A 57,671-nucleotide genomic window follows, 5' to 3' on the forward strand; every position below is an offset into this window, starting at 1 on the left:
AAGCGCCGTGTGACACCTGAGCTGATGGACGTTATCCTGCAGTCGCTAGACAGCATCAACGCCATGTTTGTTGAGGTGCAAAACCGTCAACCGTTAACGCCGGCTTCTGCCGCAGTACTTGAAGCATTGCATCATTACAGCGAACCTGAATCTGCATCTAATCCTGCACCGGTGGTAAAAGCTGCCCCTGTCAACAAAGCCGAACCTGCTGTTGCAGAGAGTACTGCGCAGGGCGACACAGTGGATGAAATCACTGAAGAAGAATTTGAACGGATGATGGATGAGTTGCATGGCAAAAAAGGCTCAGCCACAGCAGCTCCTGCGCCGGTTTCTGCGCCTGCGGCCAGTGCCGGTGATGACATCACTGACGATGAGTTTGAAGCTATTCTTGATCAGCTGCATGGTAAGGGCTCATTTATTCCTGATTCTGCCGCTGCTGCCGAGCCTGAAAAAGCGCCTGCAGCTGCCGCGAACAAGGCAAAAACAAGCGATACAAAAGCAAGCGATGAAATAGATGATGCTGAGTTTGAAGCGCTGCTTGATCAACTGCATGGTAAGGGTAAAGCCCCGGTAGCAGTCGAGTCCAAACCTGCTGCCAGCGAAGCTGCGGCTGTAACCAAACCTCAGGAAGCAAAACCAGCGGCGGCAGCACCAGCTGCGCCTGCACCGGATAAAGCTGCTGCCCAGCAACAAGCTGCACAAGCTGAAACCACAGTACGGGTAGATACCAAGCGGCTTGACCAGATTATGAATATGGTCGGTGAGCTGGTGTTGGTGCGTAACCGGCTGGTGAGTTTATCCGGTACTGTGCAAAACGAGGAAATGAGTAAAGCTATTTCCAACCTGGATGTCGTTACCGCCGACATTCAGGGCGCGGTAATGAAAACCCGCATGCAGCCCATTAAGAAAGTATTTGGTCGCTTTCCCCGCGTGGTACGTGATTTGGCCCGTTCACTGCAAAAAGACATTGAACTGGTACTGGAAGGTGAAGAAACCGATCTGGATAAAAACCTGGTCGAAGCGCTGGCTGACCCATTGGTACACTTGGTGCGTAACTCGGTAGACCATGGTATAGAGATGCCGGATGTACGGCTAAAAGCCGGTAAAAAACGTACTGGTATTGTTAAACTGGCGGCGGCACAAGCTGGCGACCATATTTTGCTGACCATCCATGACGATGGTGCTGGTATGGACCCGGAAAAACTAAAAGGTATCGCAATAAAGCGCGGTATTCTTGATGTTGATGCTGCAGCCCGGATGTCTGACACTGAGGCGTTTAACCTGATTTTTGCACCGGGGTTTTCGACCAAAGAACAAATTTCAGACATCTCCGGCCGCGGTGTTGGCATGGATGTCGTAAAAACCAAAATTACTCAGCTCAACGGTACCGTGCATATCCATTCTAAAATGGGTGAGGGCACCTTACTGGAGATTAAAGTTCCGCTGACACTGGCGATTTTGCCAACCCTGATGGTGATTGTTGGCAAGCAAACCTTTGCTTTGCCACTGGCCGGGGTCAGTGAAATTTTCCATCTGGATCTGAATAAAACCAACGTCGTTGATGGTCAGTTAACAGTGGTAGTGCGTAATAAAGCTATTCCGCTGTTTTTCCTCGAGCACTGGCTGGTTAAAGGTTCTGATAAAAAACGCCGCCGTGAACAGGGCCATGTGGTTATAGTGCAAATTGGCACCCAACAGGTCGGTTTTGTAGTGGATTCTCTGATAGGCCAGGAGGAGGTAGTAATAAAACCTCTGGATGCGTTGCTGCAGGGTACGCCAGGTATGGCCGGAGCTACGATTACTTCTGATGGGGGGATAGCGCTTATTCTGGATGTGCCGAACTTGCTGAAGCACTATGCGAAGAAATCAAAAATTAAGTTTGATCGCTTCAATAAAATAAACGCCTAAAGAGAGAAACCTATGGCAATTAGGGTGTTAGTAGTTGATGACTCGAGCTTTTTCCGGCGCCGGTTAACAGAAATTCTGGCGAAGGATGGCGACATCGACGTTATTGACACCGCTAACAATGGCAGGGAAGCCGTTGATAAAGCCTTAGCGCTAAAACCTGACGTAATTACGATGGACGTAGAAATGCCGGTGTTAGACGGTATTTCTGCCGTGCGCGAGATTATGCAGCAGCAGCGTATTCCCATTCTGATGTTTTCTTCGTTAACCCATGAAGGTGCCAAAGCGACCTTTGATGCGCTTGAAGCCGGTGCGGTTGATTTTCTGCCGAAAAAATTTGAAGACATCGCCCGCGACAAAGACGAAGCCGGCCAATTACTGCGTGAAAGAGTAAAAGCAGTAGCCCGTAAACGTACACTGGGCCGCCAGACTTTCAGCAGCACACCGCTGGCTTCCCGCCCGGCACCTGCCCCCAGCGATAGGTTGTCAGAACGCCCGGCATTAACCCGCAGCAGTTTTGAGCGGCCTAAGTTAAATGAAAGAGTGAGCTCGCGCGGGGCTTTTCAGGCCAGTGGTAAAACCTATAAGCTGGTTGCCATTGGTACCTCTACCGGTGGGCCGGTGGCCCTGCAACGTATTATCACTGCGTTACCGGCTGATTTTCCATTACCGATAGTGCTCATTCAGCATATGCCTGCAGCCTTTACCGGTGCTTTTGCCCAACGTTTAAATTCGCTGTCAAAAATTGAAGTGCGCGAAGCGCAGGATAACGATGTGCTGCGCCCCGGCGTGGCTTATCTGGCGCCTGGTGGCAAGCAAATGTTGCTTGAGGGCAATGAAGGCTCATGCCGGTTGCGGATTAAAGAAGACGACTCGCCACGCATAACCTTTAAACCCAGTGTGGATATTACCTTTGCGACTGCAGCTAAAGTCTTCAGTGATAAAGTGCTGGCGATTGTGCTTACCGGTATGGGGGCTGATGGTCGCGAAGGCGCAAGGTTGCTGAAACAACAAGGCGCCCGTATTTGGGCTCAGGATGAAGCCAGCTGTGTGGTGTATGGTATGCCACAGGCTATCGCCGCCGCAGGCCTGATGGATGAAGAAGTTAGCCTGAATGAAGTTGCTGCGCGGCTTATCACGGAATTAAAACATGGATAAGCTGGCCATCAGCGGTTTTCTGCTGGCAGTCATCGCTGTTGCCGGAGGCTTTGTTATTGAAGGTGGCAGCCTGGCTACGTTATTGCATTTCCCGGCCTTTCTTATTGTATTTGGCGGTACTGTGGGGGCGGTGATGCTGCAAACCCCTTTGTCGCAATTTAAACTGGGCCTAAAAATATTACCCTGGGTGATCCGCCCGGCGCAGATGCCGTTGGAGCATACAGCGCAGCGTATTGTGCAGTGGGGCAGCGCAGCCCGCGGTAGTGGTTTTCTGGCACTGGAACAGGACGCTCTGGCTGAGCACGATGCGTTTTTACACCGAGGCCTGAATTTGCTGGTAGATGGTGTTGAACCCAAAGCATTGCAAGATACTCTGGACGCAGAGCTGACACTGGAGCGTGAAAGGTTACTGCGTGGTGCGCGTATATTTGATGCCATGGGCGGTTACAGCCCGACCATAGGTATTGTCGGCGCTGTGCTGGGCCTTATTCAGGCGATGTCAAATATCTCTGAACCGCAGTTATTAGGCCAGGGCATTGCCACGGCATTTGTTGCCACCATTTATGGCGTTGGTTTTGCTAACCTGGTGTTTATTCCGGTAGGCAACAAACTGAAAAGCCTGGTGCAGCAGCGTACTTTGTACCATGAGCTGATTATTGAAGGTCTGGTGTCTATTGCTCATGGCGAAAATCCGCGCAATATCGAGCGTAAGCTGGCCGCTTACCATCCGGGTTAGCGCCAATGTACCGGCATAAACAGAAGCACACACAAATAGAGCCAGAGCAGTTAGATCGCTGGCTGGTGTCATACGCTGATTATATGACGCTGATGTTTGCGCTTTTTGTGGTGCTGTATGCCATGTCGATAGTGAAAGAAGAGCAGTACAGTGTACTGGCCGACAGCCTGACGCGAATGTTTGAACAGCCCGAGCAGCAAGATACCGGCGTGCAGGGGCAATCAGTGTTAACTAATGCCGTGCCGCAAAGCGAGTTGGATTTGTATGGCACTTCACTGGATCAAGCCAAAGGCCCCACTTTGCTGGCGGATGCCAGACAATTGTCGGATATCAGTGAGCGCAGGCTAGGCAGCCCGTTACAGGCAGTTGAGCAACAACTGACAAAAGCACTGGCTAATTTGCTGGAGCAAGGTCTGGCAAAAATAGAGCAGGATGAAAACTGGCTGACCATTGAGCTGAACAGCGGCCTGTTATTTGCCAGTGGCAGCGCAACAGCAACCAGTTCTGCGCAAACACTGTTAGGCGAAATTACCCGGATTATTAACCCCATCAGTAACTTTATCCGTGTGCGGGGTTATACTGACAACTTGCCAATTAACAATGAGCTGTTTTCATCAAACTGGGAGTTGTCAGTCAGCCGGGCTACCTCAGTGCTGCGGATTTTAGAACGCGCCGGAACGGCACCGCAGCGGCTTGCTATTGAAGGCTTTGGCCAGTATTACCCCTTTGGTCCGAATGACACTGAGCAGGGGCGGGCAGCCAACCGCAAAGTGGTGATTGCGATTTCCCGCTATGGTTACCAACCTGAAGAAACTGCTCCTGTCCAGCCTGAGCCCGCTGACAATAACGCTGCTGAGGGCTTGCAGCAGCAACTTGAGCAGATAACCCAGGACGATGGCAGCATTCGTGTTATTGCCCTACCTGGCGGTGGTATTCGTATTACCACGCGCCAGGATAATCCGGATGCAAAACCTTTAGAACAACAGGAACCCTGAAGTGGTAATTTGGACAGTAGCGAATCAGAAAGGCGGGGTGGGCAAAACCACCACTACAGTAACGCTGGGCGGTTTACTGGCAGAGCGTGGCTATAAAGTCTTGCTGGTAGACACTGATCCGCATGCGTCCCTGACCTATTATTTTGGTATTGACGCAGAAGAGCTGGAAGTTAGCGTATACGACATTTTTATCCGTGGTAAAGACATTACCAGCGAAGAAATTCTGCAGTCATTATGTCCAAGTGGTGTGGCTAATCTGGATATTTTGCCCTCATCTATGGCGCTGGCCACACTGGACCGCTCGTTAGGCAATAAAGGTGGTATGGGCCTGATGCTGAAAAAGGCCCTGCATAAAATCAACACCGAGTATGATTATGTATTGATTGACTGCCCGCCGGTAATGGGCGTACTGATGGTAAATGCGATTGCAGCCAGTGACCGTATTCTGATCCCGGTACAAACAGAGTTTCTGGCATTAAAAGGCCTGGAGCGGATGATCGCTACCATGGCGCTAATGCGGACATCACAGAAAAAAGATTACGCCTTTACCATCATTGCTACTATGTATGACAAGCGGACCAAGGCGTCGTTAGAAGCCTATAAAGAGCTAAAAAACAAATACCAGGAAAAGGTCTGGTCGGCGGTGATACCGGTAGACACTAAGTTTCGTGACGCCAGCCTGGCGTTAACACCGCCTAATGTGCATGCGCCGGGTAGCCGGGGCGTTTTTGCTTACAACACCCTGCTGACGTATTTACTGCAACTGGCAGCGGAGTAAGGCATGAGTAATTTAATCGCCAGTCAGAAGGTTATGCAGCACTACTTGTCAGCGCTGTTAACTGAAGAAGAGCCCGCAGCACCCACTGCAGAAGTGGCGATAGCTGAGCAAAAAAAGCAGCAGCTTAATGAATTACTGGCACAAGCTGTAGTGACAGAAGCGGTTACTGAAACAGTAGCTAAAACGAAAGTAGTTACTTCTCCGGCCGCTGAAACTAATGCCATGGCGGCGCTAAAAGCAAAGTTCGCCGAGGCAGAAGCGTCACAAGCGCTGCAACAGCGTGCAGTGCCGGTGTCTGAGCGTATTATAAGCACTGTGTCGCAACCCGCACCGCCCCCGCCGCCGACAGTAACGGCTGCTCCGACAAAAGATTACCGTCAGGGCCGGTTTCAGGCATTGTTTTTTGATGTAGCGGGTTTAAAAGTGGCAGTGCCGCTTAAAGAGTTAGGTGGTATTCATCAGCTAGGCACAATTAACAGCCTGATCGGCAAACCACAGTGGTTCAAAGGCGTGATGTTGTATCGCGAACAGAAAATCAGTATTGTCGATACCGCACGCTGGGTTATGCCAGAAAAATATGATCAGAGTTTGCAGCAAAAGCTAAACTATCAATATGTTATTATGCTTGGCAACAGTAACTGGGGCCTGTGTTGCGAAACATTGGTCAATACCTATGTGCTGGAGCAGGATGACGTAAAATGGCGTGAAGCCGAAGGTAAGCGGCCCTGGATGGCAGGCCTTATCAAAAAGCATATGTGTGTACTGCTGGATGTGGACGCTATGATTGATTTATTGAACCGTGGTCTGGATATCAGTGCATAATCAGACAAAGGATTTATACAGGAGCTGTGCATGAGCAATTTAACCAAGCAGTCGGTAAAGAAAACCGATTCAGCTGATATCGTGTTGCAATGGGTAACGTTTAAACTGCAGGAAGAAACCTACGGTATCAATGTGATGCAGGTGCAGGAAGTGCTGCGTTATACCGAAATTGCTCCGGTACCGGGCTCACCGGATTATGTGTTAGGTATTATTAACCTGCGTGGTAATGTGGTAACGGTAATTGATACCCGCACCCGTTTTGGTCTGGAGCCTGCAGATATAACAGATAATAGCCGTATTGTTATTATTGAGGCAGAAAAGCAGGTTATTGGTATTTTAGTCGATAGCGTGGCCGAAGTGGTTTATCTGAAGCAGTCTGAAGTGGATACCGCGCCAAATGTAGGTACAGAAGAAAGTGCCCGCTTCATTCAGGGCGTATCTAACCGTGAAGGCGAACTGCTGATCCTGGTCGATTTAAACAAGCTGCTCAGTGACGAAGAGTGGGAAGAGATCGGCGCTATCTGATATGACGTTACCGGTGTTTGCTATTGCTGTCGCACTATTGCTGGCAGCGCTCGTATTTGCTGCCATCTGGTGGCTGGGGCGCATACAACGCAACTGGCAGCATCAATTACAGCAACTGGAGCAGCAGCTTGACTTTAAAGCGCAGCAACTGGGGCAAACCCGGCACGAATTGGAAGAGCTAAGAGCCGGTGTAATTGGGGTTGGGCAACGCGTATTGCAGCTAGACGCTAATATAGCCAACGTTAACCAGCAACTGCAGGCGCTGGCGGATAAACAGCAAGCACTGGAGCTTACCGATCCTGAGTCAAAAATATACAGCCGGGCGATGAAAATGGTACAGCTGGGGGCCGATTTAGATGAAATTATCCGCGAATGCGAATTGCCGCGGGCTGAAGCTGAACTACTGTACAACCTGCATCAGGCAAAAAAATAGTGTTAATTTAAGCTCAGCTTTTAATATCTATACGCTGGTGAATATTATGCCAGTTTTCCGGAAACTTGCCCTGCAATACATATGAAAACGCAATCAGCTCCGCAATAACAATATAGAGTTGTTGTGGAATTTGCTCACCCAGTTCCAACTTAGTCAGCAGTTTGCTTAATTCTTCATCCTGATGAATTAACACGCCATGTTCACGCGCCAGCGCAACGATTTCATCTGCCAGCTCTGCATGGCCCTGCGCCGTTACGGTAGGCGCCTGTTTGCCTTCGTATTGCAGTGCAGTGGCGCTGCGCTGCGTTTTGTTGCCATCGTTTGCCACGAATGCTCCTTATACTTTAATCGCCAACAGGCTGTTGGCGCGGGGTAAAATGGTGTCGGGTATTTTACCCAGTGTACACTCTGCCTGCGTAACGTCTAACCCCTGGGCTTTGCAGCGATCACTAAGCAAAGGTAAAAAGCGGTCAGCCTGCTGCTTAGCTTGCACTTCGTCGGTATAAAACTGTAGCTGTAATTGTTGCTGCTGTAACTTTGCTACCACCATCAGTTGGCCCAGCTGTTTTAAATCAAACTTCATCGTCAGCTGCCATAGTGTTTGTTTTTCGCCATTTTGCTTGCCATCTGCCTCGCGTTGTTCCAGCAACAACTGGCTAAACACACTCTGGCCGCCTTGTTGCATCGGTAACTGCAGTAACAGCTGTTGCGTTTGCGCATTGTTATTGTCCAGTGCGGCCAGTTGGCTTTGTTGCAGCGTGCTGCTATGGCCGGCCAGTTGGCGCAGCAAATTGCTGGCCTGGCCCGGCTCCAGTTGGCTGATCAGTTGTGCCAGCGGTTTATTCGCTGGTTGCGTTGCAGCAGAAAGGGGTTTTTGTAGTAGGTGGCCAAGCAGCAGTTGTATCGCTGCAGCCAAAGCACCGCCACTGGTTTGGGCGGTAGCAGAAGGTTGTAGCGGTTGAAACTGCAGCAGGCTGGTTAACTGGTTAACTAGCTGTTGTGGCGACAGCACTTTATCAGCTCCCGGCTGGCTATGTCGTACCAGTTGCAAAATATGCTGCACCGCTTGTGGCAGCTCTGGCAGGCTGGCCAGGGTATCTGCCTGCATCGGCATCAGTGGCAGTAAGTGGCGCCATGCCTGCTGCACCAGCTGTTGTGTTTGTTGTGTCAGCGGCATTTGTAGTGTGTTGGCTGGCGTTTTTGCAGTATTGCCGCTGCTGTCGGTATTAAATTGCAACGCCCTGCTAAGGGCCTCCGGCATTATGGTTACACTGGCAGAGGTTTTAACCGGTTGCAGCAATAATTGCCACTGGCTGGCCTGTTGTTGTAATTGCAGTTGGTAGGGTTGTGTGCCTGCATTTACGCTGCCAGACAGCTGGCTTAGCAGCTGTTGTGCCGCCGCAGGTATGGTAGCGCTGCTCCTGACCGGTTGATTAAACAGCTGCAGTAGTTGTTGTAGCACTGCGGTTTGTTCGGCTTTATTCAGGGTTATTGGTGTTGCGGGCAAGTTGGCATTAACCACAGTGCCAGGCGCTTTAATATTGGCTGGCTGTATTTGTAGCTGCAGTACCAGTTGCTGGCGCTCTGTTTTGATATCCAGCAGCACCTGTGGTGGGGCTGTTTTCGCATCGGCAGATAATAAGCTGAGGGCGCCACTGTTGGACAATTGTTGCATAAGTGCCGCCTGAGCGTTGGCAGATAGCCGCACTACAGCGCCATTACCAAGTTGCAGCGCCAGACCTTGCGGCTGCTGTAACACATTAACCGGCAGTTGCGTTAGCGCTGCAGGTTGCGGATTTAACCCGGGCAAACCGGCAGATAACACAGAGGATAACAGTTGCTGCACCTGTGCCGCACTCAGTGTCAGCTTAACTGGCGCTGAGGCAGGCTGCAGTATCAGTTGCAACTGGCCATTGTTTTGCGGTAAAAATTGTAGCTGCACATTTGCCTGCAGGCTGGTAGCTTGCGGGGGCGTGCTTTGTGTTGCCATGCCAGGTGTAGCGGCTAAAGCTGTTTGCACACTGGCTTGCAGCATTGCCTGCACATTGGCTGGCAAATTAGCTGGTAAGGTAATTTGCAGCGGCGCTTGCGCTGCCGGCAACCGCAGGCCAAACTGGCCGTTTGTCAGCTGTTGTACCTGAGCCTGATATACCTGCGCCACCACCAGCTTTAATACTGCCGGGTCAGCTTTTTGCCCCGGACTCAGCTGAAAAAGCTTATCCAGATTGATCTGGTTCATATTTTGCCTGTTTTGTTCTGTAGTGCACTATCGCTGCATTCGTATTATGACGTCAATATGGTAATATGCGCGCAATTTTTCCTATCGTCGATAGCCAGAGGCCAGTGATTAAACATCAGCCCTTTTCTGTACCAGTTGGCCAGTTGCTGCTGCAGGCTCAGTCACTTAGCTGTATCCGGCAGGACCGCGTGCTGTTTGAGCAGTTGTCATTGCAGGTGCATGCCGGTGAGCTACTACAGGTAGCCGGTAAAAATGGCGCCGGTAAAAGCTCTTTACTGCGCTTGCTTGCTGGCCTGGCCACTCCCGATGAAGGGCAACTGCTTTATTGCCAACAGCCTGTAGCTGATGTTGCCACAGATTATGCTGCGAACCTGTGTTATATCGGCCACCAGAGCGGTATTCATGAGCAATTAACGGCACTGGAAAATCTGGCATTCTGGCGCGCTGCGGCAGAGCTGCCACCGGCCGATGATTTTGCCCTGCTGGCTACACTTGGGCTGGCCGGACTGGAAGATATTCCCTGTCGTATGTTGTCTGCGGGGCAACAGCGGCGGGTGTCGCTGGCGCGGTTATGGTTCAGCCACAGCCAGTTGTGGATTTTAGATGAACCCTTTACTGCCCTGGACCAATCAGCTATTGCGATGTTGCAGCAGTTTTTCCTGCAGCACTTAACCTGCGGTGGCGCCATTATTCTGACCACGCACCAGCCGCTTAGCATGGTGTATGACGGTCTTAACACTGTGGAGCTGGCTTACCGATGGTAACACTGGGACCTTTTTTAAAGCGTGAGCTGCGTTTGCTGGCCCGGCAAAAAGCTGACTGGTTAAACCCGGTGCTGTTTTTTATTATCGTGCTGAGCTTATTTCCGCTGGGGGTTGGGCCAGAGCCTAATTTGCTGCGTATTATCGCACCCGGTGTAATTTGGATAGCAGCATTGCTGAGCGTGCTGCTGGCCGCTGAACGGCTGTTTAAAGACGATTATCGCAACGGTGTGGTAGAGCAACTGGTGGCGTCACGCCAGCCTCTGCTGGCATTTGTACTGGCAAAATTGCTGGCAAACTGGCTAAGCACCGGCTTACCACTGGTGTTGTTATCGCCTTTGGTTGCGCTGTTGCTTAATGTGGATATGCCCAGCTTTATCGCTATGTTACTGACATTGCTGCTGGGCACGCCGCTGCTGAGTTTACTCAGTGTGCTTGGCGCAGCACTTACGGTATCGGCCGATAAAGGCGGCATTTTACTGGCACTGCTGATTCTGCCCCTGTATATTCCGCTGTTAATATTCGCCAGTGCGGCGATGGAAGCGGCCAGTATGGCGCTGCCGTATCACGGACAACTTGCCGTGATGCTTGCTATGTTGTTGTTTGCGTTGGCATTGGTACCGGTTGCGGTGACCAGTGCACTGAAAATAAATGTGAGCTGATATGTTTAAATGGTTGCATCCTTACGCTAAGCCTGAAACCGTTTACCACCTGTGTGGCCGCCTTATGCCATGGCTAATGGGCGCTGCGCTGCTATTGCTGTTGCTGGGTAATATCTGGGGGCTGGCATTTACACCACCCGATTACCAGCAGGGCGACAGTTACCGCATTATTCATTTGCATGTTCCGTCTGCCATTATGTCGATGGGTACTTATTCGGCTATGGCGATAGCAGCCTTTATTGCGCTGGTATGGCAGGTAAAAGTAGTGCAGTGGTCAGTGCTGGCTATTGCGCCTATAGGCGCGGTATATACCGCTATAGCGCTTATTACCGGCATGGCCTGGGGCAAGCCGATGTGGGGCACCTGGTGGGTATGGGATGCCCGTTTAACGTCAGAGCTTATTCTGTTGTTTCTTTATCTTGGTGTAATAGCCTTAAGCGGTGCTTTTTCAGACCGGCAAACCGGGGCCAAGGTGGCTTCTTTGCTGGCTGTGGTGGGGGTTATTAACCTGCCTATTATTCATTTTTCGGTAGAATGGTGGAACACTTTGCACCAGGGCGCGTCTATAACCAAGTTTGCCAAACCGTCTATCGACCCAAGCATGCTGTGGCCACTGCTAATCAGCATACTGGCATTTAAAATATTAATGCTGGCGCTGCTATGTGTGCGGTTACGTACTGCAATACTGGTAAATGAACAGCACCGGCCCTGGGTTAAAGCGCTGGCAGGAGATTAATTATGCATTTTCAGTCATGGGCAGAATTTTGGGCAATGGGTGGTTATGGCCTGTTTGTCTGGTTATCTTTTGGTAGCAGCTATGTCATGCTGGCCGCCTTAGCCTGGTACAGTCACTATCAGCATAAACAATTTAAGCGTCAGCTTAGTGCAAAGCTGGCCCGGGAAAAACGTATTAAGCAGTATCAGGAGCAAGCACAATAATGCAGCCAAGACGTCAGAAACGCCTGTTTGCCATCGTGTTAGTTATTGGTTTATTAACCGGCGCCGTGGCTGCAATGCTTTACGCATTACAGCAAAATATTGACTTGTTTTATACACCATCACAGTTAGTTGATGGTTTGGGCGAGGGCAAAATAAAACCGCAGGTTGGGCAGCGTTTGCGCATTGGTGGCATGGTGGTAGAAGGGTCTGTTAAACGCGACCCGGACTCACTGAAAGTCAGTTTTGATCTGGTTGATACCGGCCCGCTGGTTACCGTGATATACGAAGGTATACTGCCGGATTTATTTCGTGAAGGGCAGGGTATAGTGGCACAAGGGGTGTTGCAAGATGCGACAACCATTAAGGCGTCAGAAGTACTGGCCAAGCACGATGAGGAATATATGCCGCCGGAAGTTGCCGAAGCATTAAAAGGTATTAAGCATGTACCGCCGTCACAGCAGCCTGTCAGCGGGAGTTATTAATGATCGTTGAAGCCGGTCAGCTGGCGCTGACATTTGCCTTTGCGTTATCGCTGTTGCTGGCAATTATCCCGTTGTATGGCAGTTTTGTAGCTAACCCACGCATGCTACTGCTGGCCAAACCGTTGGCATTAGGCCAGTTTTTGTTTTGTTTGCTGGCAATGCTGGCACTAATTTATGCCTTTCGCACCAACGATTTTACCGTTGTGAATGTGGCGCAAAACTCCAGTAGCACCTTACCCTGGTATTATCAGATCACGGCCAGCTTTGGCTCGCATGAAGGCTCTATGCTGTTGTGGGTACTGATGCTGGCAGGCTGGACAGCCTTGGTTGCACAATTTTCCAAAGCCTTACCTTTACTGTTGTTGGGTCGTATTCTGGGTATTTTGGGTGTGATCTGTGTCGGTTTTATTGCCTTCTCACTTTTTATGTCTAATCCGTTTGAACGCAGCCTGCCATTTTTTCCGGTAGAAGGGCGCGATCTTAACCCGCTGTTGCAGGATTTTGGCATGATCATGCACCCGCCCACGTTATACATGGGCTATGTGGGGTTTGCTGTGGCTTTTGCCTTTGCTATAGCGGCCCTGATGGGCGGCCGCTTTGATAGTGTCTGGGCCCGTTGGGTACAGCCCTGGGCGCTGGCAGCCTGGTTGTTTCTTACGCTGGGTATTATGCTGGGTAGCTGGTGGGCGTATAACGAACTGGGCTGGGGCGGCTGGTGGTTCTGGGATCCGGTAGAAAACGCCTCTTTTATGCCCTGGCTGGCCGGTACGGCATTAATTCACAGCCTGGCGGTAACAGAAAAACGTGGCACCTTTAAAAGCTGGACAGTATTGCTGGCACTGGCTGCCTTTGCGCTTAGCCTGGTAGGGGCCTTTTTGGTACGCTCCGGTGTGCTGGTATCAGTGCACTCATTTGCTACAGATCCGGGCCGAGGCATGTACCTGCTGGTTTTCTTGTTGTTGGTAGTGGGCGGTTCGCTGCTGTTATATGGTATGCGGATGAATTCTGTACGCTCGCAGGCACGCTATCAGCTGTTTTCACGCGAAATGATGCTTTGGGGCAATAATATATTTCTGCTGACAGCCTGCTTAATTGTGTTTCTGGGTACTTTATTTCCGTTGTTTCACAAAGAACTGGGCTTAGGCTCTATCTCTATCGGCGAGCCGTTTTTTAATCAGATGTTTTATTACCTGACAATTCCGTTTGCATTGATGCTGGGCTTAGGCCCCTGGGTACGCTGGAAGCAGCAACAATTTACGCCATTGGTTAAGCCGCTTGGTCTGGTATTCGTAGCCGCCTTGATCCTGGCGCTTGGCGTATTGGCCAGTATGCAAAGTGTGCAAGCTAACCTGGCGTTACTGGGTATGCTGTTGGGCGCCTGGGTTGGCGTATCGGCACTGGCAGAGGTGATGTTACGGATGCGCCAGTTTGGTTCAGTAACGCAGGGTCTGACCAAACTTAATGCCAGCCATTATGGTATGACACTGGCACATATTGGTTTTGCCGTGCTGGTGATAGGTGTTGCTATGACCAAAACGTACACCGAAGAGCGCGATGTACGGATGCAGGAGGGCGATACTGCCACACTGGCCGGTTATCAGTTTACGCTGGTAGATGTATATGATCTGGACGGGCCAAATTATGGCGGCCAGGCAGCAGAGCTGGATGTGCGTAAAGATGGCGGTTACGTTACGCACTTGCACGCAGAAAAACGTTTCTACCGCATTCAGCGCACTATTATGACGGAAGCGGCGGTACACGCCCGCTTAAGCCGTGATTTATATGTGTCTCTGGGAGAAGAATTACCCGGTAATGCCTGGGCATTGCGTATTCAGGTTAAGCCTTTTGTGCGCTGGATTTGGCTGGGCGGTTTATTGATGACTTTAGGCGCTTTACTGGCGCTGGCAGATAAACGCTACCGGCGTAAAACGCCACCGGCAACAACGCAAGAGGTAGCCAATGCGTAAGCTGTTTTTTTATGTTCCGTTGGTGTTGTTTCTGGCGCTGACAGTATTTTTGCTCAGCGGCTTATTTTCCGATCCGCGTGAGCGTGAATCAGCCAGTCTGAATAAAGCCTTACCTGAATTTGCCCTGGCCGATTTAATGCAGCCACAACAGATCTGGACGCCGCAGCAACTGCACGGCGAAACCTTTTTGCTTAATGTCTGGGGTACCTGGTGCCCAACCTGTAATGCCGAACTGGGTTATTTGACCGAACTGCGCAAACAGGGCATTAAAATTGTCGGTTTGTATTATGAGCTGCCGCGCGATCCGGCTTTTGATGCACCTTTTAATCTTAAAGTATTGCAGCAGGATGTCGCGCAGAAACTGCAGCAAAACGGCGATCCTTATCAGTTTAATATCCTCGATCTGGAACGGCGCTTATCGCTGGATTTAGGTGTAAGCGGCGCGCCGGAAACCTTTCTTATCGACAGTAATGGCATAGTACGGGCCCACCATATTGGTGATATTAATCCGCAGATATGGCGTGCCAAACTGGCACCTTTATATCAGCAATGGAGCCAGCCATGAAATACGCTATTGGCACACTGTTATTGTTGCTAAGCGCTGTACTGAATGCGCAGGAGATGCTGCAGTTTGACAACGACAGCCAGCGCGATTTATACCGCAGCTTAACGGCAGAGCTGCGCTGCCCGCAGTGCCAGAACCAGAATATTGCCGATTCCAACGCCATAGTGGCAGTGGATATGCGGCAAAAAACCTATGAGTTGGTGCGTCAGGGCCAGGAGCGGCAACAGGTATTAGATTATATGATCAACCGCTACGGCGACTTTGTGCATTATCAGCCACCGCTGAACCGTTACACGCTGTGGTTATGGTTATCACCAGTGCTGATGCTGACGTTATTGCTCGGCACCGCTATTTACCGGCGTAGTAAGCAATCACAACAAAACGTTGATACCCAAAGCGAGTTGAATACTGAGCTGGATCAGCTGATTAAACGTTACCGGAGTAAAAAGCCATGATGTGGCCGTTGTTATCTGCTGCTGTACTGATGTCATTGTTAAGTGCAACTGTGTTGTTCTGGCCCAGACGCAGTAAAGAGTTACCCCTGCAAACTCCGGCGCAATTATTTGAAGAGCGCTTGCAATTGCTGGCGTTGGCACGTGATGCCGGTGAGCTGGCCGAACAGGATTTTGACAGCGCAGCACAAGAGCTGAAAAGCCAGTTTTTACTACAACAGCAACAACTGCAGCAAACAGGCAACATAACAACAAACTGGCGTTTGCCATTGGTATTATTCAGCTTTACTTTGCTAATCGTTGCAGCCGTGTATGCCAGTAGTGGCCATTACCGCCAGTTGCAGCAGTGGCAGCATGCTCAGCAGAATTTATCCCAGTATGGCGAGCGGGCATTGCTAAACCAGGGCGAGCCGTTGTCAGATCAGGAAGTAGAACTGTTTGCCCTGGCGCTGCGTACCCGCTTAGCCAATGAAGGCGATGACGCCGTAGCCTGGATGTTGCTGGGCCGTATTCGTATGTCACAGGGCGTGCTGGAGCAAGCGGTAGCCGCCTTTGAAAAAGCGCTGCAATTAACGCCTGAACGTGTACCGTTACTGCTGAGCTATGCTCAAGCACTGATTTTATTAGGCGATGACGATAGCCTGGCCAGAGCCGGGCGAGCGGTAGCCCGGGTGTTAAGCCGCGATGCTGAAAATACCGATGCGTTATCGCTGATGGCACTGATCGCCTATGAAAAAGGTGATTTAACCGAAGCTGCCAGTGCCTGGCAGATTTTGTTGCGGCAACTGCCAACAGACGATCCGCGTTATGCTGCTGTGCAGCAACGCTTAGCAGAGCTGAATATTGATGTAATGCCAGAAGGTCGCCAGATTAGTGTAACCTTGTATGTTGATCCGGCACTGGCGCAGGCTAACCCAAACGCCAGCCTGTTTTTGTTTGCTAAAGCGGTTGAGGGGGCAGCGCTACCGCTGGCGGTGCAGCGAATTCCGTTGCCTTCCGGCGAGCAGCAACTGGTGCTGACAGAACAAATGGCTATGCAGCAGGGCTGGAGCCTGGCCAATGCTGACAAGGTACAGGTTATTGCCCGTATGTCGTTGTCAGGTACTGTTGAGCAGCGCCCCGGAGATATTCAAACGGCTTCAGACGTTTTATCGTTTGCTGACGACTCTTTGCTTTCTGTTTCGTTAACACTGGAACCTTAATATGCGTAAATCTTCGTGTGTTGTCGCGTTGTTACCTTTAATGCTGCTGATGAGTGGCTGTGCCAGTAAGCCTGATAACAGCCAGGCTGCACAGCAGCATGCTAATTACCATGACAGCCGGGACCCGCTGGAAACGATCAACCGGCCACTGTGGGATTTTAACTACGACATTCTGGATAAATATTTGCTGCGCCCGGCCACTGTGGGTTATATGACCGTAGTACCCAAACCGGCACGTAAAGGTTTGGTCAATGTCGCCAATAACCTCAGTGAACCCGCCAGCTTTTTAAACGGTACCCTGCAGGCAAAACCAGACCGAGCCGCCATCAGTGCTGGTCGTTTTCTGGTAAACAGCACACTTGGCTTGTTTGGCCTGTTTGATGTGGCAACCAAAATAGGTCTGGTAGAGCAGGGTGAAGATTTTAGCCAGACACTGGCGGTGTGGGGCGTAGGCGATGGCCCGTATTTGATGGTGCCGGCACTTGGTCCTACTACCGTGCGGGGCACGGCAGGTGGCTTAGTCGATAACCTTTATTTTCCGCTGGGGCTGTTGAATACACCACTTACCCTTACCCGGGCAGTTATCAATGCACTAGATGGCCGTGAACAGCTGATGTCGATGGAGAATTTGTTGGAAGAGTCACTGGATCCTTACGCCTTTATTAAAGAATCCTACTACCAGCGCCAGCTGTTTAAAATATACGATGGTAATCCGCCAAAACAGGAAGAGCCTGAAGTGGATGAAAGTGTATTTGATGACTTACTCGACGATCTTGAGTAATTAACTGAAAACAGCACTAGCTAAACCGGGCCCAGGCCCGGTTTAGCGTTTAAAGCCAATGCGAAAACCGCCCCAGTGCCTGCCGTTTACCATAATAGGTACTGACAAATCATGTAGAATTTCGCCGGTGTCACGTTTGTAGGTTTGCAATAGCATGGTTTCGGTATGGCTGCCGCAGCGGCTGCCGGTGCGGTCGCTAAAAATCCGTTTAGTGCGGTTTTGCAGTAAGTCTTTATCGTAGTTGCCGGTTAACGGCTGGCTGAATTTCTTATTATGGGTGGGAAAATATCCTTTACGGTCTACTGCGCCGGCATAAAGTACGTTGTTATGCCGGTTTAATATTGGCTCTTGTATAGCCGGTAAAAACTGATCAGTAAAGCTATCGTAGCCGGTATGAAACTTTGGCGGGTTGCTACCTGCTATTGGTTGGTATTTTTCGGCAAACAATGCCTCCATACTCAGGCGGCCATCGGCAACCGCCTGGCTTAACAACTGGCCAATAGCGTTGGCGGCTTGTCTGGCCTCGGCCAGAATAGGGCTGAAAAAACTGTGTTCGCTTAAGGTGCTAAGTTCGCGGTAAACACTTTCGGTTTCTACTGACAGCTCTACGGCCTGCTGCGCAACAGAATCGCCTTTCTGGCCAATCGTTTTTAATGCGGTGCTGATATTGGCGATGGAATGGGCCAGCTGTTCACTGGTATGTTCCAGATCGGTACTCACTTGTTCAATTTGCCCCAGTGTTTGTGAAGAACCGCCGATCTGCTGGTTAATGTCGTTAAACCCCGCAGCAACCTGCAGTAATTCCTGTTGCACTTGCTCGCCGGCTTGTTGCAGTTGGCTCATCTGGCTGGCGGTATGCTGGCTCTGATCACGGATATCGCTGAGCATAGCGGCAATATCTTTAGTGGCGGTAGCTGTTTTGCCGGCAAGGGTTCTTACTTCATCTGCTACAACGGCAAAACCACGGCCTTGTTCGCCGGCACGTGCGGCTTCAATGGCTGCGTTTAACGCCAGTAAGTTGGTTTGCTCGGCTACAGTATTAATTACTTCAGTAATACGCTGAATGTTGTCACTGCTGCTGCGCAGCTTCGCCAGTTGTAACGCTGCATCACTCACGGCTGTTACCAGAGCTTTAATATTATTAACACCGGACTCCAGCAGGTTATCGGCTTGTTGTGAGGCAGCAGCGGTTTGTTGCAGTGTACTGCCAATACTTTGTAGTGAGCGGGTCAGTTCATTTCCGGTGCTGGCCAGACGGTTACTCACGTCAGCAATTTTGCTGCTGTCATCACCGCTGTGCTGAATATCTTTAATCAGGCTATCAATATAAAACGACACTTCAGCCGCGCCAATAGCCATTTTTGACGTGGCCTCGGTAATATTATCTGCAGTTTTTGCCAGCGCTTCATTCTTGCCATCACTAACCGGCTGCACTGCTGCTACCGGCCAGTAAAAAAACAGCAGTAACATTATGCCTGCCAGTGTTAACGCCAGTATGGCAGAAGAGGTTGCGGCAAAACTTATTGCCTGCACCAACAGAACAGCAAACACCAGCAAAGCAGGTTTGGTACTTTTAAGTTGCATAAGCATCCCGTGGCACAACAAAAATAAAACTATAGATTATTTTCTGAGTGTTCGGAAATTCTGCTGTACTGTCAATCACCTGTTGTGCTGCTAAGACTAAAGTCTATTGGCAATTATCCAGTGCCGGGCAGTTGGTTGCTATTAAAACGGTTAGCCTCGGCCTGTATTGTTCTGACAGTTAAGGCTGCGATCATCAAAAAGAGTTGCACTTTTTATACAAAGATCCCGTAGTATTAGCTGACGAAAGTTCTGTTACAGCATGGAGTGGGATATGTTCAGAAATAGTTTGTTGGCATTAGCAAGTTGCGGTTTGCTATGTGCGTGGGCCGAGGCTGCGACGCAGCCGGTAAGAATTATTCTGACATTGCAGCCAGAGGTGAGCGCCAGTAGCTTTGAACCGCAATTGTTGTCGGTACAGGGCGTAGCGAAAAGTAAATCGCAGCCACTGCGCCGTTATCAGCATTTGCCACAATTGGCGGTAGCCACATTAGCCAGTGGTGCCGACGTCGATAAAGCCATCGCTGAATATCAGAGTATGCCCGGCGTAAAAGCGGCAGAGCTGGATCATAAAGTACGTAAAACGGCTATTCCCAATGATCCACGCTTTGCTCAGCAGTGGCATCTTGGTGCAGGTAAAGGCATTAATGCCATAGAGGCTTGGGATCAAACTACCGGTGACAATGAACTGGTGGTTGCGGTTATCGATACCGGGGTGGATTATTTGCACGCTGATTTAACCGCTAATATCTGGCAAAACCCCGGCGAAATCGCCGGTGATGGCATAGATAACGACAATAATGGCTATATTGATGATGTCCGTGGCATAAACCCGGCAGATGACAACGTTGATGCCATGGATGAAGACGGCCATGGTACTGTTATTGCGGGTATTATTTCTGCCAGTACTAATAATAATGTCGGTGTGGCCGGGATTAACTGGAACGTAAAAATTCTGCCGTGTCGCTTTATGGATGTAAACGGCGATGGCTTTATCAGTGACGCCATAGAGTGTCTGGATTACGTACTGGATTTAAAGCTGAATCATAACGTTAATATCGTTGCCAGCAACAACTCCTGGGGCGCGGCTATTGATTCTCAGGCGTTATACAACGCCATAGCAGCACACAACGATGCCGGTATTTTATTTGTTGCCAGTGCCGGTAACGAAAACAGCCAGGCGAAGTTTTATCCGGCAGCCTTTGATTTGCCTAGTATTATCAGCGTTACCGCACACGACGAACAAGGCAATAAAGCCGACTTTGCTAACTACGGCCGTGACTGGGTAAGTTTATCTGCGCCCGGCGTAGAAATTATTTCTACTGATTTGGATAACGGCTATGCCAGTGCATCGGGGACTTCTATGGCTGCACCTATGGTAGCAGCCGTAGCGGCGTTGGCTAAAGCCGCCGAGCCCGCACTGACAATGCAGCAATTGCGCGGCCGCTTGCTGGTGTCTGGCCAGGTTGCCACCGATGCTCTGCTGGCAGAACAAACTGTTAGCGGTAATTTATTGCTGGCCAGTGGCGCCGGCCAAAGCGGGGCGCTTAGCTGTGTTAATGCGCAGCTCCAACGGCGTATGTTGCCGGTAACCGATGTCGTATATCTTGCGGCAAATACCGCTATTGATTTAAAAGTGCTGAGCATTAATTGCGATGGTAATGGCGTGCCGGTGAATATCACTCAGGGCGGCAATACGTTAGTGCTGGCTGACAACGGCATAGCACCAGATGTTAACAGTGGCGACGCGGTGTACAGCACAAGCTGGACTTTTGCTGGTAATGATACCAGCCTGATATTTCCTGATGGCACTGTTGAGGTGCGGCTGCGTAATAACGACTACTGCAGCGTAAATAATGTCAGCGAAATTCCGTTAGCTGAGTGCATAGCGCTGACTGATTTATATTACGACACCGCAGGACAAAACTGGTTAAACCGGACAAATTGGCTGCAAAATAACACCCCATGTAACTGGTATGGCGTTAGTTGCAGTGCCGGGCGTGTAATATCTGTAGAGCTTGCCGCTAATGGCCTGACTGGCACTTTACCGGCCAGCATTGGCGGATTAACAGAACTACAGGAACTGGATCTGAATTCTAATAGTCTACAGGGCAATCTGCCACTGGCACTGGCTCAGCTTATTAAGCTGGAACGGTTGCAGCTATGGAGTAATGCTATTGAAGGTACTATACCAGCCCAGCTTGGTAATTTGCCGGTATTACAGCTACTGGATATATCTGCAAACCGTTTTAGTGGCAGTATCCCCGCGGCTTTGGGTAATTTAACAGCGCTGCAGGCATTATATCTGGAAAGCAATTTATTAAGTGGTGCTGTACCCTCTGCACTGGGGCAGCTTAGCCAGCTAAGGGCGTTGTGGTTAAGCGATAATATCCTTAGCGGCACCTTGCCACAAAGCTTTACAGCACTAACGCTGATGGAGAACTTCAGGTTTGATGATACCGATCTGTGCCCGCCGACAGATCAGCAATTTACAAACTGGTTGCAGCAAATAGAAACAGTGGTAGTAAATGCCGATTGTGGCAATGACAATACTGCCCCTGTGGTATCAGCAGGCTCAGCGCAGCAGGTAAGCAGCGGCGCTACAGTGCAATTGCTGGCAACTGCGACAGACAGTGATGCTGACAATCTTACCTATCAGTGGCAGCAAACCGGCGGCCCCCAGGTAAACCTTAGTAGCACTACTGCTTTAAACACCAGCTTTACTGCACCAGCGGTAAGTGCACAAACACATTTACTTTTTCGCTTTACTGCCAATGACGGCACCGTTAGTAGCAGTGCTGAAGTCGTTATTACGGTGAACCCGGCAAGTTCAGGCGGCGGCAGCGGTACCGACAACGGTGGCGGTTCAGGTGGTGGTAGTTTCGGTATTATTTGGTTGTTATTACTGACAATGATCTACCGTTGCAGGCTTGGCAAGGCAGAATAAAGCTCCTACAATGCCCGCCGGTATTTAACAGGCGGGCATAATGGTAAGCAGAAAAGGGGTAAGAGTGCGGCAGTATTTTCTGGCAATAGCCTGTTTGTTTAGCAGCTCTGTGATGGCTGAGGTTGAACTTGCACCTCTGGTAGTCGATTTCGACGAGTATTTTGCCGCTAACCTGACTGAACAAAAAATTCCGGGTGGCGCTTACGCCATAGTGCGCGGCAATAAAATTATTGCTACCGCTGGCTTTGGTGTACGCCAGTTGGGTACTAAAGATCCGGTAGATCCATACACCGTATTTCGTATTGCTTCGGTATCAAAAACTTTTGCCGCCGGCCTGGCCAGTATAGTGGCAGCGCAGGGGCATTTTAACTGGGACGATAACGTGACCCGTTATTTACCGGAGTTTAGTTTTAAAAGTAAGCGTTACAATCAACAGCTAAAAGTAGAACATTTATTGTCACAAAGCACCGGTGTTATGGCCAATGCCTATGACAACCTGATAGAAGCCGATTTACTGCCTGAGCGTATTCTGCCACAGTTCAATAAAATTGATCCCTTGTGTGCCCCAGGCCAGTGCTATGGCTACCAAAATGTGTTGTTTAGCTTAATTGAACCTATCATGCAGCAAACCACCGGTAAAACCTATGCCGAGCTGATGCAGGAGCATATTTTTACGCCGCTGCAACTGCCAACCGCTTCTGTGGGGCTGGATGGCTTTTTCAGCACAGAAAACCGCGCTATGCCGCATGTGCGTGCCCGTGGTAGCTGGCACGGTACCAAAGTAGCAGAAAGCTATTACCGTTTTGGCCCGGCAGCCGGTGTTAATGCCAGTGCGGTAGACCTAGGCTACTGGTTAATTGCACAGCTTGGGCATAACCCGGCAGTGTTGCCAGACAGCTTACTGGAAAAAATTACCGCTAAAAGGGTTAAAACACGGCGTGATTTAAGACGCAAAGAGTGGCGTCGTTACCTGACCGATGCCCACTATGCGCTGGGCTGGCGGGTGTACCAGTTTGGCCAGGACGAGCTTATTTACCACGGTGGCTGGGTAAAGGGGTATCGCGCTGAAATTGCTTATTCACGTGAACATCAACTAGGTCTGGTAATGCTTATTAATGCCGAATCTAATGTAATGAATGAAATGGGCACTTATTTCTGGTCTGGTATGCTGACGGCTATTCACCAGCATGAGCGGGAAGCTGAGCAAGCTATTGAATAGCCAAAGAAACAAGCTTTGACACAGCCAGATCACAATACTGCGATCTGGCTACAGTTTGCTAAGGCCGTACTGCAATCACTTCAATTTCTACCAGCATACCTTCAACCACTAAACCGGCAATTTGCAACGCAGAGCGCGCAGGCAGGTTAGGTTGTTGTTCAGTACCAAAAAACTGCGTATAGCCCTGCATAAAACCGCTAAAATCCATTTTGCCATCCAGTGCCGGATCGCCTACCAGAAATACTGTCATTTTTACTACATCGCCCATACCAAGGCCTTTGCTTTTCAGGCTGGCCTCAATTTGGCTTAGTACGCTGACAGTTTGCTGCTCGGTGTTGCCCCAGTAAGCGGCGCTGTTTTTTTCCGCTTTAGGGTTCAGTGATGCCGGTACTTTACCACTTTCATATATTACGGCTTTACCTGCTGGCACTTCTACCGCCGCAGCAATTGGAAAGCTGCTGTTATTGGGCAGTGAATAGCGTTTAATCTCGGCAGCAGTGCTACTGTGGCTAAACGCAAATAATGCAGCGGCAAAACAAAAACTCAGTTTCATGGGGTTGTCCTTACTAACGGTTGGGTAGGGGGTAAGCTGTCAATATAGGCCACCACATCAGCTATGGCCTGTTCATTGGGTAAACTCTGGGCAAATTGGCGCATTATCTGGCCATAGCTATCGTCGCTTTGGTTACCGCGCCAGCCGTTTTTAAATGCGCTTAGTTGTTGTACCAGATACCAGTTGTGCTGGCCTGCCAGCGGCGGGGCATTTAGTTGAACATTGCCCTCACCGTTCGCGCCATGGCACGTCTGGCACTGCTGATATAATTTTTGTCCTTGCTGTAAATCGGCCTGGTCACTGAGGCTGGCTGATAATTTAACCGGTGCCTGACGGCGTATAAAAGCAATGGCCTGTTCTATTTCTGCGTCGGTCATGCTATTTGCAACAGCCTGCATTTCTTTGCCGTGTGCGTCGTCTGCGGCGCTACCGCGCCAGTTGTTACGAAAGGCAATAAACTGCTGGCGCAGATACCAGTCGGGCAAAATACTCAGGTTAGGGGCTTTAATCGCAGCGTTACCTTGCGCCGCCGAGCCATGGCAAACCAGGCAATATTGCGCATCGGGTTGTTTAGAATCTGCCAGGGCAGCGCTGCTGAGCAGCATAAACAGTAGCCAGATTTTATTCATGCCCGGGCTCCAGTACTGCGCAGCGCTTCCCGTCGTGCAATATCGGCCAGGGCATGCCAGGCCGAGCGCACCGCGCCTTCCTGCCAGCCCGGGTGTAAACTTAACTGGTCGCCAATCAGATAATGGTTTCCGGCCGGAGCCTGCAGCAGTTTAAAGCCGGTTTTTTGTAACTCTTCTGTCCATACCGCGCCACAGCCAAGCATATGGTTCATCCGTTGCCAGCAAACACTAACACCGTTTTCAATATGTTGGGCATAATTAGCGTGCACCTTAGCGCCCTGCGCAATAGCAGTGGCAAGGCGTTGCTGATGTGTCATAGCGGCAAAGCGGTCAGAAATCTGCGGCTCCCAGCTGTAAGCACCCAGCAAAATACCTTTGGCTTTAAAAGCATCATGGTGCGGATACCATATTTGGGTGATGTCTTGTTTAGTCCAGCTAATACCGCTGTAAATGTCTTCCTGCTCCCAGAAGCGCTGTTTGGCTTGCAGGCCAATTTTGGTCAGCTTGCCGCGGCCCAGCTGGCGCATTATCGCAACATAATCTGTAGGTAAGTTATTCTCTATGCCGCTTACCAGTTGGGCTGGTATGCAGTTAAGGCAGTAATCGGCTTTTTCTGTATAGCTTTCGCCGTGTTTCAGGTAGGTTACGGCAACACCCTGGGGTTGCAGCTGAATATTACTGACCTGGCAATGCAGTTGAATGGGCGTCGTTAGCTGGCGTAAAAACGCTTTTACGATGCTGTCCATGCCACCACTTGGTGTCATTAATGCAGGCGCCTGATCGGCAATTTCAGCAAAATGCATGGCGCCGGTGCAAAAGTCACTACGCAGCAGATCGGGTAATGGCCTTGGTTGTTTCAGTATGGCCGGGCTGGTAACACCACCGGCAGCATAACCGGCGCGCTCGGTGCCGCGATAAGTGAAATTTGAGTCCAGATCACCGTAAGCTTGGGCAAACTGAATAAATTTATCTAAGTCTTGTTCGTCAAAGGGCTGATCCAGTGTGCTGCCAGCAGTGGCCGATTTAGCCAGTAACTCACCGATAAAACCGCGCATATCAGCTTCGTATTCGCGTATTCGTACTGGCTGGCCGTTAAAGGCTGCGTCGTCCTGAGTATAGCAGTTTTTATTATGATTACTGAATAACTGCAGCTCTACGCCAAGCGTGCGGCAGTAATGCAAAATGCCGGTATGGTGCGCCGGAATACGTGCTGCACCGGCATTAAAATACAGGTTTGGCGCATCGTCAAACGGGCAAATTTGTGGTGTACCCAACTCGTCGATAAAATCGCCATGACGAAGTGTCAGTACTCTGCCGCCGATGCGGTGCGATGCTTCCAGAATTTTACAGCTGTAGCCGGCCCGTTCCAGCTCATAGGCAGCGGTCAGGCCGCTGATCCCTGCGCCAAGGATCAGCACTTTACGGTTTTTACCCTGCAGCGGTTTTAACGTTACCGGGCTTGCGCTAACCGGCGTATTAGTCAGGCCGAAGATGCCTGCCGCACCCAGCACCGCCGAGCTGCTGCCTGCTTTAGCCAGCAAGCCCAGACACTGGCGCCTTGTAAGTGGTGCATTAAAGTAGTTACTCATCGTTGGTTTATCCTGCAGGCAAGCTGCACTAAGTGAGTAAAAGCGTTTTGCCAATACCAGCTTAGTGCAGCAATAGTACTTTGCCGCAGTGCCTGCTTAATAAACAGGCACTGCATTGGCTACGACATCAGAATGTATACACCGCCCGCACGTAGTACATACCGCCGTTAAAACCGTACGGTGTGGTAGTAGGGTATTTAGCACCGGCTTCACCACCGTAAGGGTTTTCATCCGGGTATTTGTTAAAGGCGTTTTGCGCACCCAGTACCAACTCCAGCGAAGGTAAAACCTTATAGCCTAACTCCAGGTCAACGGTAACGGCTGAACCTTCGTCAATGCTCAGCGAGCCATCATCCAGATGGGCTTCCCAGAATGAACCGTAATAGTTAAGCCGTGCCAGCGCACGCCAGCTGTTTTCCTCATGAGTAAATGACAGGCTGCCACGGGTGTTTGGCAGGTTATCTTCCAGTTGCCGTACCTTGGTGTCATTTACGTTGGTGGTTAACGGATCAAGGGTCACCTCAGTATCATTCCAGTTAAACACCAGGTTCACTTTGCTGCGGCCACGGCCTAAATCCAGATCCTGGCTTACCACCAAATCTACCCCTTGCGTGCGGGTATCAAAGTCGTTGGTAAAAAATAAAATACTGGAATAACTGGTTGCGTCTGTTACGCCCATCGCCAGTAGCGCGGCAATATCGTCTTCGTCTAACGTTAGCGGCGAGGTCTGGCTTAAACGGTCAGTTACCTTAATGTTGTAGTAATCCAGTGATACATGCGTAGTGCCGAAATTCATTACCGTACCCAACGAGAAGTTTTCAGACTCTTCCGGTTTTAACGGTTTACCGCCTTTTTGGATAGATATCGGGTTATCCGGTGGCAAAGTGGCCTGATCTTCCAGCCCATTCGGGCCAAAGGCGGTGGTTACGTTAATAACTTTACTTTGGCCGATGGTGGGAGCGCGAAAGCCGGTGCCTGCAGCTGCACGCAGCGAAATGCTGTCAGTCAGGTTATACAATGCAGACACTTTCCAGTTAGTGGTATCGCCAAAGTCGGTAAAGTCTTCGTAGCGCAGTGCGCCGTTTAACATTAAATCATCGGTAACCCAGGCCGAGGCATCGGTATAAAACGACAGGTTACGGCGGGTAAATACCCCGGCGGCTTCCGGTTTAAAGCCCGGAAAACCATTAGAGCCGATACCAAAGCCCTGGCTGGCCAGCGGGCCAACGGTAAAAGAAGCAACATCGCCAGCTTTTACTTCAAAGATATCCTCACGCCATTCAACACCACCGGCTAACACTAAAAACTCTGCCAGGCCAACATCAAACTCGCGGAACATATCCAGGTTCAGGCCAATTTCGGTTTGTACATAAGTGCCGGGATCAAATGTTGTTGGGGTTTCCGGCCCCATTGACGGGTTAATGGTGTTTTTGATACTAAAATCTGCCTGGCTGCGGCCATAAGTGGCACTCATATCAAACATAATATCGTTGATCCACTCGCCCTTTACACCACCTGCAATAGAGGCGTCGTACACCGTACCGCCAAAGCGCGGGGTAAAGCCCCCCGGTAACATTTCGGTAAAGGCCCAGCAATTGTCATCTGCAGTTATTGCTGCTAAATCAGACGCAATCGGAATACCATTCTCATCCAGACGCAGCGCCGGGCAACTTACACCGTCATCCGGGGTTAAGTCGCCAACCAGCACCGTATCATAATTTACGCCATCTACCGTAACCGGTGAGCCGTCATAAACGCCGCTGCGGTTAGTCGGGTTACGATAGTAAAAGCCACCTTCTACTTCGCGTTTGGCATAGTTACCAAAAGCGTATGCTTCTTTGTCGTTGCCTAACTCCAGTTCAATGTTAGCAAACAGCTTTAAATCGTCTTTAATTTGCGGTGAGCCCCAAATTTGCGCCGGATCGGCTACTTCGGTATTGCCTGCCGCAATTAACCCGGCAGCGTCATCGCGTTGCACACTGCGGCTGGTAGCATCAGCGGTGCGGTATTCAAAACTAAAGTTAGCCGAGCCTTTGTCGGTAAAGGGCAGGCCAATATTACCGGCAAACTGGTCGCTGGCTCCGCCATCATAATATTCGCCCCATTTGGCTTCCAGCATGCCGCCTTCACTGGCATTCTTCAGCTGAAAGTTCAATACCCCTGCAATGGCGTCAGAGCCATATTGTGCCGCTGCACCGTCGCGCAGTACTTCTACCTGGCGAATAGCAATGGCAGGGATCACCGAAATATCCGGCCCCTGGGCACCATCAGAAATACCGCCACCTAAAAAGGCAATAACGGCAGCCCGGTGCCGGCGTTTACCGTTTACCAACACCAGTGTTTGATCCGGGCCTAAACCGCGCAGGTTAGCCGGGCGGATCAGCGTGGCAGCATCACTTATCGGCTGGGCATTAATATTAAAACTGGGCACCATAGTGCTCAGTAAGTTAAGCATGTCGGAGTTACCCTGGTTGGTAAACTCCTCACCGCCGATAATGTCTATCGGTACCGGTGATTCGCCTACAGAGCGAGGCGCCGATCTTGAGCCTACCACCGCAATTTTCTCTACTGCTTCAGCCTCTTGTTCAGCCGCGTCTTGTGCCCACGCTTGCGGTTGAACCAGCATTGCCATTCCTACTGAACCAAAAAGCGCAACTTTAATGCCTAGTGCTACAGAGTTTTTCTTATAGTTCATCTTTGTTCCCACCTTAGTTATTCTTTATTTAAAAGTGATTATTATCAAAGTGTTAAAAGACAAAAGCGTTACATTGTTATGCGCTTTGGTAGCAAGAATGCAAAGATTGTGCGCAAAATATCCACGTATCTGTTTTGGGAATGAACAAAATCATTAAGGTAGGCTGATTTAAAATGGCTTTTGTTAACAATTAGAGCGGAGGTGCTTACGCTAACAGGCACAGGCGCAAGCGTGCCGTTAACAAATTAGCGGGTAAAAAGATGTAAAAAAATTTCCAGCGGCTTTTTGTAGTAGTGATTTATCGTTAACCTGCGCTGAAATATCACCCCATAACGGGGCAATACGCGCTCAGATGGTGCGACCAACGTTTTGCATCAAATTGGTGCTTTTTGATACACATCCAGCAGAAAATCGATACTGATAACAGGCAGGCTGGCAGCAAACTGCTGCTTTTGTTCGGCGCTGAATTTCCACGCCAGCGGTACCATTTGTACCAGTGCCAGCACATCGGCAGGGTGCTCAAATGTCAGGTTATATTGCAAACGCTGGCGCTTAATATGAGTAAAGCCAGCAATGCTGTCGATGCTGTCGCTGTGCAAGCGCACTTGTTCATACACCGCTTGTTTTATCTGCAGCAAATGCTCAGGCCCTGGGGTTACGGTAATTAAGTGGCCGCCGGCGTTAATCAGCCGCTTTAACTCTTCAGCTTTAGACGGCGCGTAAATACGTACCACGGTATCAAAAAAATCTGCTGCAAACGGCAGCTGGTAAGCACTGGCCACGCTAAAACTGATATCGCTACCTGCAGCTTTGGCGGCAAATTTAATCGCGCTTTTTGAGATATCAACCCCATACACTGCGGCATCGGGCACTGCCTGTTTCAGCTGTGTGGTGTAGTAACCCTCGCCACAGCCTAAATCCAGTACACATTTGGGGGCTACTGCGGCCAGAGTCTGGCTTACTGCCTGAGCCAGCGGGGCATACCAGCCAGCTTGTAAAAAAGCGCGCCGTGCCAGCATCATATCTTTGTTATCACCTGGGTCTTTAGAGTTTTTTTGCTGCACCGGCAACAGGTTAACATAGCCCTCACGGGCAATATCAAAGCTGTGGCGGTTGGCGCATTGGTACTGTTTATTGTTAAGCATCAGTGGGTTTTGGCAAAGCGGGCACAGGTACATAGTGAAGTCTGGCTGGGAAAAAGGCCGCTAGTTTAGCAGCACAGCAGTGTTTTCGCCAAAGCCTTGCTATAATGGCGGCATTGTTTAAGCAGCATTGTGTTGGTGATAAAACTCCAGCACGATAAAGCTGGCCGGTTAGAACCTGCTGCGCACAGCCAAAGAGTGTCTGAGTGAGCGCGTAAGCGTGAGCGAGTTGCTTTGGCGAGCACAGCAGCGTTGTAACGCAAGGCCAGCGACAACACTGATGTTAATACCGGAGCACCAATGCAAGATTTGGAATTATGGACGCTGGACGAACTATGTGACCATGCGTTTGATATCTTTGAAGAGCTGGCGTCAGAAAACCTGTCAGCCGAAGATTATGCACTTTATCAACAACATTACGAAAGCCGTGGCTACGCCGATTTGGCTATTCCCGGTGAAGACTGGGTAGAAATGATGATGCAAGATCTGGAGCCCGAGTTGCATTATGAAGCGCAAATTGGCTTAACCGGCGAAAACGGCGCTGCCGATATGGTGCTGGCGCGCATACTGCTTAGCCGCGAAAAATATGATTCTTTATGTCATGCCCAGTGGCGGAGCCACTAAAATAGATAGACGGCGCGGCCAGTAAGTTAGCTTTATATGACGCAAATAAAAAGGGTCGGCATTGCCGACCCTTTTAACGTTAATGCACGCCGTGCATACGTTTTTTCAGCCAGGGGCTGATACACAACATAAACACGCCAATACCAATACCAACGTAAAGCAAGAAACTAAACAGTTCGGTATAGCCTGCCAGTGCTGCACTTACTTCAACGGTTTCTCCGGCCGGTACTTCAATCGCCGCCAGTTTCGCCAGTTGGGTGGCTAATAACTCAGAGTAAGCCGTAGCCAGGAACCAGGCACCCATCATTACGCCCACCACTTTATGCACTGCCAGCTTGGTTACTGCCGATAAACCCACCGGAGATAAACACAGCTCGCCCATAGTGTGTAACATATAAGCCAATACCATCCAGCCTGCGCCAACCAAGCCCGCTTCGTTAGGGAACTGAGCACCCAGTACCAAAGCACCGAAACCTAAACCAGCCTGGATAATACCCAGCGCAAATTTAACCGGGGTGCTTGGCTCCATATTGCGTTTGGCCAGGAAAATCCACAACCAGGCAAAGAACGGTGCCAGCGTAATAATAAACATCGGGTTTAATGCGCCGTACTGGCCTGCGGTGGTAGAAAAACCAAACACTTCGCGATCCATTACCCGGTCAGCGTATAAGGTCATCGACGAGGCGGATTGCTCAAACAATGCCCAGAACACCACCGTTGAAATGGTCAGCACTATTAATACCATCATCCGGTCGCGCTCTTCTTTAGTACACTGCGTCACCATAAACCAGATAATACCCACCAACACCACAAAAGATAAACCCAGTAAAGTGTTATGTACCACAGGGTTGTATTGCACCAGTTGCCACATTACAAACAGCGCAGGTATGGTGGCCAGGTAAATCAGCCATTCGCGATCAAGGCCAGCAAATACTTTTTCTTTCAACAGGGCAGGGTTAGACGGCTCTGCATAGCCATACAGGTATTTCTGCCCGGCTAAAAACACAATTAAACCCAGTACCATACCAATACCAGCCAGGCCAAAACCATAGCCCCAGCCATAGCTTTCGCCTATATAGGTTACCAGTAAGGTGGCAATAAAAGAGCCGGTATTAATACCCATATAAAAGATAGTAAAGCCAGAATCACGCCGGGCATCTTCCTTACCGTACAACTGGCCCACTATGGTAGAGATGTTCGGCTTTAAAAAGCCTACGCCCATAATGATCAGCGCCAGCGAGAAGTAAAATACCTGTATGGCGCCGGTATCCTGCACAATTACGCCGTTTTCCACATAAGCCTGAAAGCCTTCGTAGGCCAGGCCCAAATGGCCCAGACACAGCAAAATGGCACCAAAGGTAACGGCTTTACGCATACCCAGATAGCGGTCTGCCAGCATACCGCCGATAACCGGCATAGCGTAAACCAGGCCAGCATAGCTGCCTAACACATCCAGGCCACCGGCATCGCTGAATAAGTGATACTTTGTTAAATACAACAACAGCAGGTATTTCATACCGTAGAAGGAGAAGCGTTCCCACATTTCGGTGAGAAAGCACACATAAAGCCCGACCGGATGGCCGAGAAATTGCGGCTGGTTGGCATTCGCCGCCGCAACAGTGCTTGATTCAGTCATGGAGTCCCCAGAGTTTTATTAGAATTATGTGCCTTGCTTGCTGCGCAAAGCTCAGCGGATTATGCAGATGTGCGGCAATCTTGTCATCACCCGCCACGGTGTTAACAGATAAAAACCACAAAATTACCGTTGTATGCAGGTTAGGCCGGTTGCTGGCCAAACAGCTGCTGGCGAATTCTGGCAAAATCTTTACGGCACACGGCAAAGGTTAACGGCCGGGTAATCGCAGGGTAGGCAACTAACAGCAATATAATGTAGCCAACAATTTCCCAGCCGCTTGCTCTGGCAATCAGTAAAAATAACGGGATCAAAATCAGCAGTTTAACAATATTGAGTGTAATTTTGGTCGGTACCGGCAGGCCATCAGCAGCTTTACGGATCACCTCCATACGCTGGGCAAACGTTAAGCCGGCTAATTCAGGTATTTTCTGGCTGTTCAGATATAACATCGGTTGGTCCTTTTTATTGCAGGCATTAGTGCTCTTTCCGGTTAATTATGAATGATTCAGTCGGAATTAACGCAGGGCGCGCTAGTTTAACGGTTCTGACTATCGCTTTAAAAGCGCTTTTGGTAAGCTTTACGCCAATATAGGAATAAGGATCTGTGATGATTAAAGTGCTCAGCGTCTTTGGTACCCGCCCGGAAGCCATAAAAATGGCACCTCTGGTTAATTTGTTAAAACAGCAATCGGATATCGACAGCCGTGTGTGTGTTACCGGCCAGCACCGCGAAATGCTGGATCAGGTGCTGCAGTTATTTGATATCAAACCCGAATATGATTTGGCCATTATGAAAGCCGGGCAAGACTTATACGACGTTACTACCAGCATATTGTTAAACATTAAACCGGTATTACGTGATTTTAAGCCCGACGTTGTGTTAGTGCATGGCGATACCAGCACCACTTTTGCTGCAGCACTGGCCTGTTATTATGAAAAAACCGCAGTGGGCCATGTTGAGGCCGGTCTGCGCACCGGTAATATTTACAGCCCCTGGCCGGAAGAAGCTAACCGCAAATTAACCGGTGCTATTACCCGTTTTCACTTTGCGCCTACTGCGACATCCCAACAAAACCTGCTGAACGAGCAGGTTGATCCGGCACATATTGTCGTTACCGGTAATACCGTTATTGATGCCCTGCTGCAGGTAGTAGCTAAAATAGAAGACGATGCTGTACTAAGCCAGCGTTTTGCCGATCAGTTCCCTTATGGCCAGGACGGCAGACGGTTAATTCTGGTTACCGGCCACCGGCGTGAAAGTTTCGGTGCTGGTTTCGAGCATATTTGTGCGGCATTAAAGCAAATTGCCCAGCAGTTCCCCGACTGCGATATTGTGTACCCGGTGCATTTAAACCCCAATGTGCGTGAACCGGTATTCCGTTTGTTGTCTGATGCAGCCAACGTGCACTTAATTGAACCACAAGACTATCTGCCGTTTGTTTATCTGATGAGCCGCAGCACCCTGGTATTAACCGACTCAGGCGGTATTCAGGAAGAAGCTCCATCACTGGGTAAACCCGTGCTGGTTATGCGCGACACCACCGAGCGGCCAGAAGCAGTAGAAGCCGGCACAGTGAAACTGGTGGGTACCGATCAGGCAAAAATTGTCGCAGAAGTAAGTAAATTACTTACTGATAAGGCATACTATGACAGCATGAGCTTTGCCCATAACCCCTATGGTGATGGCAAAGCCTGTCAGCGTATTATTGATGCAATCAGAAAAGACGTCAGCGAGCATTAAATTAATAAGCGAAATGCAAAAACACAAAGCTGACAAACGGAGAATTTTAATATGGATATTCTGCAACAACTGCAGCAAGCCCCTAAGCGCTGGCTGATTACCGGTTGCGCCGGTTTTATTGGCTCTAATCTGCTGGAAGCGCTGTTAAAAGCCAACCAGCAGGTAGTAGGGCTAGACAACTTTGCCACCGGCCATCAGCGCAACCTTGATGAAGTGCAAACTCTGGTTAGCCCGGCACAATGGGCTAATTTTAGTTTTATTAACGGCGATATCCGTCAACTTGAACTTTGCCAGCAAGCCTGTAGTGGCGTCGATTATGTATTGCACCAGGCCGCGCTTGGCTCAGTACCTCGCTCTATTAACGACCCCATTACCACCAATGACACCAATATCAGCGGCTTTTTAAATATACTGGTTGCCGCGCGTGACGCCGGGGTAAAGCGCTTTGTTTATGCTGCTTCCAGCTCTACTTATGGTGATCATCCGGCTTTACCCAAGGTCGAAGACGTTATTGGCAAGCCGTTATCGCCTTATGCCATTACCAAATACGTTAACGAGTTATACGCCGATGTGTTTTCCCGTACTTATGGCTTTCATAGCATTGGCCTGCGTTACTTTAATGTGTTTGGCCCCCGGCAAGACCCTAATGGCGCTTACGCTGCGGTGATCCCAAAATGGACTGCTGCCATGATTGCCAACGACGATGTAGTGATTAACGGCGATGGCGAAACCAGCCGCGATTTCTGTTTTGTTGCCAATGCGGTGCAGGCCAATATCCGCGCAGCGCTGGCCGATATCAGCCAGAGCGAAGTATTTAACGTTGCCCTTGGCGATCGCACCACCTTAAACGAGTTATTTAATGGTCTGGCCCAAAGCCTGGCCGACAACGGTATTCACTATACCAAGGCTGCGCAATATGGTGAGTTTCGCTCCGGTGATGTGCGCCACTCTCAGGCCGACATCAGTAAAGCCAAAACTATGTTGGGTTATGCGCCCGAGTATCGTATTCGCGACGGCTTAAAGCTGGCCATGCCATGGTATATTCAGCAGCAGTAACGGTAGTGTATTTATCTGTGCCCGCGTAAAGCGGGTATCAACAACATAAATGGATTTAGGATGTTAAGCATGAGAAATATCGCAGATAGTCAGCTAGCTATTATCGGCCTGGGTTATGTCGGCTTACCGCTGGCGGTAGAGTTTGGCAAACATTACCCGACATTGGGATTTGATATTAACCAGGCCCGTATCAGTGAGCTGAATAAAGGTGAAGATCACACGCTGGAAGTGAGTAGCGAAGAGCTAAAACAAGCCGATAAACTCAGTTACAGCAGCAACCTCGACGATTTACGCCGTGCCAATGTCTACATTGTTACCGTGCCAACGCCGATAGATAAACACCGCCAGCCCGACTTAACCCCACTGATTAAAGCCTCTGAAACCTTAGGCAAAGTTATCAAAGCCGGTGATGTGGTGATTTACGAATCTACCGTTTACCCTGGCGCTACCGAAGAAGACTGTATTCCGGTAATCGAGCGGGTATCCGGGCTTAAATACAACGTCGATTTTTTTGCCGGCTACAGCCCGGAGCGGATAAACCCGGGCGATAAAGAGCACCGTGTTACTACCATTAAAAAAGTCACCTCCGGCTCTACGCCAGACATAGCCGAATTTGTTGATAAGCTGTACGGCAGCATTATTACCGCCGGTACTTATAAAGCCAGCTCTATCCGGGTAGCAGAAGCCGCCAAGGTGATTGAAAACACCCAACGCGACTTAAATATCGCGCTGATAAACGAGCTTGCGGTAATCTTTAACAAACTCGGTATCGATACCGAAGAAGTACTGCTGGCAGCGGGCACCAAATGGAACTTCCTGCCGTTTCGGCCGGGTTTGGTTGGCGGCCACTGTATAGGGGTAGACCCTTACTACTTAACCCATAAAGCTCAGGCTGTTGGTTACCACCCAGAGGTTATTCTGGCAGGGCGGCGTATTAACGACAGTATGGGCCGGTATGTGGTCAGCGAACTGGTAAAAGCCATGGTAAAACGCCGCGTGCATGTGGCCGGTGCCAAAGTGCTGGTAATGGGCTTAACCTTTAAAGAAAACTGCCCCGATATTCGTAACACCAAAGTAGTGGATATCCTGGCCGAGCTAAAAGAATACGGCGTTGCGGCTGATGTTTTCGACCCCTGGGTAAATATTGCTGAAGCACAACATGAATACGGTATTACGCCGGTGCAGCAGCCAGAGCAGGGCAGCTACGATGCGGTAATTCTGGCGGTAGGCCATAAACAATTCCGTGATTTGGGAGCTGAAGGCATCAGAGCCTACAGTAAACCCAGCGGCGTGCTGTACGATTTAAAATACGTGCTTAGCGCTGCCGACAGCGACTTACGCCTGTAAATGTCTGGCGGGTAGTTTTCCCGCTAGCTTTTACCGGTAGTTATAGCGCCGATACGGTATAATCGGCGCCTGTTTTACTAATACAATAAATAAATGAATATTACACCTAGCCGTTTAGCCGGTTGTTTACTGTTGCAGCCAAATCGCTTTAGCGATCAGCGTGGTTTTTTTCAGGAAAACTACCGCGCTGCTGCTTATTATGATGCCGGGATCACAGAGCCTTTAGTTCAGGACAACTGGTCACGCTCTGTAAAAGGTGTTCTGCGCGGTATGCATTTTCAGCGCAACCAGCCCCAGGGCAAGCTTATCAGCGTGCTGCGCGGCGAAATCTATGACGTTGCCGTAGATATCCGTAAAAATTCCGCCACCTTTGGCCAGTGGCAGGGCGCAGTGTTATCTGAACATAATAATCAGCAACTGTGGCTGCCACCGGGCTTTGCCCATGGTTTTTTGGTGCTGTCAGATGTTGCCGACGTAATGTACAAAACCAGCAGTTACTATAATGCTGCCGATGAAGCCTGTTTCTTCTGGAATGATCCACAACTGGCTATTAGCTGGCCGGCACAACCACAGTTGTTGTCGGCAAAAGATGCCGCAGCTCCTAGCTTTGCCGCTGCACTGGCATGAAGCTATTATTACTGGGTGCTAATGGCCAACTGGGGCAGGCCCTGTTGAAACAGCTACAACTGCCGCAACAGTTTCAGTACCTGGCGCTAAACCGCAGCCAACTGGATATTACCGATATCAGCGCTGTTGCTACTGTCATGGCGGAGTATCGCCCGGATGTAGTAATAAATTGCGCTGCTTATACTGCAGTTGATAACGCCGAGCAGCACGCTGCCGCCTGCATTGCTGTTAATGCCACTGCTGTAGGGCAACTGGCTAAGCTTTGCCAGCAGTACAACAGCTTATTGCTGCAGTTCTCTACCGATTATGTGTTTAACGGCCAAAGCAATAAAGCCTACACAGAGCAGGATATTGCCGCACCGCTGAATGTGTATGGCCGTTCTAAGTTACAGGCCGAGCACTTCATACAGGCCACCTGCAGTAAATACGTTATTTTGCGTACCAGCTGGCTATTTAGTGAATTTGGCCATAACTTTTACCGCACTATGCTAAAGCTGGCACAACGCGACCAGATAATTCAGGTAGTTAATGATCAATTCGGTTGCCCCACATACGCCGGTGATCTTGCCGCTATAACACTGCAACTGTTGCAACGCTATCAGCAGCAGGGCAGTTTAGCCTATGGTATTTATCACCTGGCAGGCAGCCCGGCAGTGAGCTGGTACCAGTTTGCTAAAGCTATTTTTGCAGCACATCAGCTTCAGGTTAATCTTCAGGTCATTAGCAGCGCTAGCTGGCCCACACTGGCCACACGCCCTGCCAACTCGGTACTTGACTGCAATAAATTTTGCGCTGCATTCGCTATCTCAGTACCGCAGTGGCAAGCCGCGCTGCAGCAACTTGCTTTGGGTGGCGATAATCATATGGCGTCGCAAGAACAGGACTGCAATTTTTGAACTCTTCACAATGGTACCTGCTGTACTGCAAGCCCCGGCAAGAGCTAAGAGCGCAACAGCATTTGGCAAATCAGGGTTATAACTCGTTTTTGCCGCAAATATCACTGCAAAAACTGCGCGGCAATAAGTGGCAGCAGGTAACTGAACCCTTGTTTCCGCGTTATCTGTTTCTGCATATCTGCAGCGTTGATCAGCTTAATATAAGGGCTATTCGTGCAACCCGTGGTATCAGCGATTTTGTCCGGTTTGGCAGCCAGCTGGCAACTGCACCTAACGCGCTGGTGCAGTTACTTACACAGCAGCAAATTATACTTAAACAGCAGCCTGAAGATTGCCGCTTAAAAAAAGGTGACGAAGTCAGCATTGTTAATGGCCCATTCAGTGGGCTGCAGGCAGTGTTCGACACCGCTGATGGCGATAAACGCAGCATTATTTTGATCAGTATGCTAGGCCAGTGGGTAACTGCAGCGGTAGATAACCAACAGATAGTGGCTAAAAAGCATACAGACGCGTGCCCGTAACACAGAAAAGCGCGATAAGATTCGATTAATCAGCAAAAAAACGGTAAAATTTCGCAGTTTTTTGCCAATGCTGTGGTCATAGCTGTTGCTTTAACGGCGGCATTTTATAACAGGGCTTTTACTATCAGGCATTAGGGTGCTGTAACCTAATGGCGGTAGCGTGCCTGTTACCACTAAATTAAGCCGTCAGGATCAATAACAACACTGGAGTTTACGGGTGCTTAAATTTGTTCAGTTTGCCTGCTTAGCCATAGGCTTAAGTATCGGATCTATAGGAAGCGTTGCCGCTCAATCTGTTACGCCATCACCAGCTATGCTTGAACAATTTAAACAATTGCCAAGAGCTGAGCAGGAGCGTTTAGCAAAGCAATATGGTTTTGATGTGTCATTATTACGACAGTCGTCGGGTAGTCAAAATACAGCAAGCAGTAATCCGGTTGAGCCGTTAACTCAGAAACGGCGAGATACTGAAGAAAACAAAGATGCAAACAGCAAGCGTGTAAAAAAAGATGAACCAGAACGTTTTGGTTTACGCCTTTTTGATGCTGAAATAAGTACCTTCGCACCGGTGTCTGCAATGCCAGTACCAGATAGCTACATTTTAGGTGCTGATGATGAATTATTGCTGCAGCTATACGGCAAGCAAAGCAGTGAAACCAGCTTAAAGGTTAGCCGCGATGGTAAAGTACTGGTGCCTGACGTTGGCCCGGTTACTGTCAGTGGCTTAAATTTTTCTCAAGCTGCAGCTTTAATATCTGATCGCGTTAGGCAGGCAAGTATTGGTGTTGAGGCTGCTGTTAGTATGGGGCCGCTGCGCACGATAAACGTATTTGTTGCCGGGGAAGCTAAATATCCTGGTGCCTATGCGGTATCAGCTCTTACCACGGTAACGCAGGCTTTATTTGTTGCCGGTGGTGTATCAGATATTGGTAGTTTGCGGGAAATTTCAGTAAATCGCGCTGGGAAAGTTGTCGCTCAGTTTGATCTTTATGATCTTTTGTTAAAAGGCAGCAATAAAGATGACGTGCATTTACAGCATGGCGATGTCGTTTTTGTCGCGCCGGTAAAAGCCTTGGCGGAGGTACGTGGTGAAGTAAAGCGTCCTGCAATTTATGAAGTAAAATCCGGTGATACCTTATTTGATTTACTTGCAATGGCTGGCGGCTCGAAAGCAGGTGCATATCCAAAAGCTGCTGTGCTTGAGCGTTTTGACAATAGCGCTCGTACCTTGCAGAATCTTGACCTGACTAAGGTCTCATTCCAGCAATTGCGTGTTCAGGCTGGTGATGTATTGCGTGTAGACGCTGCTTCTCGTCAGGCTGAAAATCAAATTGTTGTTGCTGGTGCAGCTGCGCGCCCTGGGTTTTATGCTTGGCAAAGCGGCATAAAAGTAACTGATCTTATCCGTAATCATTGGTCAGATTTATTACCTACAGCAGATTTAGACTATGCCTTAATTGTACGTGAAGGCACGCCAGGCACTATAACCGAGTTACTGCATTTTAGCCCGGCAAAAGCAATTGCAGCACCTGGTAGCGTGAATGATATTACTCTTGAACCGCGAGATCGTATTCTACTGTTTCATTATGCTGACCAAGTTTATGAGCGAGCTAAGTTAAATAACAAACTGCGTGAAACGATCATGGAGAAGCTGGAACTCAATATCGAGCAGCGCTGGTTAATGGCTGATTTAACTACAGATGCTTTTGATTTGATTTTGCAGCAAGATAAAGACCTCTTGCCTGAACAGAACTCAAAAAATGATATGAACACAATGTTTGATCAGCAGTTGTCAGGTAAAGAACAGCAGCAACTGCTTACCGCAGAGTTAAAACAGTTGTTTTCTGCAGTGTTCAGTGACGAAAAAGTTTTAATACTAAGCCAGCATCTAAACAGAACCGAATTACTTTATCCGGTATTACAACAGTTAAGGCTACAATCAAGTACCAGTAACTATATTGCGACTGTATCAGTGACAGGGGCAGTAAGAGTGCCTGGGGAATATCCGTTAAGTTCAGGCGCCAGGGTTGCAGACCTTATCAGCGCAGCTGGTGGCCTTAATGATTCTGCTTACATTAGTCGTGCTGAGTTAAGCCGGATAGTTAAGCAAGCAGACAACCGCAACGGCGTCGAAGTAAGCCACAAAAAACTCAATTTGCAAGACGTGCTGGCAAATAATAATGCTGCAAACGTTTCTTTGCAAAACCGCGACAGGCTGAATATTTTTAGTGTACCAAGCTGGACAACTCAACGCGAAATAACTTTGGAAGGCGAGGTCAGGTTCCCAGGAACTTATATTGTACAACAAGGGGAAACGTTATCTCAGATACTAGAGCGTGCAGGCGGTGTTACAGATAGCGCTTTTATCTTTGGCTCGGTATTTACTCGTGAACAAATAAAAGAGAAAGAAACTATCCAGTACGCAAAATTACTCGAGCAGCTTAAATCAGATGTTGCTACTCGTGCACTCACCGCACAAAATGCTCAGATAGCGCCTGCAGATGCAATGTTAATGATTAAGGAAATCGAGAGTATAAAGCCTCTAGGCCGGCTTGTAATCGATCTGGAACAGGCAATAGCTGCAAATCCTAGTTTCGATATTACGGTTGAGCATGGTGACCGGCTATATGTACCACGAATTAACCGGGCAATTTCGGTTGTCGGTGAAGTGCAACACGCAGGTACACACCGCTTCGAACCGGCGTTATCTGTAACACAATACCTTAATCTTGCTGGTGGTACTCGCAAACGTGCAGATGCTGAGCGAACTTATGTTATTCGTGCTGACGGGTCAGTTATGGTGCCTACAAACAGTTGGTTTGCCGTATCCAGAGGAGAGCTCAAACCTGGTGACACTATTATAGTGCCACTGGATACTGAGTATAAAGATAACCTCAGCCTATGGGCACAGGTGACACAGATTTTCTATCAGTCAGCTGTAGCCTTAGCAGCGCTGAATTCGTTTTAATCATAAGCAGCTAGTCACCTTAAGGAAAACCATGATTGAAAATGCTACTCAACGCCCTCAGGCTGCTGACGACGAAATAGATATACGCGAGTTATTTGCGGTTATCTGGCGAGGCAAGTGGATTATTATCGTTGTAACGGCAGTATTTGCCGTTGCCTCTGTGTTCTATGCCTTAAATTTACCTAATATTTATAAAAGTGAGGCGCTGTTGGCACCCGCAGCCGAGCAAAAAAGTGTCGGTTTATCCGGCCAGTTAGGTGGTTTAGCAGCATTGGCTGGTGTGAATTTAGGCGGCGGAGCCAGTATTGATAAAGCTGCGCTCGCCATTGAGGTGGTTAAATCCCGCGATTTTCTCGGGCGCTTTATCGCGCAGCGTATCCAGTTACAGGACTTAATGGCTGCCAAAAGTTGGGACCTTACCAGCAATACGCTTAACTACGACACAGAGGTTTATAACCCGCAAAACCAACAATGGCTTCGCGAAGCCAAGCCGCCAAAGCAGGCTATGCCCTCAGAGCAGGAGGCATATAAGGTTTTATCGGAAAGGCTTAAAGTTAGCCAAGATATAACAACGAGTATGGTTACTTTGAGTATTGAACATGTATCGCCTTATATCGCACAAAGCTGGGCTCAAATGCTGATAGCCGACCTCAACCTGGAAATGAAAAACCGCGATATTGAAGAAGCAGAAAAAAGTATCGCTTATTTGCAGCAGCAAATCAGTCAGACCAATCTTGCAGATTTACGCACTGCGCTCTACTCACTGGTAGAAGAGCAAACCAAAACCTTGATGCTGGCCAATGTACGTGATGAGTACGTCTTTAAAACTATTGATAAACCAGTTGTCCCCGAGGAAAAAGCAAGACCTGCACGTGCATTATTAGTGATTTTGGGCACATTCGTAGGTTGTTTTATTACCATGTTTGTGGTTATTTTGCGGCATTACTTTAAACAGAGTAAAATTCGTAACTAAAGGGTATAAAGTTGAAGTTAGAGCATGTTAAAATCGCTATTCTCGGCCTGGGTTATGTTGGCCTGCCGCTGGCGGTAGAGTTTGGCAAACATTACCCGTCACTAGGGTTTGATATTAATACAAACCGCATCAGTGAGCTGAATAAAGGCGAAGATCACACGCTGGAAGTGAGCAGCGAAGAGCTAAAACAAGCCGATAAACTCAGTTATAGCCACAACCTTGACGATTTACGCCCCGCCAATGTGTATATCGTTACAGTGCCAACGCCGATAGACGAGCACCGCCAGCCCGATTTAACCCCACTGATTAAAGCCTCTGAAACCTTAGGCAAAGTGATAAAAGCCGGTGATGTGGTGATTTACGAATCTACCGTTTACCCGGGCGCTACCGAAGAAGACTGTATTCCGGTAATCGAGCGGGTATCCGGGCTTAAATATAACGTCGATTTTTTTGCCGGCTACAGCCCGGAGCGGATAAACCCGGGCGATAAAGAACACCGTGTTACCACCATTAAAAAAGTCACCTCCGGCTCTACGCCAGACATAGCCGAATTTGTTGATAAGCTATACGGCAGCATCATTACCGCCGGTACTTATAAAGCCAGCTCTATCCGGGTAGCAGAAGCTGCCAAGGTTATCGAAAACACCCAGCGCGACTTAAATATCGCGCTGATAAACGAGCTGGCCGTAATCTTTAATAAACTCGGTATTGATACCGAAGAAGTGTTATTAGCAGCAGGCACCAAATGGAACTTCCTGCCGTTTCGGCCCGGGTTGGTTGGCGGCCACTGTATAGGGGTAGACCCTTACTACCTGACCCATAAAGCTCAGGCTGTTGGTTACCACCCAGAGGTCATTCTGGCTGGCCGGCGGATTAACGACAGTATGGGTCGGTATGTGGTCAGCGAACTGGTAAAAGCCATGGTAAAACGCCGGATTCATGTATCTGGTGCGCGCGTATTGTTAATGGGTTTAACTTTTAAAGAAAACTGCCCCGATATCCGTAACACCAAAGTGGTGGATATCCTGGGCGAACTGAAAGAATACGGCGTTGCGGCTGATGTTTTCGACCCCTGGGTAAATATTGCTGAAGCACAGCACGAATACGGTATAACACCGATTTGTAAACCCGTGGAAGGTAATTATGACGCCGTTATATTAGCCGTTGGCCATAACGAGTTTAAGGCCATGGGAGCCATAGGCATCCGAAAGCTTTGCCGGCCTGACAGTGTAATTTACGATCTAAAATACATATTAGATAAAAATCTGGTAGATATCCGTTTTTAATATTTAAAGAGTGAGATTATGAAAAATTTTGCATTAATTGGTGCTGCAGGTTATATCGCACCACGTCATATGAAAGCTATAAAAGAAACGGGCAACAATCTGGTTGCAGCACTTGATAAGAATGATTCGGTAGGAATTATTGACAGCCATTTTCCAGATGCAGATTTTTTTACTGAATTCGAGCGCTTTGATCGCCATATCGATAAACTGCGCCGCGCAAACAATGGTAAGCAAGTGGATTACGTAGGAATTTGCTCGCCAAACTATTTGCACGACTCCCATATGCGTTTTGCTTTGCGTGCCGGTGCCGATGCAATTTGCGAAAAGCCGCTGGTGCTAAACCCCTGGAATATTGATGGCTTGCAGGAAATAGAAAAAGAAACCGGCCACAAAGTCAACACTATTCTGCAACTGCGGCTGCACCCGGCTATTATTGCCTTAAAACAGAAAGTTGCTGCCAGTCCTGCAGGTAAAAAGTTCGACGTAGATCTAACCTACATCACGTCACGTGGCCACTGGTATCTGCAATCCTGGAAGGGAGACGATAAAAAATCAGGCGGAATTTCAACTAATATCGGTGTGCATTTTTACGACATGCTGCATTTTGTGTTTGGTGCGCTGCAGGAGAATAAAGTCCATTTTAATTCGCCGACCAAAGCCGCCGGCTATCTGGAATACGAAAAAGCTCGGGTACGTTGGTTCCTTTCTGTTGATGTAAACGACATCCCTGCTGATGTAAAAGCTGCTGGCCAGCGTACTTATCGCGCTATTACAGCAGATGGTGAATCAATAGAGTTTTCTGACGGCTTTACTGATTTGCATACCGTTAGTTATCGGGAAATTCTGGCAGGTAACGGCTTTGGTTTGGAGGAAAACCGGGTAGCAATTGAAACAGTCGCCAATATTCGTAATTCTTCTATAAGCTCTCTTGTAGGTGACTACCACCCGTTTGTATCTAAATTGGTTAAGTAATATGAGTAATTATCAGATACATTCCAGCGCTATTGTAGATGATGGCGCGGTTATTGGTGAAGGATCACGTGTCTGGCATTTTGTCCATGTGTGCAGCGGTGCAAAAATTGGCAAAGGTGTGTCTCTTGGTCAAAATGTCTTTGTTGGCAACAAAGTTACCATTGGCGACAAGTGTAAAATTCAAAACAATGTGTCTGTGTATGACAACGTGCATCTAGAAGAAGGCGTGTTCTGTGGCCCCAGTATGGTGTTTACCAACGTGTACAACCCACGCTCGTTAATCGAACGCAAAGACGAATACCGCAACACCCTTGTTAAAAAAGGGGCTACGCTGGGTGCCAATTGCACTATCGTCTGTGGCGTAACAATTGGTGAATTTGCTTTTGTTGGTGCTGGGGCTGTTATTAATAAAGATGTACCTGCTTACGCTCTCATGGTTGGTGTACCTGCTAAACAAGTAGGTTGGATGAGCGAATTTGGCGAGCGTTTAAGATTGCCGGTTTCCGGAGAAGGCGAGGAGTTATGCCAACATACCGGTACCCGTTACGTTTTGAAAAATAATTCTTTAAGCAAGGTTGGCTAACATGCAGTTTATTGATCTGGCAGCACAGTATCAGCATTTAAAACAGCGTATTGATAAACGTATTCAAACAGTACTCGACCACGGCAATTATATTATGGGGCCAGAGGTTGAAGAACTGGAGCAAAAGCTAGCTGAATATGTTGGCGCAAAACACTGTATTAGCTGCGCCAATGGTACAGACGCACTGCAATTAGCGATGATGGTACTGGATATTAAGCCCGGCGATGCGGTGTTTTGCCCAACCTTTACATTTTTCGCTACTGCTGAGGTTATTGCCTATGCAGGTGCTACACCAGTATTTGTCGACTCGGATGCTCGTACCTTTAATATCTGTCCGCAAGATTTAGAACGTCGTATTCAGCAGGTAATAGCTGAAGGAAAATTAGTTCCACGTGCTATTGTCGCGGTAGATTTATTTGGTTTACCAGCTAACTATCCAGAACTTGAGAAAATTGCGGCCAAATACCAACTCAAATTAATTGAAGATGCTGCTCAGGGATTTGGGGGTGAGATAGAAGGTAAGCGTGCCGGTAGTTTCGGTGATATTGCCACTACCAGCTTTTTTCCTGCTAAACCGTTGGGATGTTATGGCGACGGCGGTGCAATATTTACCAATAACGACGAATATGCAGCTTTATTCCGCTCATACAGGGTGCACGGTAAGGGTAAAGATAAATATGATAACGTGCGCATAGGGTTAAATAGCCGGCTGGATACTATACAAGCTGCTATCTTATTGGAAAAGTTGGCTGAATTTCCAACTGAACTGATTGCCAGAAATAAGTTGGCTGAATATTACACAGAACAGCTGTCGGATAGCTATACAAAGCCGTTGGTACCAGAGAGCTATTTGAGTTCATGGGCGCAATATACCATTGTCAGTAGTAACAGAGATGCTGATATGGCCAAGTGTAAAGAAAAAGGTATTCCAACAATGGTTTACTATGGTACTTGTATGCACCAGCAGACAGCTTTTAGCGGTCTAAGTTACACCGATAATGACTTTCCGGTAGCGTCCCGTTTGGCTAAGCAGGTGTTCAGTTTGCCGATGCATCCATATATGACGGAGCAAACTGCTGAGCTAATTGCTGGTTTAGTTAATCAATCTTCACAGGTAGTTGGATGAAAATTCTTGTCACCGGTGGTGCGGGCTTTATTGGCTCTGCAGTTGTGCGTCATATTATTAATAACTCGGCTGATTCTGTTGTCAACGTGGATAAATTAACCTATGCAGGTAATTTAAACTCTGTTGTTGGTATTAAGGATACCGATTGCTATGTTTTTGAACAGGCCGATATTTGTAATGCTGGAGTAATGGCTGCCCTGTTTGAAAAACACCAGCCCGATGCTGTTATGCACTTAGCTGCAGAGAGCCATGTTGACCGCTCTATAGATGGTCCGGCGGCTTTTATTGAAACTAATATAGTTGGCACTTACACTTTACTGGAAGCGGCGCGTAATTATTGGAAGGCCTTACCGCAAACGCGTAAGCAGGCATTTCGTTTTCATCATATCTCTACCGATGAAGTATATGGCGACTTACATGGCACAGATGATTTATTTACTGAAACCACGCCTTATGCGCCAAGCAGCCCTTATTCGGCCAGTAAAGCTAGCTCTGATCATTTAGTCCGTGCCTGGCACCGCACTTACGGCTTGCCCGTTATTGTCACTAACTGCTCTAACAACTATGGCCCTTACCATTTTCCGGAAAAGTTAATACCACTGGTGATTCTCAACGCGCTGGCCGGTAAGCCATTGCCGGTTTATGGCAAGGGTAATCAGGTACGCGACTGGCTGTACGTAGAAGATCACGCAAGAGCGCTTTACAAGGTAGTAACTGAGGGCAAGGTAGGTGAAACCTACAATATCGGTGGCCATAACGAAAAACAAAATATTGATGTGGTGAAAACCATTTGCGCTATTTTGGAAGAGCTCGCGCCAATCCAGCACTCATCACTCAAAATTAAAAACTACGAAAGTTTAATAACTTTCGTGCAGGATCGTCCTGGCCATGACTTACGCTACGCTATAGACGCCAGTAAAATTGAGCGAGAACTAGGCTGGAAGCCTGAAGAAACGTTTGAAAGTGGCTTACGCAAGACAGTTGAGTGGTATTTAAACAATAAAGACTGGTGGCAAGCGGTGCTTGACGGCAGTTATCAGTTAGAACGCTTAGGGCAGGGAGCTTAAAGTATGAAAGGTATAGTATTAGCAGGCGGCTCCGGCACCCGGTTATACCCGATTACACGTGGTGTATCGAAGCAGTTATTGCCGGTTTACGACAAACCGATGATTTACTACCCGCTGTCAGTATTAATGCTGGCCGGTATTCGCGATATTCTTATTATTACCACACCTGAAGACCAAGCAGCTTTTCAGCGCTTACTGGGCGATGGCTCTGATTTCGGCATTAGCTTAAGTTATGCTGCCCAGCCAAGCCCGGACGGCCTGGCACAGGCTTTCATTATTGGTGAAGACTTTATAGGTAACAGTAATGTTTGTTTAGTACTGGGTGATAACATCTATTACGGGCAGGGCTTTAGTCCCAAACTGCGAGAAGCAGTGAAACGTGCCGAAACAGGGCAAGGTGCAACAGTATTTGGCTATCAGGTAAAAGATCCGGAGCGCTTTGGTGTAGTTGAATTTGATGCTGATATGAAAGCTGTATCCATTGAAGAAAAACCTCAAAAGCCTAAATCACACTACGCCGTTACTGGGCTGTATTTCTATGACAACCGTGTCATTGATATTGCCAAACGAGTCAAGCCCTCTGAGCGTGGTGAAATGGAAATCACCAGTGTCAACAATGCCTATCTGGCGCTGGCTGAATTGAATGTTGAACTGTTAGGGCGAGGTTTTGCTTGGCTGGATACCGGTACCCACGAGAGCTTGTTGGAAGCTGCACAGTTTGTCGAAACCCTGGAGAAACGCCAAGGTTATAAAGTTGCATGTTTGGAAGAAATTGGATTCAATCAAGGTTGGTTGGATAGAGAGCAGCTACTGAAATTAGCCAAGAATATGAGTAAAAATAACTATGGGCAATATCTTCTTTCGCTGGCAGAGTAAAGAGAACAAGTGGTAAGGATTGTTTATATTGGTTCTGCTGGAGCTATTATGACTCTGTTTGTGGAGTTCATGAATCTGAATTGTTTATCTTCGGGGTCACCTGTTTCTGCTGGAGGATATTTCTCATCGGAGAATCTAATGAAACAACTTTTGGTGGTGTTCCAATGAGGAAGCTAATTATTTATGGTGTTGGCGATTTTGCCAAACTGGTAAAACATATGGCAGAAGCTGATGGCCACTATAAAGTGATCGGATTCTGTGCAGACCGACAGTATATTAATAGTAATTATTTCTTGGATCTTGAAGTTTCTCCTGTTGATAAGTTGTCCGAGATTTATTCCAAAGATGAAACTTATATTATTGTTGCGGCTGGTTATAAATCTATGCTAGCTCGAGAATATATGTTTGAGACTGCAAAGAAAACAGGGTTTACAATGGCATCGGTAATCAGCAAACATGCTTGTATAGATCTGTCTGTTAACATTGGGAAGAATGCTATTGTTTTCCCGGGGGTTCAGATTGAGCCATTTTCTGTAATAGGCGATAACTGCATAATCTGGTCATCAGCAGTTATTTGCCATGATTCCGTCGTTGGCGATCACTGTTTTATTGCCGCTCAGTCTTTGCTGGGCGGCCGTGCAAAAATTGGGAAAAGATCTTTCATGGGATTTAATAGTATTATTTTGCAGGATGTGAGTGTCGGTGATGATTGCCTGATAGGCGCTAAATCATTGGTTACTAAGGATGTTCCTGTTGCATCCAAGTGTATTGGTACGCCAGCACATATTGTCTCTACCTACGATCAAAAAGGCGTGACGGTGTAATGAAAAAAGTAGCTATTCTTCAATCGAACTATATTCCATGGAAAGGCTATTTCGATATGATTGCAGCCGTAGATGAATTCATTATTTATGATGATATGCAGTATACAAGGAGGGACTGGCGTAATCGGAATCAAATAAAAACCCCAAATGGGGTTCAATGGTTAACTATTCCTGTAAAAGTGAAAGGGAAATTTGATCAGCGTATCCGAGACACAGAAATTGATGGCAGTTCTTGGTTATCTGATCATTGGAAAGGTCTTCTGATGAATTACCGGAAGGCTAAATATTTCTCTGATATAGCAGTATGGCTTGAGCCTTTGTATCAGGCTGAGTACCGAACGATTACTGAGTTGAATCTAGCTTTTATAACTGCAATTTGTGATTACCTAGGTATAGAAACAAAAATTTCATGTTCTTGGGATTATCAACTAGATGACGGTAAAACTGAGCGTCTTGTGAGCCTCTGTCGGCAGGCAGGTGCAACAGAATATATTTCTGGGCCCGCTGCCAAAGACTATATTGAGGCTTCATATTTTGATGAAGTGGGCATCACGCTGTCTTGGTTTGATTATAACGGCTATCCAGAGTACCTTCAGTTATGGGGGGATTTTGTCCATGGTGTAAGTATTCTGGATCTTTTGTTCAATTGTGGAAAAGAGGCTACGCATTACATGCGTTATGTAAAAAATGATTCCATTTAATCACCCCCCTTATACCGGTAACGAGGACCATTTTGTATTAGACGCAATGCGTGGATCAAAACTATGCGGAGATGGCCCTTACGCGCTGAAATGTCAAAAATGGTTTGAGGATCAGTTGGGATGTCTTAAAACTTTACTCACACCTTCTTGTACTCATGCACTTGAGATGGCGGCAATTCTTATTGATATACAGCCGGGCGATGAAGTCATTATGCCTAGCTATACCTTTGTGAGCACCGCAAATCCGTTTGTATTACGTGGCGCCAAAGTTATTTTCGTTGATATCCGCCCTGATACCATGAATATTGACGAGACCCTTATAGAGGCGGCTATTACGGATAAAACAAAAGCGATAGTCCCGGTGCATTATGCTGGTGTCAGTTGTGACATGGACACCATTATGCGGATCGCTGACAAGTATAAGCTTTTTGTTGTGGAAGATGCTGCTCAGGCATTTTACTCATATTACAAAAACGAGCCTGTTGGAACTCGCGGGCACCTTGCGGCGTTTAGTTTCCATGAAACAAAGAATGTAACCAGCGGTGGTGAGGGCGGGCTGCTTATTATTAATGACAAACGTTTTGTCCAGCGTGCCGAGATAATCCGGGAAAAAGGTACCAACCGCAGTCAGTTTTTCAGAGGAATGGTTGATAAGTATACTTGGGTTGATGTAGGTAGCAGCTATTTACCCTCCGAGATTCAGGCAGCCTATCTTTATGGTCAACTGCTGAATGCTGAAAAAATCCAAGCCAAGCGGCAGGAGATTTGGCATAGCTACTATAATGGGCTATCAAATCTGGTGCAGCGAGGACTTATTGAACTACCCACTGTACCTGAAGATAGTACGCATAATGCCCATATGTTTTATCTAAAGGTTGATGATATAGAACATCGAACGTTATTTCTTAATCACTTAAAAGTAGCCGGAATACTAGCAGTATTCCACTATGTACCCCTTCATTCAGCCTCTGCTGGTAAACAGTTTGGTAAATTTAGTGGCGTTGATAAGTTTACGACGAAAGAGAGTTCTAGACTCGTTCGATTACCACTTTATTACAGTATGAGCTTAAAAGACTATGAAAGTGTCATCAAAGCAACTATTGAGTTTTTTAATCAAGTATAGACATTTAAAGTGAAAACTAACTAGTTTAGATAAAAATCAATGACAAAAAAAATACTACATATAGCAAGCTGTTCAAGTTTTTTACCATCTTTTATTAAATGTATCAATGATAAATTTAATTCTGAGCGCCACGAATTTCTAATAACTAGTGGGTTAGCAGATAGTGAGCTTTCAGATTTCAAAAATGTGAAGCTTTTTATATTAAATGGCTTTTCTAAAAAAATTCTTTATTACTTTGAACTACTGTATAAAATGCAGGTTGCCGAAAGAATCGTTATTCATGGTTTATTTAATCAACGTTTGGTAAAAATTTTGTTCATATTCCCTTGGTTATTGAAGAAATGCTATTGGGCAGTTTGGGGGGGAGACCTTTATGTGTATCAATTGGGGAGGCGTAATTGGAAATGGCATGTGAATGAGTTCTTTCGTAGGCCTGTAATAAAAAATATGGGACATCTAGTCACCTATGTTGAAGGTGATGTACAGTTGGCACGCAATTGGTACAGAGCCAAGGGTAAGTATCATGAGTGCTTGATGTATCATAGCAATCTATATAAGAACTATACTTTGCCGAACAAGGATAGTGATATAATAAATATTCAAGTCGGTAATTCTTCAGATCCCAGTAATAATCATATTGAGTTATTAGAAAAATTACTGCCTTTTAAAGACCAAAATATACGAATACTCACCCCGTTGTCTTATGGCTCTCCAACTCATGCCAAGAAGGTTATGGAGCTTGGTGTTGAGTGGTTTGGCGATAAGTTCCAGCCAATCACTGAAGTTATGTCTTTTGATCGTTATTTAGGTTTTTTGGGCTCCGTTGACATAGCTCTTTTTAACCATGAGCGGCAACAAGCAATGGGAAATACGATAACCTTACTCGGTTTAGGAAAAACCGTATATATGCGCAGTGATACTACGCAATGGTTACTATTTGAAGAGAAAAATATCGCAGTAAAAGATATCCAAAAATTCAACTCTTTAGACTTCAAGCATGATGAGTGTAATGCTGAAATGATTGCAAAGTATTTTTCGGCAGAAAACTATCATAAACAATTACACAAGTTGTTTTCGTAACTATTTTTTTATCGTATTTTGCTTAAATATTTTTGGGGGGCATAATTGATTAATATTAAGGCTTTTGTATAAAACATGAATCTTAGAAAGATTTTAGCGTTTGCTTTGGGCCCTGTAGGCGCTGCCGCCCTGGGGCTTGTTACCGTTCCTGTATTGGCCTGGGCTTTCAGTATGGAAGATATCGGCCGCTTAAATGTATTAAATGTTACGGTATCGCTGGCTTTACTGATTTGTATGCTGGGGTTGGATCAGGCTTATGTCAGACATTATTACGAGACGGAAGATAAACCTGCTCTATTGAAGGCGTGTCTTTGGCCGGGTTTAATATTGCTGTTGATATTGGCGATATGCTGTGCGGTCTTTGCAGAAGATATATCTCTGCTAATGTATGGTGAAGACGCAGGCACGTATTTCTGGATAACACTGTACTGTGTAATAACGGCTTTTATTTCTAGGTTTCTCTCACTGATCTTACGGATGCAAGAGCGTGGCTTGGCGTATTCAATGAGCCAGATTATCCCTAAGTTAGTTATGCTTTCGGCAGTGGGCATCATTATCTTCACAGGTATTGCCAGAGAGTTTCTTGCCTTACAGCTTGCGTTTCTGGCGTCGACATCAACGGTGCTTATCGTCTATGCTTGGAATACCCGTAAAGAATGGCAAAGCGCTTTTCGAAGCAAGCCGGACTCTGATTACACGAAACAGCTGCTGAGCTTTGGCGCGCCTCTGGTTTTTTCCGGAGTTATATACTGGGGCCTAATGGCTACCAGTACCGTTACACTAAGATTCTATGCACCTTTATCTGAGTTAGGGCTTTATTCCGTCACTGCCAGCTTTGCCGCCGCAGCAAGTATTTTTCAGTCAGTGTTCTCGGTTATATGGGCACCAACGGTATATAAATGGCATGCAGAGGGTGCCGATATGGGAAAAGTACACGCAGTAAGCAAGCAGGTACTGATGGCGGTTTGTGTAATATGTGCGTTGTGCGGGATTTTTTCCTGGCTAACAGATTACTTACTGCCCGAAGGTTACTCATCAGTAAAGTATTTGATACTGTGCGCACTAATCCCTCCTTTGATGTACACCTTGTCAGAAGTAACCTGCGTGGGTATTGGTATTACAAAACGCACAGGTCTTACTATTTGGATAACACTGGTTGCTTTTTTGGTAAACGTACTACTTAGTATTAAATTGGTGCCAATGTTTGGTGCAGCAGGTGCTGTTGTCAGCAATGCAACTGCTTACGTAGTGTTTTTTATGATGAGAACAGAGGTTTCATCTTTGATCTGGCGATCCTTCCCCAGAGCAAAAATATACTTTTTTGTAACACTTTTACTTAGTTTAACTATTGTAACACTGCTTAGTTCTGAATATGGCACTTATACATATGTCGCTATTTGGCTCTGTTTTTTACCTCTTGTAGGTATCTTTTTTAGAAAAGACGCGTACGAATTATTGAATGCGGTTAAGTTTTCAAGACGTTAGTTGTGATTGTTGGTATATATTTTACATATTGATTAAAGAATGCTACAGCAACGAATTTATTTTGACGTTTTTTTTGGTGAGTAATGGTGAATAAAGATAAGTTAAATACGCTTGTTTTGGGCTTGGAGCATTTTATAGATAAAATAGGCTATCAAGCTTCCGAATACACGAAGAATAAAATAAGTGTAAAATATCTTGTAAGTGATAAAAGCAATACCAGTGGTTTTTATGCAAAAAAATACTCTGCAGATGTAGAGGTTGTATCAGGTAATAAATTTGTCGTTTCATTGTTGTATCTATTTAAGATCGCAAAGTTAAAGCCTGATTTTGTAGAATTATATGACACCGGTAATATGTTTCTGGTTTACTTAATTATTTGCTTTATTTTGAGAAGAAAAGTGATCGTTATTTATCGCGGAGGCGAGCTGCAGCGGCATAACTGTAAAAAATTTAGCCTAAATTATGTTAAACATGTCTTTGCTACTACAATCGCGTTTAAAGTAGTAGCTAAAGAAAGCAACATCATAGAAGAATATAAAAAAAACGGATTTCCGTTGAAAAAGCTACGTTACTTGCACAACTGTGTGCCTATGTGTCTAGAATATAAGCCTCAAGAGGAAAGAAGTGTCGATTTGCTGTTTCTGAATAGTATAAGGAAAAGCAGGAATGTACCATTTTTTATCAATGTGGTTGAAAAGCTACGTGAGCAATGCCCGGATATTAAAGTTTTTATAGCTGGTTTCAACTCTCTGGACGATAAAAATTTAAGTTTTGAATTGGCGGAGGAAGAATACATATTAAATCTAATAAAAAATAAAGATCTACAGAATTCTATAAAGGTGTTTGGTTTCGTTAAAGACCCAATCAAATATCATATTGAAAGTAAATTGTTCGTATTTCCAGCTGAAGTAGTGTTTGCAAACTACTCTTTACTTGAAAGTATGGCAAGTGGTTGCGTGCCGATTGTTTCTAATGGAGAGGGCGCAGAGAAAATAGTCACCGGTGAGGAAGGGAGTATTATTGAATTAGATATTGATAAGTGGGTAGATGTTATAGCGAATTACCTTAGTAATAACGAATTGCTACAACAAAAATCCATTCAGGCCAGAAGAAAAATAGAGATGGAGTTTTCAATGGGTACCTGGTTTAAGAAAATGATGGAACTGAGGCAGGACTGAATTACATGAACTCGACTTCAGCCAACTTGAGTGTATCGAATTTTAATGTTCGTAATTTCTCTATCTGTCTTGTTGGAGTTTCGGCATTTACATTTTCTACTATCGTTCCTGGTTACTTTGCTTACCTTTCTGTTGCGCTCTGTGTTTTTTTTGGGGTGTTGTCATTTATAAAACTACCTATACTTGATAAAAGGATTTTATTTTTTTTGCTGTTTTTTATTTCTCCATTTTTGGTTAGTTTTGCAAGCTTACCCTTTTCTATGATTGTTGAGATGCAGCGGTTTGATTATTCTCAGCTAAATATCATCGGTCGGCTTTTAAACCTATTAATCTTCTTTGTGCTTGTTTTATCTTTATCTCAGTTTTCTAACCAAATAAACATGTTGTTGGTTTTTAAATGGTATAAAATCGGTATTTTTATTCTGCTGTTAACGGCGTTGTGGCACGCCTTATCACTTTATACCGGTTTAGTCAGTTGGCCTTTTGAAACAAGATCAAATTTACATAGTGCTTATGGAAACACCTATTCTTTTACTGACAGGGTTACTGGTATTGCCAGAGAACCCAGCTTTTTTGTTATGTATGTTGTCGATTTTATAGCTCTGGCGTTTATATTTTTCTCAGGCTTAAAGCGAAATGCAGCGATTATTTTCGCTTGCTTTATTATGCTGCTGTCATTATCTCCGTCCGGATATATAGTTTTGATTATGTGCTTTTGTCTTTCTTATTTCTTTACCAAGATGTCCACGTTGAGTTTTAGTGGTTTGTGTAAGTTAGCCGCTTTATTTTGTTTTTTTGTTTTTTTTACTTTTTTTGTTTTGGGTTCAAATAATCCATTTTTTGAATACATTATTAATAGGGTAATAAATGTTGACGCGAGTAGTAGTAGTCGTTTGTCTATGCTGCTTGGACCTTTTGAATGGGTAAAAGATTCTAGCCTAATAAGCTTTGTTTTTGGTCATGGTTTAAAGTCTTTCGCAATTGTAGGCACGAACTATGTGTTGCCCTCCGGCGAAGCGGTGCACGTGACTTCAAATAATATGTATGTCGATGTTTTTTGGGAGGCTGGAGTTCTTGGCTTGCTGTTGATGTTGTTGTATTTTTTATTTATTTTTGTAAAAATATTCTCTGTTAAACAGAGCCAGCAACAGCAGTTTGTCACATTCTTTGTTTTTTTTGATTTAGTTTTATCTGCAGTTTTTAGAGCTGATTATGCATCTTTACGGTTTTTCCTTATGCTCTATTTGTTATTCTTACTGCTAAATTATGATATTGGGTTAGGTAAAGTAAAATCTGCCAGGAGTTCGGTATGAAAAAAATTGCCGTTTTGATACCAACGTTCAAGCCGGGCTTTTATTTAGAGGACTGTTTACGTTGTCTTGACGCGCAAACATTGTCAAAAGACGATTTTCACGTTTATATTGCACTTAATGGCCCAAATGAAGGTTATCAGGATTACATTAGAAATATCACTAAGCAATTTACTTTTCAATTAACTTACAGTTATATCCCCGAAGCTGGAGTATCAAACGCGCGCAATTTTTTAATTGAAAACTCTGAAAGTGAATTTGTTGTCTTTATTGATGATGATGATTTAGTCAGCGAAAATTACTTAGAAATGCTTCTGGCCGTTTCAAATGAGAGTTTTATGGGTATAAGTAATGTTAGGGATTTTGAAAATGATGTTTCTGAGACAACAGAAAGTTATATTGGGAAATGTTTCGATTCTATAGCGGACACAGAGACATCAAAGTTTATTACCAGGAAATACTATTCTTCACCTGTTGCGAAAATGCTAAATCGCAATATGATATCAACAAACAGATTTGATGTTTGCTTGGCGATTGGTGAGGATTCCTTGTTTATGGCGCGGATTTCGAATAAAATATTTGGTGTTGTTAAGGTTGGCGGTAACGCAACCTATTTTGTTAGACAGAGGGTTGGCTCTGCAACACGCAGCTCTTTTAGAAGATCTGATGAAGTTAAACGGGTTTTCTATTTGCTTTTTATCTATTTTAAAATGCTTGTCTCATTTAAGTATAATGCAGTGTTTATTCTCACAAGAATGGTCGCAACAGTAATGCACCTGAAACGGCTTTTTTAGGATGTTCTTTTGACGTTTAAATGGCATGCCTTTTTGTAGTTTGTGCGTCCCTGGTACAAACTGAATTTTTCGGTTTTTAGAAAAGTTAGTCATATTTTTGTAGGTTTTTTTGAATGAAAAATTTTGGTAAGCAACACTCAGCTGTAGTTTCAATTATTACACCATCCTACAATTCTAGTAAATTTATTTCAGAAACTATAAATTCAGTAGTTTCTCAGACATTCACTTGTTGGGAAATGATAATAGTTGATGATTGTTCGATAGATGGTTCTTTTGATAAAATATCTGAATTAATTGAGAGCGAACCAAGAATCAAATTAATTAGTTTGGACATTAATTCTGGCGCCGCCACAGCCAGGAATAAAGCAATAGAGTTAGCAGTTGGTCGCTATATAGCATTTCTTGATAGCGACGATCTCTGGTATCCGAATAAACTTGAGTATCAGCTATCTTTTATGAAAGAAAATAATATAGCTTTTTGTTATTCAGCTTACGAAAAAGTAGATGAAAATGGCAATTTTATTGGCTCTATGGGTGTTCCAGAGAAATCAAGTTATAGAGATATGCTGAAGACTTGCTATGTTGGCTGTTTAACAGCTATTTATGATACTGAGAAAATTGGAAAATTCTATATGCCTTCCAGCACCAAGCGTGAGGATTTTGCAACTTGGATCAATATTCTCAAGAAGATTGATTATGCTTATGGTCTTAATGAAGTGCTCGCTAAATACAGAGTATATTCAGCTCAAATTTCAGCAAGCAAAGTTAAGATGGCCAAAGAAACTTGGCGATTTTATAGGGAGGTCGAACGCCTTGGATTATTTAGTTCATTATATTATTTTTCTCACTATGCGTTGAGGGGAGTTTTACGAGCAAAATTTCCTTCTGCTGCTAGGTTTTTAGGTGTATTGCAATAGCGTTACTTAAGGTGTACACACATTGCTTGTCTGGCTCTTACTGCAAATTTTTCATTTAAGATTTTTATGAGAATAATTAAAGGTGTACCTTGCTAAAAAGAATAATAATTACCGGTTGTACTGGTTTTGTAGGTTCACAAGTTTTAAAACGTCTGAAACAGGACTCATTTCTCGATATTAAGTCTGTTGTTCGAAACTTTGGG

The 57,671-nt window shown here is 46.9% G+C and carries 55 protein-coding genes (2 of these 55 running past the window's edge); 45 read left to right on the forward strand and 10 right to left on the reverse strand.

Translation table 11 applies throughout. The annotated features are described in order from the left end of the window. The 8 genes in view from AR688_RS13210 to AR688_RS13245 are tightly spaced (at most 30 nt apart) and all read left to right on the forward strand, a layout consistent with a single transcriptional unit that may run on beyond the window. Positions 1-1,908: the 3' portion of a chemotaxis protein CheA gene (locus tag AR688_RS13210; protein ID WP_068234620.1), read on the forward strand. It extends 240 nt beyond the left edge of the window; only the last 1,908 of its 2,148 coding nucleotides appear in the window; its start codon lies beyond the left edge, outside the window; it ends in the stop codon at positions 1,906-1,908. Between the two features lie 12 nt (positions 1,909-1,920). Continuing rightward, the gene (locus tag AR688_RS13215) at positions 1,921-3,063 is read left to right on the forward strand and encodes a protein-glutamate methylesterase/protein-glutamine glutaminase (protein ID WP_068234624.1); all 1,143 of its coding nucleotides are present in this window, start codon (positions 1,921-1,923) and stop codon (positions 3,061-3,063) included. Beyond that, positions 3,056-3,799 carry a flagellar motor protein gene (locus AR688_RS13220; RefSeq protein ID WP_068234626.1) on the forward strand — a complete coding sequence of 248 codons (744 nt, stop codon included), beginning with the start codon at positions 3,056-3,058 and terminating at the stop codon, positions 3,797-3,799. The genes AR688_RS13215 and AR688_RS13220 overlap by 8 nt, the downstream gene beginning before the upstream one ends. Before the next feature lie 5 nt (positions 3,800-3,804). Beyond that, complete coding sequence (locus tag AR688_RS13225) at positions 3,805-4,794, forward strand: flagellar motor protein MotB (protein WP_068234629.1); 990 nt, start codon at positions 3,805-3,807, stop codon at positions 4,792-4,794. 1 nt (position 4,795) lies between these two features. After that, a complete protein-coding gene (locus AR688_RS13230; RefSeq protein ID WP_068234634.1) occupies positions 4,796-5,572 on the forward strand; it encodes a ParA family protein in 777 nt (258 codons plus the stop codon). A gap of 3 nt (positions 5,573-5,575) precedes the next feature. Further along, positions 5,576-6,394, forward strand: a complete 819-nt coding sequence (locus AR688_RS13235) for a chemotaxis protein CheW (RefSeq protein ID WP_068234637.1) — start codon at positions 5,576-5,578, stop codon at positions 6,392-6,394. A 30-nt stretch (positions 6,395-6,424) separates the two neighbouring features. Further along, the gene (locus tag AR688_RS13240; RefSeq protein ID WP_068234640.1) at positions 6,425-6,919 is read left to right on the forward strand and encodes a chemotaxis protein CheW; all 495 of its coding nucleotides are present in this window, start codon (positions 6,425-6,427) and stop codon (positions 6,917-6,919) included. Between the two features lies 1 nt (position 6,920). Further along, the gene (locus AR688_RS13245; RefSeq protein ID WP_068234643.1) at positions 6,921-7,352 is read left to right on the forward strand and encodes a DUF2802 domain-containing protein; all 432 of its coding nucleotides are present in this window, start codon (positions 6,921-6,923) and stop codon (positions 7,350-7,352) included. 13 nt (positions 7,353-7,365) lie between these two features. Here the strand turns inward: AR688_RS13245 and AR688_RS13250 are convergent, their stop codons facing one another. Continuing rightward, positions 7,366-7,680 carry an EscU/YscU/HrcU family type III secretion system export apparatus switch protein gene (locus AR688_RS13250; protein ID WP_068234646.1) on the reverse strand — a complete coding sequence of 105 codons (315 nt, stop codon included), beginning with the start codon at positions 7,678-7,680 and terminating at the stop codon, positions 7,366-7,368. Positions 7,681-7,689: 9 nt separating this feature from the next. Then, the gene (locus tag AR688_RS13255; protein ID WP_068234649.1) at positions 7,690-9,591 is read right to left on the reverse strand and encodes a flagellar hook-length control protein FliK; all 1,902 of its coding nucleotides are present in this window, start codon (positions 9,589-9,591) and stop codon (positions 7,690-7,692) included. A gap of 65 nt (positions 9,592-9,656) precedes the next feature. On the opposite strand from AR688_RS13255, the gene ccmA reads away from it, so the two are divergent. The 10 genes from ccmA to AR688_RS13305 are packed head-to-tail and all read left to right on the forward strand — an operon-like array spanning position 9,657 to position 17,402. Further along, the gene (gene ccmA, locus AR688_RS13260) at positions 9,657-10,355 is read left to right on the forward strand and encodes a cytochrome c biogenesis heme-transporting ATPase CcmA (RefSeq protein ID WP_082694774.1); all 699 of its coding nucleotides are present in this window, start codon (positions 9,657-9,659) and stop codon (positions 10,353-10,355) included. Continuing rightward, on the forward strand, positions 10,349-11,014 hold the full coding sequence (gene ccmB, locus AR688_RS13265) for a heme exporter protein CcmB (protein WP_068234652.1): 666 nt from the start codon (positions 10,349-10,351) through the stop codon (positions 11,012-11,014). The genes ccmA and ccmB overlap by 7 nt, the downstream gene beginning before the upstream one ends. A gap of 1 nt (position 11,015) precedes the next feature. Next, on the forward strand, positions 11,016-11,750 hold the full coding sequence (locus tag AR688_RS13270) for a heme ABC transporter permease (protein WP_068234654.1): 735 nt from the start codon (positions 11,016-11,018) through the stop codon (positions 11,748-11,750). A 2-nt stretch (positions 11,751-11,752) separates the two neighbouring features. Next, positions 11,753-11,953: a heme exporter protein CcmD gene (gene ccmD, locus AR688_RS13275; protein ID WP_068234657.1), complete on the forward strand. Its 201-nt coding sequence runs from the start codon at positions 11,753-11,755 to the stop codon at positions 11,951-11,953. Then, the gene (gene ccmE, locus AR688_RS13280; protein WP_068234660.1) at positions 11,953-12,435 is read left to right on the forward strand and encodes a cytochrome c maturation protein CcmE; all 483 of its coding nucleotides are present in this window, start codon (positions 11,953-11,955) and stop codon (positions 12,433-12,435) included. The genes ccmD and ccmE overlap by 1 nt, the downstream gene beginning before the upstream one ends. Continuing rightward, a complete protein-coding gene (locus tag AR688_RS13285; RefSeq protein ID WP_068234663.1) occupies positions 12,435-14,402 on the forward strand; it encodes a heme lyase CcmF/NrfE family subunit in 1,968 nt (655 codons plus the stop codon). Before ccmE ends, AR688_RS13285 begins: the two co-directional genes overlap by 1 nt. Next, positions 14,395-14,967: a DsbE family thiol:disulfide interchange protein gene (locus AR688_RS13290; RefSeq protein ID WP_068234666.1), complete on the forward strand. Its 573-nt coding sequence runs from the start codon at positions 14,395-14,397 to the stop codon at positions 14,965-14,967. Before AR688_RS13285 ends, AR688_RS13290 begins: the two co-directional genes overlap by 8 nt. Next, positions 14,964-15,422 carry a cytochrome c-type biogenesis protein gene (locus AR688_RS13295; protein ID WP_068234668.1) on the forward strand — a complete coding sequence of 153 codons (459 nt, stop codon included), beginning with the start codon at positions 14,964-14,966 and terminating at the stop codon, positions 15,420-15,422. Before AR688_RS13290 ends, AR688_RS13295 begins: the two co-directional genes overlap by 4 nt. Further along, the gene (locus AR688_RS13300) at positions 15,419-16,621 is read left to right on the forward strand and encodes a tetratricopeptide repeat protein (RefSeq protein ID WP_068234671.1); all 1,203 of its coding nucleotides are present in this window, start codon (positions 15,419-15,421) and stop codon (positions 16,619-16,621) included. The genes AR688_RS13295 and AR688_RS13300 overlap by 4 nt, the downstream gene beginning before the upstream one ends. Before the next feature lies 1 nt (position 16,622). Then, the gene (locus tag AR688_RS13305; RefSeq protein ID WP_068234675.1) at positions 16,623-17,402 is read left to right on the forward strand and encodes an MlaA family lipoprotein; all 780 of its coding nucleotides are present in this window, start codon (positions 16,623-16,625) and stop codon (positions 17,400-17,402) included. A gap of 42 nt (positions 17,403-17,444) precedes the next feature. Here AR688_RS13305 and AR688_RS13310 read toward each other — a convergent pair whose 3' ends face one another. Then, entirely contained in the window at positions 17,445-18,986 is a 1,542-nt protein-coding gene (locus AR688_RS13310; protein ID WP_068234680.1) for a methyl-accepting chemotaxis protein, read from the reverse strand. A gap of 271 nt (positions 18,987-19,257) precedes the next feature. On the opposite strand from AR688_RS13310, the gene AR688_RS13315 reads away from it, so the two are divergent. Both AR688_RS13315 and AR688_RS13320 read left to right on the forward strand, forming a co-directional pair. Next, positions 19,258-21,930, forward strand: coding sequence for a S8 family peptidase (locus AR688_RS13315; protein WP_068234683.1), 2,673 nt, complete (start codon positions 19,258-19,260; stop codon positions 21,928-21,930). Positions 21,931-21,970: 40 nt separating this feature from the next. Next, entirely contained in the window at positions 21,971-23,149 is a 1,179-nt protein-coding gene (locus AR688_RS13320) for a serine hydrolase domain-containing protein (protein ID WP_082694776.1), read from the forward strand. 58 nt (positions 23,150-23,207) lie between these two features. Here the strand turns inward: AR688_RS13320 and AR688_RS13325 are convergent, their stop codons facing one another. The 5 genes from AR688_RS13325 to rlmA all read right to left on the reverse strand — a co-directional run bounded on the left by AR688_RS13325 (position 23,208) and on the right by rlmA (position 29,793). After that, entirely contained in the window at positions 23,208-23,702 is a 495-nt protein-coding gene (locus AR688_RS13325) for a RidA family protein (RefSeq protein ID WP_068234686.1), read from the reverse strand. Continuing rightward, a complete protein-coding gene (locus AR688_RS13330; protein ID WP_068234689.1) occupies positions 23,699-24,331 on the reverse strand; it encodes a c-type cytochrome in 633 nt (210 codons plus the stop codon). Before AR688_RS13330 ends, AR688_RS13325 begins: the two co-directional genes overlap by 4 nt. After that, positions 24,328-25,920, reverse strand: a complete 1,593-nt coding sequence (locus tag AR688_RS13335) for a flavin monoamine oxidase family protein (RefSeq protein ID WP_068234692.1) — start codon at positions 25,918-25,920, stop codon at positions 24,328-24,330. The genes AR688_RS13330 and AR688_RS13335 overlap by 4 nt, the downstream gene beginning before the upstream one ends. A 127-nt stretch (positions 25,921-26,047) precedes the next feature. Next, positions 26,048-28,615: a TonB-dependent receptor plug domain-containing protein gene (locus AR688_RS13340; protein ID WP_068234694.1), complete on the reverse strand. Its 2,568-nt coding sequence runs from the start codon at positions 28,613-28,615 to the stop codon at positions 26,048-26,050. A 374-nt stretch (positions 28,616-28,989) separates the two neighbouring features. Beyond that, complete coding sequence (gene rlmA, locus AR688_RS13345; protein ID WP_068234697.1) at positions 28,990-29,793, reverse strand: 23S rRNA (guanine(745)-N(1))-methyltransferase; 804 nt, start codon at positions 29,791-29,793, stop codon at positions 28,990-28,992. Between the two features lie 264 nt (positions 29,794-30,057). Between rlmA and AR688_RS13350 the strand changes: the two genes are divergently transcribed. Continuing rightward, positions 30,058-30,381, forward strand: a complete 324-nt coding sequence (locus tag AR688_RS13350; RefSeq protein WP_068234700.1) for a DUF440 family protein — start codon at positions 30,058-30,060, stop codon at positions 30,379-30,381. Between the two features lie 79 nt (positions 30,382-30,460). Here AR688_RS13350 and AR688_RS13355 read toward each other — a convergent pair whose 3' ends face one another. Next, a complete protein-coding gene (locus tag AR688_RS13355; protein WP_068234702.1) occupies positions 30,461-32,017 on the reverse strand; it encodes a peptide MFS transporter in 1,557 nt (518 codons plus the stop codon). A gap of 140 nt (positions 32,018-32,157) precedes the next feature. After that, a complete protein-coding gene (locus AR688_RS13360; protein WP_068234704.1) occupies positions 32,158-32,466 on the reverse strand; it encodes a DUF6170 family protein in 309 nt (102 codons plus the stop codon). Positions 32,467-32,624: 158 nt separating this feature from the next. On the opposite strand from AR688_RS13360, the gene wecB reads away from it, so the two are divergent. The 24 genes from wecB to AR688_RS13480 all read left to right on the forward strand — a co-directional run. Continuing rightward, entirely contained in the window at positions 32,625-33,758 is a 1,134-nt protein-coding gene (gene wecB / locus AR688_RS13365; RefSeq protein WP_068234706.1) for a non-hydrolyzing UDP-N-acetylglucosamine 2-epimerase, read from the forward strand. A gap of 51 nt (positions 33,759-33,809) precedes the next feature. Then, positions 33,810-34,814 carry an SDR family oxidoreductase gene (locus AR688_RS13370; RefSeq protein WP_068234709.1) on the forward strand — a complete coding sequence of 335 codons (1,005 nt, stop codon included), beginning with the start codon at positions 33,810-33,812 and terminating at the stop codon, positions 34,812-34,814. Between the two features lie 69 nt (positions 34,815-34,883). Further along, positions 34,884-36,161 carry a Vi polysaccharide biosynthesis UDP-N-acetylglucosamine C-6 dehydrogenase TviB gene (gene tviB, locus AR688_RS13375; RefSeq protein ID WP_068234712.1) on the forward strand — a complete coding sequence of 426 codons (1,278 nt, stop codon included), beginning with the start codon at positions 34,884-34,886 and terminating at the stop codon, positions 36,159-36,161. Between the two features lie 93 nt (positions 36,162-36,254). Then, positions 36,255-36,788, forward strand: a complete 534-nt coding sequence (rfbC, locus tag AR688_RS13380; RefSeq protein WP_068234713.1) for a dTDP-4-dehydrorhamnose 3,5-epimerase — start codon at positions 36,255-36,257, stop codon at positions 36,786-36,788. Further along, entirely contained in the window at positions 36,785-37,684 is a 900-nt protein-coding gene (gene rfbD / locus AR688_RS13385; protein ID WP_068234716.1) for a dTDP-4-dehydrorhamnose reductase, read from the forward strand. Before rfbC ends, rfbD begins: the two co-directional genes overlap by 4 nt. Continuing rightward, positions 37,681-38,205, forward strand: a complete 525-nt coding sequence (gene rfaH / locus AR688_RS13390; RefSeq protein ID WP_068234718.1) for a transcription/translation regulatory transformer protein RfaH — start codon at positions 37,681-37,683, stop codon at positions 38,203-38,205. The genes rfbD and rfaH overlap by 4 nt, the downstream gene beginning before the upstream one ends. 217 nt (positions 38,206-38,422) lie before the next feature. Further along, entirely contained in the window at positions 38,423-41,173 is a 2,751-nt protein-coding gene (locus AR688_RS13395; protein ID WP_231732069.1) for an SLBB domain-containing protein, read from the forward strand. A gap of 31 nt (positions 41,174-41,204) precedes the next feature. Then, complete coding sequence (locus AR688_RS13400) at positions 41,205-42,146, forward strand: Wzz/FepE/Etk N-terminal domain-containing protein (protein ID WP_068234725.1); 942 nt, start codon at positions 41,205-41,207, stop codon at positions 42,144-42,146. Positions 42,147-42,157: 11 nt separating this feature from the next. Further along, positions 42,158-43,432, forward strand: coding sequence for a Vi polysaccharide biosynthesis UDP-N-acetylglucosamine C-6 dehydrogenase TviB (gene tviB, locus AR688_RS13405; RefSeq protein ID WP_068234726.1), 1,275 nt, complete (start codon positions 42,158-42,160; stop codon positions 43,430-43,432). Positions 43,433-43,450: 18 nt separating this feature from the next. Continuing rightward, entirely contained in the window at positions 43,451-44,404 is a 954-nt protein-coding gene (locus AR688_RS13410) for a Gfo/Idh/MocA family oxidoreductase (RefSeq protein WP_068234729.1), read from the forward strand. A 1-nt stretch (position 44,405) separates the two neighbouring features. After that, positions 44,406-44,987 (forward strand): UDP-2-acetamido-3-amino-2,3-dideoxy-D-glucuronate N-acetyltransferase, encoded by a 582-nt coding sequence (gene wbpD / locus AR688_RS13415; RefSeq protein ID WP_068234732.1) that lies wholly within the window; start codon positions 44,406-44,408, stop codon positions 44,985-44,987. Between the two features lies 1 nt (position 44,988). After that, entirely contained in the window at positions 44,989-46,113 is a 1,125-nt protein-coding gene (locus AR688_RS13420) for a DegT/DnrJ/EryC1/StrS family aminotransferase (protein WP_068234735.1), read from the forward strand. Then, entirely contained in the window at positions 46,110-47,180 is a 1,071-nt protein-coding gene (gene rfbB / locus AR688_RS13425; RefSeq protein ID WP_068234738.1) for a dTDP-glucose 4,6-dehydratase, read from the forward strand. Before AR688_RS13420 ends, rfbB begins: the two co-directional genes overlap by 4 nt. A 3-nt stretch (positions 47,181-47,183) precedes the next feature. Beyond that, positions 47,184-48,056 (forward strand): glucose-1-phosphate thymidylyltransferase RfbA, encoded by an 873-nt coding sequence (gene rfbA / locus AR688_RS13430; protein WP_068234740.1) that lies wholly within the window; start codon positions 47,184-47,186, stop codon positions 48,054-48,056. Positions 48,057-48,220: 164 nt separating this feature from the next. After that, the gene (locus AR688_RS13435) at positions 48,221-48,880 is read left to right on the forward strand and encodes an acetyltransferase (RefSeq protein ID WP_068234742.1); all 660 of its coding nucleotides are present in this window, start codon (positions 48,221-48,223) and stop codon (positions 48,878-48,880) included. After that, positions 48,880-49,581, forward strand: coding sequence for a WbqC family protein (locus AR688_RS13440; RefSeq protein ID WP_068234745.1), 702 nt, complete (start codon positions 48,880-48,882; stop codon positions 49,579-49,581). The genes AR688_RS13435 and AR688_RS13440 overlap by 1 nt, the downstream gene beginning before the upstream one ends. Then, entirely contained in the window at positions 49,568-50,704 is a 1,137-nt protein-coding gene (rffA, locus tag AR688_RS13445) for a dTDP-4-amino-4,6-dideoxygalactose transaminase (RefSeq protein ID WP_068234748.1), read from the forward strand. The genes AR688_RS13440 and rffA overlap by 14 nt, the downstream gene beginning before the upstream one ends. Positions 50,705-50,743: 39 nt before the next feature. After that, positions 50,744-51,784 (forward strand): TDP-N-acetylfucosamine:lipid II N-acetylfucosaminyltransferase, encoded by a 1,041-nt coding sequence (locus AR688_RS13450; protein ID WP_068234750.1) that lies wholly within the window; start codon positions 50,744-50,746, stop codon positions 51,782-51,784. Between the two features lie 75 nt (positions 51,785-51,859). Next, complete coding sequence (locus tag AR688_RS13455) at positions 51,860-53,269, forward strand: lipopolysaccharide biosynthesis protein (RefSeq protein ID WP_082694778.1); 1,410 nt, start codon at positions 51,860-51,862, stop codon at positions 53,267-53,269. Positions 53,270-53,352: 83 nt separating this feature from the next. Continuing rightward, positions 53,353-54,447, forward strand: a complete 1,095-nt coding sequence (locus tag AR688_RS13460; protein ID WP_068234753.1) for a glycosyltransferase family 4 protein — start codon at positions 53,353-53,355, stop codon at positions 54,445-54,447. A gap of 5 nt (positions 54,448-54,452) precedes the next feature. Continuing rightward, positions 54,453-55,760 (forward strand): O-antigen ligase family protein, encoded by a 1,308-nt coding sequence (locus tag AR688_RS13465; RefSeq protein WP_156420302.1) that lies wholly within the window; start codon positions 54,453-54,455, stop codon positions 55,758-55,760. Further along, on the forward strand, positions 55,757-56,551 hold the full coding sequence (locus AR688_RS13470) for a glycosyltransferase family 2 protein (protein ID WP_068234762.1): 795 nt from the start codon (positions 55,757-55,759) through the stop codon (positions 56,549-56,551). Before AR688_RS13465 ends, AR688_RS13470 begins: the two co-directional genes overlap by 4 nt. A 113-nt stretch (positions 56,552-56,664) precedes the next feature. Continuing rightward, positions 56,665-57,468 carry a glycosyltransferase family 2 protein gene (locus AR688_RS13475; protein WP_068234764.1) on the forward strand — a complete coding sequence of 268 codons (804 nt, stop codon included), beginning with the start codon at positions 56,665-56,667 and terminating at the stop codon, positions 57,466-57,468. Positions 57,469-57,557: 89 nt separating this feature from the next. After that, positions 57,558-57,671: the 5' end (the start) of a UDP-glucose 4-epimerase family protein gene (locus tag AR688_RS13480; protein WP_068234766.1), read on the forward strand. Its footprint extends 831 nt past the window's final position; 114 of the gene's 945 nt are visible here — the first part of the coding sequence; it begins with the start codon at positions 57,558-57,560; the stop codon falls past the right edge of the window.

The organism is Rheinheimera sp. EpRS3, from assembly GCF_001513785.1.
Taxonomy (GTDB): domain Bacteria; phylum Pseudomonadota; class Gammaproteobacteria; order Enterobacterales; family Alteromonadaceae; genus Alishewanella.

Bases quoted from the DNA above. Each gene is read 5' to 3' on its own strand.
- AR688_RS13215 (WP_068234624.1), top strand. From the start codon at position 1,921: ATGGCAATTAGGGTGTTAGTAGTTGATGACTCGAGCTTTTTCCGGCGC.
- AR688_RS13220 (WP_068234626.1), top strand. From the start codon at position 3,056: ATGGATAAGCTGGCCATCAGCGGTTTTCTGCTGGCAGTCATCGCTGTT.
- AR688_RS13225 (WP_068234629.1), top strand. From the start codon at position 3,805: ATGTACCGGCATAAACAGAAGCACACACAAATAGAGCCAGAGCAGTTA.
- AR688_RS13235 (WP_068234637.1), top strand. From the start codon at position 5,576: ATGAGTAATTTAATCGCCAGTCAGAAGGTTATGCAGCACTACTTGTCA.
- AR688_RS13240 (WP_068234640.1), top strand. From the start codon at position 6,425: ATGAGCAATTTAACCAAGCAGTCGGTAAAGAAAACCGATTCAGCTGAT.
- AR688_RS13245 (WP_068234643.1), top strand. From the start codon at position 6,921: ATGACGTTACCGGTGTTTGCTATTGCTGTCGCACTATTGCTGGCAGCG.
- AR688_RS13255 (WP_068234649.1), bottom strand. From the start codon at position 9,591: ATGAACCAGATCAATCTGGATAAGCTTTTTCAGCTGAGTCCGGGGCAA.
- ccmA (WP_082694774.1), top strand. From the start codon at position 9,657: ATGCGCGCAATTTTTCCTATCGTCGATAGCCAGAGGCCAGTGATTAAA.
- ccmB (WP_068234652.1), top strand. From the start codon at position 10,349: ATGGTAACACTGGGACCTTTTTTAAAGCGTGAGCTGCGTTTGCTGGCC.
- AR688_RS13270 (WP_068234654.1), top strand. From the start codon at position 11,016: ATGTTTAAATGGTTGCATCCTTACGCTAAGCCTGAAACCGTTTACCAC.
- ccmD (WP_068234657.1), top strand. From the start codon at position 11,753: ATGCATTTTCAGTCATGGGCAGAATTTTGGGCAATGGGTGGTTATGGC.
- ccmE (WP_068234660.1), top strand. From the start codon at position 11,953: ATGCAGCCAAGACGTCAGAAACGCCTGTTTGCCATCGTGTTAGTTATT.
- AR688_RS13285 (WP_068234663.1), top strand. From the start codon at position 12,435: ATGATCGTTGAAGCCGGTCAGCTGGCGCTGACATTTGCCTTTGCGTTA.
- AR688_RS13290 (WP_068234666.1), top strand. From the start codon at position 14,395: ATGCGTAAGCTGTTTTTTTATGTTCCGTTGGTGTTGTTTCTGGCGCTG.
- AR688_RS13295 (WP_068234668.1), top strand. From the start codon at position 14,964: ATGAAATACGCTATTGGCACACTGTTATTGTTGCTAAGCGCTGTACTG.
- AR688_RS13300 (WP_068234671.1), top strand. From the start codon at position 15,419: ATGATGTGGCCGTTGTTATCTGCTGCTGTACTGATGTCATTGTTAAGT.
- AR688_RS13305 (WP_068234675.1), top strand. From the start codon at position 16,623: ATGCGTAAATCTTCGTGTGTTGTCGCGTTGTTACCTTTAATGCTGCTG.
- AR688_RS13310 (WP_068234680.1), bottom strand. From the start codon at position 18,986: ATGCAACTTAAAAGTACCAAACCTGCTTTGCTGGTGTTTGCTGTTCTG.
- AR688_RS13315 (WP_068234683.1), top strand. From the start codon at position 19,258: ATGTTCAGAAATAGTTTGTTGGCATTAGCAAGTTGCGGTTTGCTATGT.
- AR688_RS13320 (WP_082694776.1), top strand. From the start codon at position 21,971: ATGGTAAGCAGAAAAGGGGTAAGAGTGCGGCAGTATTTTCTGGCAATA.
- AR688_RS13325 (WP_068234686.1), bottom strand. From the start codon at position 23,702: ATGAAACTGAGTTTTTGTTTTGCCGCTGCATTATTTGCGTTTAGCCAC.
- AR688_RS13330 (WP_068234689.1), bottom strand. From the start codon at position 24,331: ATGAATAAAATCTGGCTACTGTTTATGCTGCTCAGCAGCGCTGCCCTG.
- AR688_RS13335 (WP_068234692.1), bottom strand. From the start codon at position 25,920: ATGAGTAACTACTTTAATGCACCACTTACAAGGCGCCAGTGTCTGGGC.
- AR688_RS13340 (WP_068234694.1), bottom strand. From the start codon at position 28,615: ATGAACTATAAGAAAAACTCTGTAGCACTAGGCATTAAAGTTGCGCTT.
- rlmA (WP_068234697.1), bottom strand. From the start codon at position 29,793: ATGTACCTGTGCCCGCTTTGCCAAAACCCACTGATGCTTAACAATAAA.
- AR688_RS13350 (WP_068234700.1), top strand. From the start codon at position 30,058: ATGCAAGATTTGGAATTATGGACGCTGGACGAACTATGTGACCATGCG.
- AR688_RS13355 (WP_068234702.1), bottom strand. From the start codon at position 32,017: ATGACTGAATCAAGCACTGTTGCGGCGGCGAATGCCAACCAGCCGCAA.
- AR688_RS13360 (WP_068234704.1), bottom strand. From the start codon at position 32,466: ATGTTATATCTGAACAGCCAGAAAATACCTGAATTAGCCGGCTTAACG.
- wecB (WP_068234706.1), top strand. From the start codon at position 32,625: ATGATTAAAGTGCTCAGCGTCTTTGGTACCCGCCCGGAAGCCATAAAA.
- AR688_RS13370 (WP_068234709.1), top strand. From the start codon at position 33,810: ATGGATATTCTGCAACAACTGCAGCAAGCCCCTAAGCGCTGGCTGATT.
- tviB (WP_068234712.1), top strand. From the start codon at position 34,884: ATGAGAAATATCGCAGATAGTCAGCTAGCTATTATCGGCCTGGGTTAT.
- rfbC (WP_068234713.1), top strand. From the start codon at position 36,255: ATGAATATTACACCTAGCCGTTTAGCCGGTTGTTTACTGTTGCAGCCA.
- rfbD (WP_068234716.1), top strand. From the start codon at position 36,785: ATGAAGCTATTATTACTGGGTGCTAATGGCCAACTGGGGCAGGCCCTG.
- AR688_RS13400 (WP_068234725.1), top strand. From the start codon at position 41,205: ATGATTGAAAATGCTACTCAACGCCCTCAGGCTGCTGACGACGAAATA.
- AR688_RS13410 (WP_068234729.1), top strand. From the start codon at position 43,451: ATGAAAAATTTTGCATTAATTGGTGCTGCAGGTTATATCGCACCACGT.
- wbpD (WP_068234732.1), top strand. From the start codon at position 44,406: ATGAGTAATTATCAGATACATTCCAGCGCTATTGTAGATGATGGCGCG.
- AR688_RS13420 (WP_068234735.1), top strand. From the start codon at position 44,989: ATGCAGTTTATTGATCTGGCAGCACAGTATCAGCATTTAAAACAGCGT.
- rfbB (WP_068234738.1), top strand. From the start codon at position 46,110: ATGAAAATTCTTGTCACCGGTGGTGCGGGCTTTATTGGCTCTGCAGTT.
- rfbA (WP_068234740.1), top strand. From the start codon at position 47,184: ATGAAAGGTATAGTATTAGCAGGCGGCTCCGGCACCCGGTTATACCCG.
- AR688_RS13435 (WP_068234742.1), top strand. From the start codon at position 48,221: ATGAGGAAGCTAATTATTTATGGTGTTGGCGATTTTGCCAAACTGGTA.
- AR688_RS13440 (WP_068234745.1), top strand. From the start codon at position 48,880: ATGAAAAAAGTAGCTATTCTTCAATCGAACTATATTCCATGGAAAGGC.
- rffA (WP_068234748.1), top strand. From the start codon at position 49,568: ATGATTCCATTTAATCACCCCCCTTATACCGGTAACGAGGACCATTTT.
- AR688_RS13450 (WP_068234750.1), top strand. From the start codon at position 50,744: ATGACAAAAAAAATACTACATATAGCAAGCTGTTCAAGTTTTTTACCA.
- AR688_RS13455 (WP_082694778.1), top strand. From the start codon at position 51,860: ATGAATCTTAGAAAGATTTTAGCGTTTGCTTTGGGCCCTGTAGGCGCT.
- AR688_RS13460 (WP_068234753.1), top strand. From the start codon at position 53,353: ATGGTGAATAAAGATAAGTTAAATACGCTTGTTTTGGGCTTGGAGCAT.
- AR688_RS13465 (WP_156420302.1), top strand. From the start codon at position 54,453: ATGAACTCGACTTCAGCCAACTTGAGTGTATCGAATTTTAATGTTCGT.
- AR688_RS13470 (WP_068234762.1), top strand. From the start codon at position 55,757: ATGAAAAAAATTGCCGTTTTGATACCAACGTTCAAGCCGGGCTTTTAT.
- AR688_RS13475 (WP_068234764.1), top strand. From the start codon at position 56,665: ATGAAAAATTTTGGTAAGCAACACTCAGCTGTAGTTTCAATTATTACA.